At 69.3% G+C, this 56,768-nt stretch carries 49 protein-coding genes and 1 pseudogene (1 of these 50 running past the window's edge); 20 read left to right on the top strand and 30 right to left on the bottom strand.

Annotated elements, in window-relative coordinates:
- The 4 genes from RISW2_RS17880 to RISW2_RS17865 all read right to left on the bottom strand — a co-directional run.
- Positions 1-5, bottom strand: partial view of a cob(I)yrinic acid a,c-diamide adenosyltransferase gene (locus RISW2_RS17880; protein WP_043773683.1) — the 5' end (the start) only. It extends 568 nt beyond the left edge of the window; only the first 5 of its 573 coding nucleotides appear in the window; the start codon lies at positions 3-5; its stop codon lies beyond the left edge, outside the window.
- A gap of 4 nt (positions 6-9) precedes the next feature.
- Complete coding sequence (locus tag RISW2_RS17875) at positions 10-216, bottom strand: twin transmembrane helix small protein (protein ID WP_043773682.1); 207 nt, start codon at positions 214-216, stop codon at positions 10-12.
- 91 nt (positions 217-307) lie between these two features.
- Entirely contained in the window at positions 308-1,141 is an 834-nt protein-coding gene (locus RISW2_RS17870; protein ID WP_043773680.1) for an SDR family NAD(P)-dependent oxidoreductase, read from the bottom strand.
- 70 nt (positions 1,142-1,211) lie between these two features.
- Entirely contained in the window at positions 1,212-1,781 is a 570-nt protein-coding gene (locus RISW2_RS17865; protein WP_211238721.1) for an SH3 domain-containing protein, read from the bottom strand.
- Between the two features lie 171 nt (positions 1,782-1,952).
- Here RISW2_RS17865 and RISW2_RS17860 point away from each other — a divergent pair, with 171 nt between their 5' ends.
- The 6 genes from RISW2_RS17860 to RISW2_RS17835 all read left to right on the top strand — a co-directional run bounded on the left by RISW2_RS17860 (position 1,953) and on the right by RISW2_RS17835 (position 9,794).
- Complete coding sequence (locus RISW2_RS17860; RefSeq protein ID WP_043773674.1) at positions 1,953-4,274, top strand: DNA topoisomerase IV subunit A; 2,322 nt, start codon at positions 1,953-1,955, stop codon at positions 4,272-4,274.
- 46 nt (positions 4,275-4,320) lie between these two features.
- A complete protein-coding gene (locus RISW2_RS17855; RefSeq protein ID WP_244437636.1) occupies positions 4,321-5,562 on the top strand; it encodes a DUF898 family protein in 1,242 nt (413 codons plus the stop codon).
- A gap of 3 nt (positions 5,563-5,565) precedes the next feature.
- Positions 5,566-6,687, top strand: coding sequence for a M48 family metallopeptidase (locus RISW2_RS17850; protein ID WP_043773673.1), 1,122 nt, complete (start codon positions 5,566-5,568; stop codon positions 6,685-6,687).
- 197 nt (positions 6,688-6,884) lie between these two features.
- Entirely contained in the window at positions 6,885-7,643 is a 759-nt protein-coding gene (locus RISW2_RS17845; RefSeq protein ID WP_043773672.1) for an electron transfer flavoprotein subunit beta/FixA family protein, read from the top strand.
- Entirely contained in the window at positions 7,643-8,569 is a 927-nt protein-coding gene (locus RISW2_RS17840) for an electron transfer flavoprotein subunit alpha/FixB family protein (protein ID WP_043773671.1), read from the top strand. The genes RISW2_RS17845 and RISW2_RS17840 overlap by 1 nt, the downstream gene beginning before the upstream one ends.
- Before the next feature lie 196 nt (positions 8,570-8,765).
- On the top strand, positions 8,766-9,794 hold the full coding sequence (locus RISW2_RS17835) for a Fe(3+) ABC transporter substrate-binding protein (RefSeq protein WP_043773670.1): 1,029 nt from the start codon (positions 8,766-8,768) through the stop codon (positions 9,792-9,794).
- Positions 9,795-9,879: 85 nt separating this feature from the next.
- Here the strand turns inward: RISW2_RS17835 and RISW2_RS17830 are convergent, their stop codons facing one another.
- On the bottom strand, positions 9,880-11,526 hold the full coding sequence (locus tag RISW2_RS17830; RefSeq protein ID WP_043773668.1) for an ABC transporter permease: 1,647 nt from the start codon (positions 11,524-11,526) through the stop codon (positions 9,880-9,882).
- A 106-nt stretch (positions 11,527-11,632) separates the two neighbouring features.
- A pseudogene (locus tag RISW2_RS17825) lies at positions 11,633-12,973 on the bottom strand (NAD(P)/FAD-dependent oxidoreductase); the annotation flags it as partial.
- A 128-nt stretch (positions 12,974-13,101) separates the two neighbouring features.
- Here RISW2_RS17825 and RISW2_RS25685 point away from each other — a divergent pair.
- On the top strand, positions 13,102-13,821 hold the full coding sequence (locus tag RISW2_RS25685) for a hypothetical protein (protein WP_244437634.1): 720 nt from the start codon (positions 13,102-13,104) through the stop codon (positions 13,819-13,821).
- Positions 13,822-13,831: 10 nt separating this feature from the next.
- Here RISW2_RS25685 and RISW2_RS17810 read toward each other — a convergent pair whose 3' ends face one another.
- From RISW2_RS17810 to RISW2_RS17795, 4 genes are all read right to left on the bottom strand, one after another.
- Positions 13,832-14,476: a response regulator gene (locus tag RISW2_RS17810; protein WP_043773666.1), complete on the bottom strand. Its 645-nt coding sequence runs from the start codon at positions 14,474-14,476 to the stop codon at positions 13,832-13,834.
- A 4-nt stretch (positions 14,477-14,480) separates the two neighbouring features.
- Positions 14,481-15,830, bottom strand: coding sequence for a sensor histidine kinase (locus RISW2_RS17805; RefSeq protein WP_244437633.1), 1,350 nt, complete (start codon positions 15,828-15,830; stop codon positions 14,481-14,483).
- 114 nt (positions 15,831-15,944) lie between these two features.
- Positions 15,945-18,311: a DUF2309 domain-containing protein gene (locus tag RISW2_RS17800; protein WP_043773662.1), complete on the bottom strand. Its 2,367-nt coding sequence runs from the start codon at positions 18,309-18,311 to the stop codon at positions 15,945-15,947.
- A 5-nt stretch (positions 18,312-18,316) separates the two neighbouring features.
- Complete coding sequence (locus tag RISW2_RS17795; protein WP_043773660.1) at positions 18,317-19,867, bottom strand: proton-conducting transporter transmembrane domain-containing protein; 1,551 nt, start codon at positions 19,865-19,867, stop codon at positions 18,317-18,319.
- 94 nt (positions 19,868-19,961) lie between these two features.
- Between RISW2_RS17795 and RISW2_RS17790 the strand changes: the two genes are divergently transcribed.
- A complete protein-coding gene (locus RISW2_RS17790; RefSeq protein WP_043773658.1) occupies positions 19,962-20,843 on the top strand; it encodes a LysR family transcriptional regulator in 882 nt (293 codons plus the stop codon).
- Between the two features lie 6 nt (positions 20,844-20,849).
- Here RISW2_RS17790 and RISW2_RS17785 read toward each other — a convergent pair whose 3' ends face one another.
- Positions 20,850-21,773, bottom strand: a complete 924-nt coding sequence (locus RISW2_RS17785; RefSeq protein ID WP_043773656.1) for a LysR family transcriptional regulator — start codon at positions 21,771-21,773, stop codon at positions 20,850-20,852.
- Positions 21,774-21,952: 179 nt separating this feature from the next.
- Between RISW2_RS17785 and chvE the strand changes: the two genes are divergently transcribed.
- The 6 genes from chvE (at position 21,953) to RISW2_RS17755 (ending at position 29,117) form a co-directional block, all read left to right on the top strand.
- Positions 21,953-23,020 carry a multiple monosaccharide ABC transporter substrate-binding protein gene (gene chvE / locus RISW2_RS17780; RefSeq protein ID WP_043773654.1) on the top strand — a complete coding sequence of 356 codons (1,068 nt, stop codon included), beginning with the start codon at positions 21,953-21,955 and terminating at the stop codon, positions 23,018-23,020.
- Positions 23,021-23,091: 71 nt separating this feature from the next.
- The gene (mmsA, locus tag RISW2_RS17775; protein ID WP_043773652.1) at positions 23,092-24,612 is read left to right on the top strand and encodes a multiple monosaccharide ABC transporter ATP-binding protein; all 1,521 of its coding nucleotides are present in this window, start codon (positions 23,092-23,094) and stop codon (positions 24,610-24,612) included.
- A gap of 13 nt (positions 24,613-24,625) precedes the next feature.
- Positions 24,626-25,828, top strand: coding sequence for a multiple monosaccharide ABC transporter permease (gene mmsB, locus RISW2_RS17770; RefSeq protein WP_043773646.1), 1,203 nt, complete (start codon positions 24,626-24,628; stop codon positions 25,826-25,828).
- Between the two features lie 122 nt (positions 25,829-25,950).
- Complete coding sequence (gene araD / locus RISW2_RS17765) at positions 25,951-27,693, top strand: L-arabinonate dehydratase (RefSeq protein WP_043773644.1); 1,743 nt, start codon at positions 25,951-25,953, stop codon at positions 27,691-27,693.
- A 26-nt stretch (positions 27,694-27,719) separates the two neighbouring features.
- Complete coding sequence (locus tag RISW2_RS17760; RefSeq protein ID WP_043773642.1) at positions 27,720-28,643, top strand: Gfo/Idh/MocA family protein; 924 nt, start codon at positions 27,720-27,722, stop codon at positions 28,641-28,643.
- Positions 28,644-28,745: 102 nt separating this feature from the next.
- Positions 28,746-29,117 (top strand): hypothetical protein, encoded by a 372-nt coding sequence (locus RISW2_RS17755; RefSeq protein WP_043773640.1) that lies wholly within the window; start codon positions 28,746-28,748, stop codon positions 29,115-29,117.
- Positions 29,118-29,133: 16 nt separating this feature from the next.
- Here the strand turns inward: RISW2_RS17755 and RISW2_RS17750 are convergent, their stop codons facing one another.
- The 19 genes from RISW2_RS17750 to RISW2_RS17660 all read right to left on the bottom strand — a co-directional run bounded on the left by RISW2_RS17750 (position 29,134) and on the right by RISW2_RS17660 (position 48,644).
- Positions 29,134-30,039 (bottom strand): LysR substrate-binding domain-containing protein, encoded by a 906-nt coding sequence (locus RISW2_RS17750; RefSeq protein ID WP_043773639.1) that lies wholly within the window; start codon positions 30,037-30,039, stop codon positions 29,134-29,136.
- Between the two features lie 18 nt (positions 30,040-30,057).
- Positions 30,058-30,714 carry an aspartate/glutamate racemase family protein gene (locus tag RISW2_RS17745; RefSeq protein WP_043773638.1) on the bottom strand — a complete coding sequence of 219 codons (657 nt, stop codon included), beginning with the start codon at positions 30,712-30,714 and terminating at the stop codon, positions 30,058-30,060.
- On the bottom strand, positions 30,711-32,165 hold the full coding sequence (gene hydA, locus RISW2_RS17740) for a dihydropyrimidinase (RefSeq protein ID WP_043773637.1): 1,455 nt from the start codon (positions 32,163-32,165) through the stop codon (positions 30,711-30,713). Before hydA ends, RISW2_RS17745 begins: the two co-directional genes overlap by 4 nt.
- 17 nt (positions 32,166-32,182) lie before the next feature.
- Entirely contained in the window at positions 32,183-32,971 is a 789-nt protein-coding gene (locus RISW2_RS17735) for an SDR family oxidoreductase (protein WP_043773636.1), read from the bottom strand.
- Positions 32,971-33,903, bottom strand: a complete 933-nt coding sequence (locus RISW2_RS17730; RefSeq protein ID WP_043773635.1) for a dihydrodipicolinate synthase family protein — start codon at positions 33,901-33,903, stop codon at positions 32,971-32,973. The genes RISW2_RS17735 and RISW2_RS17730 overlap by 1 nt, the downstream gene beginning before the upstream one ends.
- Complete coding sequence (locus RISW2_RS17725; RefSeq protein ID WP_244437631.1) at positions 33,900-34,526, bottom strand: flavin reductase family protein; 627 nt, start codon at positions 34,524-34,526, stop codon at positions 33,900-33,902. Before RISW2_RS17725 ends, RISW2_RS17730 begins: the two co-directional genes overlap by 4 nt.
- On the bottom strand, positions 34,523-35,449 hold the full coding sequence (locus RISW2_RS17720) for an N-carbamoyl-D-amino-acid hydrolase (RefSeq protein WP_043773634.1): 927 nt from the start codon (positions 35,447-35,449) through the stop codon (positions 34,523-34,525). Before RISW2_RS17720 ends, RISW2_RS17725 begins: the two co-directional genes overlap by 4 nt.
- A gap of 14 nt (positions 35,450-35,463) precedes the next feature.
- Positions 35,464-36,129 carry an amino acid ABC transporter permease gene (locus tag RISW2_RS17715; protein ID WP_043773633.1) on the bottom strand — a complete coding sequence of 222 codons (666 nt, stop codon included), beginning with the start codon at positions 36,127-36,129 and terminating at the stop codon, positions 35,464-35,466.
- Positions 36,130-36,132: 3 nt separating this feature from the next.
- Positions 36,133-36,807: an amino acid ABC transporter permease gene (locus RISW2_RS17710; protein ID WP_043773631.1), complete on the bottom strand. Its 675-nt coding sequence runs from the start codon at positions 36,805-36,807 to the stop codon at positions 36,133-36,135.
- A 5-nt stretch (positions 36,808-36,812) separates the two neighbouring features.
- The gene (locus tag RISW2_RS17705; protein ID WP_162164342.1) at positions 36,813-37,565 is read right to left on the bottom strand and encodes an amino acid ABC transporter ATP-binding protein; all 753 of its coding nucleotides are present in this window, start codon (positions 37,563-37,565) and stop codon (positions 36,813-36,815) included.
- Complete coding sequence (locus tag RISW2_RS17700; RefSeq protein ID WP_043773628.1) at positions 37,562-38,392, bottom strand: transporter substrate-binding domain-containing protein; 831 nt, start codon at positions 38,390-38,392, stop codon at positions 37,562-37,564. Before RISW2_RS17700 ends, RISW2_RS17705 begins: the two co-directional genes overlap by 4 nt.
- Before the next feature lie 56 nt (positions 38,393-38,448).
- Positions 38,449-39,999 carry an acetolactate synthase large subunit gene (locus RISW2_RS17695; RefSeq protein WP_043773625.1) on the bottom strand — a complete coding sequence of 517 codons (1,551 nt, stop codon included), beginning with the start codon at positions 39,997-39,999 and terminating at the stop codon, positions 38,449-38,451.
- Positions 39,992-41,062 carry an ABC transporter ATP-binding protein gene (locus RISW2_RS17690; RefSeq protein ID WP_043773623.1) on the bottom strand — a complete coding sequence of 357 codons (1,071 nt, stop codon included), beginning with the start codon at positions 41,060-41,062 and terminating at the stop codon, positions 39,992-39,994. Before RISW2_RS17690 ends, RISW2_RS17695 begins: the two co-directional genes overlap by 8 nt.
- Entirely contained in the window at positions 41,059-42,045 is a 987-nt protein-coding gene (locus tag RISW2_RS17685; protein WP_211238720.1) for an ABC transporter ATP-binding protein, read from the bottom strand. Before RISW2_RS17685 ends, RISW2_RS17690 begins: the two co-directional genes overlap by 4 nt.
- Positions 42,046-42,050: 5 nt before the next feature.
- The gene (locus tag RISW2_RS17680) at positions 42,051-43,484 is read right to left on the bottom strand and encodes an amidohydrolase family protein (RefSeq protein WP_043773618.1); all 1,434 of its coding nucleotides are present in this window, start codon (positions 43,482-43,484) and stop codon (positions 42,051-42,053) included.
- Between the two features lie 95 nt (positions 43,485-43,579).
- Entirely contained in the window at positions 43,580-45,151 is a 1,572-nt protein-coding gene (locus RISW2_RS17675; protein ID WP_043773617.1) for an ABC transporter substrate-binding protein, read from the bottom strand.
- A gap of 33 nt (positions 45,152-45,184) precedes the next feature.
- The gene (locus RISW2_RS17670) at positions 45,185-46,069 is read right to left on the bottom strand and encodes an ABC transporter permease (protein ID WP_043773614.1); all 885 of its coding nucleotides are present in this window, start codon (positions 46,067-46,069) and stop codon (positions 45,185-45,187) included.
- Positions 46,066-47,004: an ABC transporter permease gene (locus RISW2_RS17665; protein ID WP_043773612.1), complete on the bottom strand. Its 939-nt coding sequence runs from the start codon at positions 47,002-47,004 to the stop codon at positions 46,066-46,068. Before RISW2_RS17665 ends, RISW2_RS17670 begins: the two co-directional genes overlap by 4 nt.
- On the bottom strand, positions 47,001-48,644 hold the full coding sequence (locus tag RISW2_RS17660; protein WP_043773609.1) for an amidohydrolase: 1,644 nt from the start codon (positions 48,642-48,644) through the stop codon (positions 47,001-47,003). The genes RISW2_RS17665 and RISW2_RS17660 overlap by 4 nt, the downstream gene beginning before the upstream one ends.
- A 1,305-nt stretch (positions 48,645-49,949) precedes the next feature.
- On the opposite strand from RISW2_RS17660, the gene RISW2_RS25495 reads away from it, so the two are divergent.
- From RISW2_RS25495 to RISW2_RS17640, 6 genes are all read left to right on the top strand, one after another.
- Positions 49,950-50,915, top strand: a complete 966-nt coding sequence (locus RISW2_RS25495) for a hypothetical protein (RefSeq protein ID WP_211238719.1) — start codon at positions 49,950-49,952, stop codon at positions 50,913-50,915.
- A 23-nt stretch (positions 50,916-50,938) separates the two neighbouring features.
- Positions 50,939-52,474 (top strand): exonuclease domain-containing protein, encoded by a 1,536-nt coding sequence (locus RISW2_RS23615; RefSeq protein WP_244437629.1) that lies wholly within the window; start codon positions 50,939-50,941, stop codon positions 52,472-52,474.
- A gap of 156 nt (positions 52,475-52,630) precedes the next feature.
- The gene (locus RISW2_RS24645; RefSeq protein WP_156943885.1) at positions 52,631-52,912 is read left to right on the top strand and encodes a hypothetical protein; all 282 of its coding nucleotides are present in this window, start codon (positions 52,631-52,633) and stop codon (positions 52,910-52,912) included.
- Between the two features lie 643 nt (positions 52,913-53,555).
- Positions 53,556-54,884, top strand: a complete 1,329-nt coding sequence (locus tag RISW2_RS24640) for a hypothetical protein (RefSeq protein ID WP_156943884.1) — start codon at positions 53,556-53,558, stop codon at positions 54,882-54,884.
- 131 nt (positions 54,885-55,015) lie between these two features.
- A complete protein-coding gene (locus tag RISW2_RS24635) occupies positions 55,016-55,825 on the top strand; it encodes a metallophosphoesterase family protein (protein ID WP_156943883.1) in 810 nt (269 codons plus the stop codon).
- A gap of 171 nt (positions 55,826-55,996) precedes the next feature.
- A partial coding sequence (locus RISW2_RS17640; protein ID WP_043773605.1) for a bifunctional DNA primase/polymerase occupies positions 55,997-56,768 on the top strand: 772 nt, incomplete at its 3' end.

Below are 56,768 nucleotides of genomic sequence, written 5' to 3'. Positions count from 1 at the left end.
ACCATGGTGTCAGCCTCCGCTGCGGCGCACGAGAACGAAGAGAAGGATCAGCAGCACGGCCGCGAACTGCGCGGCGATGCGCCAGCGCATGAGCTTGTTGGCGTATTTGCGGTTGAACTCGCCGCCCTTCGCGAAGCCGCCGATCCCGGTCATGAGGATGGCGACGACGGCGAGCATGACGATCGCCATGACGACGAATAACGGGTCGTGTAGCATCTTCGGTCCTTCGGTCCCTCTGTCCCTGTCCGGGTCGCGCCCGGATGTTCCCTGGACTGCAACCTAGCCGATCCCCGCCCGAAGGCGAGCCTCAGGACCGTGCCAGCAGGCGGTCAAGCGCCCGCGCAGGCAGGACACGCCGGGCGATCGCGGCGATGCGGGTCGGGACCGTGACGAAATAGCGCGGGCGCGGACGGCGCGCCTCGAGCGCGCGGATCAGCACGTCGGTCACCGCCGAGGCGGGTTTCTGCATCGGGTTGTCGCCGCTGCCGGCGTAGAGCTTGTCGAGCAGGTGCGCCCGGTACTCGTCGGCCCGCGCGCTCCGCTCCCAGTCGATCCAGCGTTCGAACTGCCGGATCGCGTTCTGGCGGAACGGCGTGTCGATCGGCCCCGGCTCGATCAGCACCACGTCGATGCCGGTGCCCGCCATCTCCATCCGCAGGCAGTCGGACCAGCCCTCGACCGCGAACTTCGACGCGACGTAGGCGCCGCGCCACTTCGCCCCGACAAGGCCCAGCACCGAGGAATTGTTGACGATCCGCCCCTGCCCCCGCGCCCGCATGAGCCGGATCGCCCGCGTCGTCAGGTCGTGCCAGCCGATGAAGTTCGCCTCGAAGATCGCGCGCATCGCCTCCGCCGGCACGTCCTCGAGCGGCCCCGGGATCGCGTAGGCCCCGTTGTTGAAGAGCGCGTCGAGCCGGCCGCCCGTGGCCTCCGCGACGCCGTCCATGGCGGCGGCGATGCTCGCGGGGTCGGCATAGTCGAGGATCAGCACCTCGAGCCCCTCGGCCGCGAGCCGGGCGCGGTCCTGCTGCGTCCGGACCGTGGCGAGGACACGCCATCCGCGGCGGGCCAGCGTGTGCGCGGCATCGTGACCGATGCCGCTCGACGCGCCGGTGATCAGGATCGTTCGGGGGTCTGGCATGGGCGCTCCGTCTCGGTCCGGTGAGCGCCCAGCCTTGCCGCGCCGCGTCGCGGATGGAAAGTGGCGATCGTCAGCGCGCGGCCGCGCTGACGAGGAAATCCGCCATCCACCCGACGCGGTTGGTCTCGACCGCGCGGATCTTGAGCCAGCCGTCGCCGGTATCGCGCAGGACCTCGATGGCGTCGTCGCGCACGAGCTGGGTCACGATGGCGTAATCCGTGCCGGGGCCCGCGCGCATGTTCACGACGTTGCCGCTGATCGCGCGCAGGTCGCGGGCAGGCTCTGCGGGCTCTGCCGGTGCCACCGCCGCGGCGGGCGTCGCGTCGGGGGCGGCGGCCGACCCGGAGGCGTCCTCGGCCGGGGGGGTGCGGCTCGTCAGGACGAGGCCCAGCGCCTCGGGCGCCACCTCGTCCTGCCCCTGCGCCGCCGTGGCCTCGCCGGCCGCGGCCGGCGCCGCAACCTGCGTCAGGATCGCGCCGGTGTCGGCGCGCGCGACGACCTCCTCGGTATCCTGCCCGGGCGCGTCCTCGACGGGCGCCTCGGAGGCCTCCGCGACGACCGCCGTCGGGTCCGCGCCCGGCACGAAATCGTTGCCGCCCGAAAGCTCGTAATATCCCCAGAAAAGAAATGCGAAAGTCAACAAAATGAACCGTTTCATGATCGCCACCTTCCGATAGCGCCGGGTGTCCGCCGCAAACGGCGCCGGCGACTTCCTGCCTATGCCAGTTCCAACGCCGCGCTAAGCAAAATTGTTTCGAAAGGCGGGTCCGCTCGCTTTACGCCCCGCGGCCCGGCAGCTATCACCGCATCTATGGACGAGATCGCCGACGACCCCAACATGAACCCCCGCAACCTCGCGGAGCCGCTGCGCCGCGCGATCGGGGAGCGCTACCTCACCTACGCGCTGTCGACGATCATGAACCGCGCCCTGCCCGATGCCCGCGACGGGCTGAAGCCGGTGCACCGGCGCATCCTCTTCGCCATGCGCGAGCTCAGGCTCAGCTCGACCGGCGGCTTCCGCAAGTCGGCCAAGATCTCGGGCGACGTGATGGGCAACTACCACCCGCACGGGGACGCGGCGATCTACGACGCGATGGCGCGGCTCGCCCAGGACTTCACCATCCGCTACCCGCTGGTGGACGGACAGGGCAACTTCGGCAACATCGACGGCGACAACCCGGCCGCCTCGCGCTACACCGAGGCGCGCCTGTCGCTCATGGCCGAGGCGCTGCTCGACGGGCTGAACGAGGACGCGGTCGACTTCCGCGCCAATTACGACGGCACGCTGACCGAACCGATTGTGCTGCCGGCGGCGTTCCCGAACCTGCTTGCCAACGGGTCGAGCGGGATCGCGGTCGGGATGGCCACGAACATCCCTCCCCACAACATCGCCGAGCTGGTCGACGCCTGCCTGCATCTCATCAAGACGCCGGACGCGCGCGACGACACGCTGCTGAACTACGTGCCGGGGCCGGACTTCCCCACCGGCGGCGTGCTGGTGGAGCCGCGCGAGCAGATCGCCGAGGCCTACCGCACGGGGCGCGGCGCGTTCCGCCTGCGCGCGCGCTGGCATCTCGAGGACCTCGGCCGCGGCACCTGGCAGGCGGTGGTTACCGAGATCCCCTACCAGGTTCAGAAGTCCAAGCTGGTCGAGCGGCTCGCCGAGCTCATCCAGACCAAGAAGGTGCCGATCCTCGCGGACGTCCGCGACGAGAGCGCCGAGGACGTCCGCATGGTGCTGGAGCCGCGGTCCAAGAACGTCGACCCGGACATGCTGATGGGGATGCTGTTCAAGAACTCGGACCTCGAGATCCGGTTCTCGCTGAACATGAACGTGCTGATCGACGGCGTGACGCCCAAGGTCTGCTCGCTCAAGGAGGTGCTGCGGGCCTTCCTCGACTTCCGCCGCGACGTGCTGATCCGCCGCTCGAAGCACCGGATGGAGAAGATCGACCACCGGCTCGAGGTGCTCGAGGGCCTGATCGTGGCCTTCCTGAACCTCGACCGCGTGATCGACATCATCCGCTACGACGACGATCCCAAGGCCGCGCTGATGCGCGAGGACTGGGGCCGCGACCACGTGCGCGCCATGTCCGAACGCGACTACGTGCCGCCCGCGCCGCTCGGGGAGGACGGCGTGCTGGGTCTGACCGAGGTGCAGGCCGAGGCGATCCTCAACATGCGCCTGCGCTCGCTGCGCCGGCTCGAGGAGATCGAGCTCGTGGCCGAGCGCGACCGCCTGATGGAGGAACGCGCGGGCCTCGAGGACCTGCTCGACAGCGAGGACCTGCAATGGGCGCGCATCGCCGAGCAGCTGCGCGAGACGCGCAAGGCGTTCGGCCGCGACCTGCCCGGCGGCGCGCGCCGCACCGAGATTGCCGAGGCGCTCGAGGCCGAGGAGGTGCCGATCGAGGCGATGATCGAGCGCGAGCCGATCACCGTCGTCTGCTCGGAGCGCGGATGGATCCGCGCGATGACCGGCCACATCGACCTGGCGCGCGAGCTGAAGTTCAAGGACGGCGACGGCCCGCGCTTCATCTTCCACGCCGAGACCACGGACAAGCTGCTGGTCTTCGGCACCAACGGCCGGTTCTACACGGTGTCCGCGGCGAACCTGCCCGGCGGGCGCGGCATGGGCGAACCGCTGCGCCTGATGGTGGACCTGCCGAACGAGGCCGACATCGTCGACATCCTGATCCACCAGCCGGGCCGCAAGCTCCTGATCGCGTCCTCGGCCGGCGACGGCTTCGTCGTGCCCGAGGACGAGGTGGTGGCGCAGACCCGCGCCGGCAAGCAGGCGCTGAACGTCAAGGACGACGTGCGCGCCCGCATCTGCCGGCCGGTGCGCGGCGACGCGGTCGCGGTCGTCGGCGACAACCGCAAGCTGCTGGTCTTCGACGTCGAGGAACTGCCCGAGATGGCCCGCGGCAAGGGCGTGCGGCTGCAGAAATACAAGGACGGCGGGCTGTCGGACGCCATCGTGTTCGACAAGTCCGCGGGGCTGACCTGGCTCGACCCGGCCGGGCGCACCCGCACCGTCGCCCTGCCCGAGCTCGAGGAATGGCGCGCCAAGCGCGCCGGGTCGGGCCGCATGGCGCCGCGGGGCTTCCCGCGCGACAACCGCTTCACCTGAGCCGGCACCCTGACCCGGCCGGGCGCCGAGAGGAATGACCGCCCCCGTGACCCCGACCGACCCCGCACCCGGCGCCGACACGGCCGCCCCCCGCTACACCGGCGAGGGCGGCGCGCTCTTCGGCCTCGCGCTGCGCACGGCGGTGCTGACGCTCCTGACGCTCGGGATCTACCGGTTCTGGGCCAAGACGCGGATCCGCCGCTACATCTGGTCTTCGGTCCAGCTCGACGGCACGCGGTTCGAATATACCGGCACCGGGCTCGAGAAGTTCCTGGGCTTCCTCGTCGCGGTGGTGATCCTCGCCATCTACCTGGGCCTCGTGCAGCTCCTGCTGGCCTTTCTCGGGCTCTCGCTCTTCGTCACGCCGGAAAGCCCCGGCGCGGCCCTCGCGCAGGGGGTGGCGTTCTCGCTCACCGGCCTCGCCGTCCTGCCGCTCGTGTTCTTCGCGCAGTACCGTGCGCGGCGCTACAAGTGCGGGCGGACGCGCTGGCGCGGCATCCGCTTCGGCATGGAGAAGGCCGCCTGGGGCTATGCCCTGCGCGCGCTCCTCTATTACGGGCTCGCCCTCCTGACGCTCGGGCTGCTCTGGCCTCTCGCGACATGGCGGCTGTCGCGGTACATGATCGACCGCACCTGGTTCGGCGATGCCCGCTTCACGCTCGGAGGCCGGTGGACCGGGCTCTACCCGGCGATGACGCACATCCTCGTGCCGGTCGCGCTGCTCGTCGGCGGCACGGCCTTCGCCATCCTCAGCGAACGTCCTGCACTCGCGGCGATCCTGCCCCCCGTCGCCGCGATCTGGCTGGTGATCGGCGTCGTGCACTACCGGGTGCAGAGCTTCGCCTACCTCACCCGCCACACCACGCTCGGCGGCACGGTCGGCTTCGACGCGCGGCCACGCACCGGCACGGTGATCCGCAAGTACGTGGGCGGCTCGATCCTGATCGCGCTTGCGATCGGCGTGGTCGGCGGCCTGCTCACCTCGTTCTTCGGCGTGCTCTTCGGCGGGCTGATGCAGATGGCCGAGGCCGGGCGGCCGGACGGCGCCGCGGGCGCGATGGCGTTCGTGCTCCCGATGCTGGCGGCGCTCTTCGGCTACCTCGCGATCCTGCTCTTCTCCGGGGCCGCCGCCTACGCGCTCATCGTGCAGCCGATCCTCGCGCACTACACCGAGACGCTCGCGGTCTCGGACGTCGCGGCCCTGCAGGACATCCGGCAGCGCGCGGCGGACCGTGGCGCGGATGCCGAGGGGTTCGCCGACGCGCTCGACCTCGGCGGGGCGATCTGAACCATGCAGGCCTTCGCGGATTTCTACGACGGCGAGACCGCGACCCGCCATCCGGTGCACGTGACGCTCGGACCGGACCGCATGGCGCTGCTGATCCGGGGCGACACGCTGCCGCAGCCGCTGCGCTGGCCGCTCGCCGACCTGCGCGCGCTGCACGACCAGTCCGACCGGCGGCAGCTCGTCCTCACCCGCCATGTGGAGTTCCGGGACGAAACCGCCCGCGACCCGGCCCGGCTCGTGGTCGACGATCCCGACTTCATGGCCTGGCTGCGCGCGACGCGGCCCGCGCTCGACGCCCGCGACGTGCCCCGCGGCACCGGGCGGCGCGTCGCGCTCTGGATCGCGGGCGCCCTCGCGGCGGTGGGGCTCATGCTGTTCGTGATCCTGCCGGCGCTCGCCGACACCCTCGCCCGCGCGATCCCCGAGGCGCGCGAGGCGGCGTTCGGCCGGTCCGTCGTGGCGCAGATGGAGCGCGTTCTCGGCGCCGAGCGCATGGGCGGGCTCGACTGCGAGGCGCCCGCGGGACGCGCGGCGCTCGACCGCATGGCGGCGCGGCTGACCGGCGCTGCGGACCTCGACACGCAGGTGACCCTGCGCGTGCTCGACCACGAGATGGTCAACGCCTTCGCCGCGCCCGGCGGCCAGGTCGTGATCCTGCGCGGGCTCCTCGACGAGGCCGGGTCGCCCGAGACGGTCGCGGCCGTGCTTGCGCACGAACTCGGCCATGTCGCCCGCCGCGATCCCACCCGCGCGGCGCTGCGCACCGCGGGGTCGGTCGGCCTACTGGGGCTCGTCTTCGGCGACTTCGCCGGCGGGGCGGCCATGCTGCTCGTGGCCGAGCGCCTGATCGACGCACGCTACAGCCAGGACGCCGAGGAGGCCGCGGACCTCTACGCGCACGAGCTGCTCGCGCGGGCCGACATCCCGCCCGCGGCGCTGGCGCAGATGTTCGAGCGGTTCCGGGAGCTTGACGGCGACACGCGCGGCGCGTTCGCGCATCTCATGAGCCATCCCCGTCTCGGGGACCGGATCGCGGCCGCCCGCGCGGCCACGCCCGAGGGATTCGCCGGCCGCCCGGTCCTGTCCCCGGCAGAGTGGCGCGCGCTGCAGGACATCTGCGGGTGACGGCGCGCCCGAACCCGCTATGTGGACCCAGGAACACGCGGATCGCGCGAGAACGCGACGTTGGACGGCGACAAGGTGACGATTTTGCGCTGTTTCGCTGGCGGCCGGGGCGTTATCACGCGAACGACCTGAAAGATGCAGGCGCCCGGCCGGTCGCGGCCGGTCCGGTGAAAGACCCGAAGAGGAGGCGATAGCGCATGAAGGTACTCGTGCCCGTGAAGCGGGTGATCGACTACAACGTGAAGGTCCGCGTGAAGGCGGACGGCACGGGGGTCGACCTTGCCAACGTGAAGATGTCCATGAACCCGTTCGACGAGATCGCGGTCGAGGAGGCCATCCGCCTCAAGGAGGCCGGCAAGGCCGAGGAGGTCGTCGCGGTGTCCATCGGCGTCAAGCAGGCGCAGGAAACCCTGCGCACCGCGCTCGCCATGGGGGCCGACCGGGCCATCCTGATCGTCGCCGCGGACGACGTGCACCAGGACATCGAACCGCTCGCGGTGGCGAAGCTGCTGAAGGCGGTGATCGACGCCGAGGCCCCCGGTCTCGTGATCGCCGGCAAGCAGGCGATCGACAACGACCTGAACGCCACCGGCCAGATGCTGGCGGCGCTGCTCGGCTGGAGCCAAGCCACCAACGCCAACACGCTCGACGTCGAGGGCGACCACGCGGTGGTCACCCGCGAGGTCGACGGCGGCCTGCAGACCATCAAGGTCAAGCTGCCCGCCATCGTGACCACCGACCTGCGCCTGAACGAGCCGCGCTACGCGTCGCTGCCGAACATCATGAAGGCCAAGAAGAAGCCGCTCGAGGAGAAGACCCCCGACGAGTACGGCGTCGACGTGAGCCCGCGGCTCGAGGTCGTGAAGACCGCCGAGCCGCCCGAGCGCGCGGCCGGCGAGATGGTGCCCGACGTCGACACGCTCGTGGCGAAACTCAAGGAAAAGGGGATCGTGTGATGGCCGTGCTGCTGATTGCCGAGATCTCGGACGGGCACCTGTCGATGGACGCCACCGCCAAGGCCGCGAGCGCGGCCAAGGCGCTCGGCGACGTGACTGTGCTTGCCGTGGGCGCCAAGGTGTCCGATGCCGCCAAGGAGGCCGCCACCATCGAGGGCGTCGCCAAGGTGCTCGTGGCCGAGGACGCGCGCTACGGCCACCGCCTGGCCGAGCCCACCGCGGCGCTGATCGCCAAGCTCGCCGAGGGCTATGACCACATCTGCGCGCCGGCCACCACCGACGCCAAGAACATCCTGCCGCGGGTCGCGGCGCTGCTCGACGTGATGGTCCTGACGGACGTCACCGGAATCGTCGACGCCGACACCTTCGAGCGGCCGATCTACGCCGGCAACGCCGTGCAGACGGTGAAGTCGAAGGATGGCAAGAAGGTCATGACCATCCGGACCTCGACCTTCGAGGCCGCCGGTACCGGCAATTCCGCGCCGGTCGAATCGGTCGACGCGGCGGACGACCCGCAGCTGTCGGAATGGATCGAGGACAAGCTGGCCGAAAGCGACCGTCCCGAGCTGACCTCGGCCGGGATCGTCGTGTCGGGCGGCCGCGGCATCGGCTCGGAGGAGAACTTCGCGCTGATCGAGAAGCTCGCCGACAAGCTCGGTGCGGCGGTGGGCGCCTCGCGCGCGGCGGTCGATTCGGGCTTTGCCCCGAACGACTGGCAGGTCGGCCAGACCGGCAAGGTCGTGGCCCCCGACCTCTACATCGCGGTCGGCATCTCGGGCGCGATCCAGCACCTCGCCGGCATGAAGGACAGCAAGGTCATCGTCGCAATCAACAAGGACGAGGAGGCGCCGATCTTCCAGGTCGCCGATTACGGCCTCGTGGGCGACCTCTTCGAGATCCTGCCGGAACTGACCGAAAAGCTCTGACGTCCCGGCGGCCGGACCAGCGGTCCGGTCCCGCACGCACAAGATCCGCCCGCGCCGGTCCACCCGGCGCGGGCGGTTTCGTTTCCCCCTGCCCCCGCCGGCGCAATTTTTCGTCGCACCCGCCAAAAACCCCCTTTTTTCGTCGGGAATTTCCCTGTAGCTGACAAAATCAGTCAACAAGGAAAGGACCCTTCCGATGACGCAATCCTGGTACAAGGCGACGCTCGTCTCGGCGATCGCGCTGACCGCGGCCCTTCCGGCCGCCGCGCAGGACGGCGGCGAGGTGAACCTCTACTCCTCGCGCCACTACGACACCGACGAGCGGCTCTATTCCGAGTTCGAGGAAGCGACCGGCATCACGATCAACCGCATCGAGGGCGAGGCGGACGAGCTGATCGCGCGCATGGAAGCCGAGGGCGAGAATTCGCCGGCCGACGTGCTGCTGACGGTCGACACCTCGCGGCTGAAGCGCGCGAAGGATGCGGGCGTGCTGCAGGCGGTGGAGAGCGCGACGCTCGAGGAGCGCGTGCCCGGCCAGTTCCAGGACGCGGACAACCAGTGGTTCGGCTTCTCGCTGCGCGGGCGGATCATCTTCTACGACAAGGAAGACGTGAGCGAGCCGCCGCAGACCTACGCCGCCCTCGCGGACGACGCCTGGGAGGGCGAGATCTGCATCCGCTCCTCGACCAACACCTACAACCAGACGCTGCTGGCCTCGATCATCGAGCATGACGGCGAAGAGGCCGCGCGCGAATGGGCTGCCGGCATCGTCGAGAACATGGCGCGCCCGCCGCAGGGCGGTGACACCGACCAGCTGCGCGCGCTCGTCTCGGGCGAGTGCAACATCGCGGTGTCGAACACCTACTACTTCGCCCGCGCACTCGCGAGCGAGGTCGACGGCCTGACCGGCTCGACCGACCAGATCGGCTGGGTGTTCCCGAACCAGGACACGACCGGCGCGCACATGAATCTGTCGGGCGGCGGCATGGCGGCCCATGCGCCGAACCGCGAGAACGCGCTCAAGTTCCTCGAATACCTCGCCTCGGACAGCGCGCAGGTCTACTTCGCGGCGGGCAACAACGAGTACCCGGTGGTCGAGGGCGTCGAGACGACCGAGGCCGTCGACGAGCTCGGCGACTTCACGGCCGACGACGTGGACCTCTCGGCCGTGGCCGAGAACCTGCCGGCCGCGCAGCGCATCTTCAACGAGGTCGGCTGGGAGTGATTTCCGGCCCCGCACCCGCCTGACGGGTGCGACCCTCGAGCGGCCCCGCGGCGGATGCGTCGCGGGGCCTTTCCGTTCCGGGAGGCTACTCGGCGCGGATGCGGCGGATCAGCAGGATCACGGGCAGGACGCCGATGGCCGCGATCACGAGGCTCGGGACCGCGGCACCGTCGAGCCGTTCGTCCGCCGCCAGCCTGTGCGCCTGCACCGCCAGCGTGTCGAAGTTGAAGGGGCGCAGGATCAGCGTCGCCGGCAGCTCCTTCATCACGTCGACGAAGACGATGAGCAGCGCGGTCAGCAGGCTCGGCGACATGATGGGCAGGTGCACCCGCATGAGAGTGGCATAGGGGCCCTTGCCCAGCGCCCGCGAGGCGGCGGCGTAGTTCGGGTTCATCGCCGCCTGCCCTCCCTCGTAGGCGCCGATCGCCGCGGCGAGGAAGCGGATCATGTAGGCCGCCACCATCAGCCAGATCGACCCGGTGACGAGCAGCCCCGTCGAGATCCCGAACCGCGCCTCCATGAACGCGTCGAGCGCGTTGTCGAAGGCCGCGAAGGGCACGAGCAGCCCGACGGCGATCACACCGCCCGGCACCGCGTAGCCGATCCGCCCGAGCTGCATCGCGCCCCGCGACGCCGTGCCGGGCCGGAGCTGCCGGTAATATCCCAGCACGATGGCCCCGAGGACGGTCAGCCCCGCCGCGACCGCCGCGAGGGTCACCGAGTTCATGAGAAAGTCGCGGTAACGCTCGCTGAGTAGCGACTGGCCCGATCCCGACGCCATGCCGGCCAGCGCCGCCGCCGGCACGACGGCGCCGAGGAGGACGGGCAGCGCGCAGGCGAGCGCCGCGCCGAGGCCCGCGGCACCGCCGAGCTCGATCCGCGGCAGCGCCGGCGCCACGCCGTGATAGCGGGCGCTGCCGCGCGTCCGCCGCTCGAGCGCGGCGAGGCATAGCGCGGTCGCAAGAAGCCCCAGCGCCAGCTGCGCCGCCGCGGCGCGGTCGGCCATGCTGAACCAGCTCTGGTAGATGCCGGTGGCAAAGGTCTGCACGCCGAAATAGGACACCGTGCCGTAATCGGCGAGCGTCTCCATGCAGGCCAGGAGCACGCCCGCGGCGATCGAGGGCCGCGCCATGGGCAGCACCGCCCGCAGGAACGCGCCCCACGGCCCCCGCCCGAGCGTGCGCGCGATGTTGAAGGGTCGCGCGCCCTGCGCGATGAACGCCGCCCGTGCCAGGAGGTAGACGTAAGGATAGAGCACCAGCGTCAGCATCGCCGCGGCACCGCCGGGCGAGCGGATCTCGGGGAACCAGTAGTCCCGCGGCCCCCACCCCGTCACCTCGCGCAGGAGCGTCTGCACCGGCCCCGGATGGTCGAGGAGGTCGGTATAGGCATAGGCCAGCACGTAGGCCGGGAAGGCCAGCGGCAGCACCAGCGCCACCTCCAGCAGACGCCGTCCCGGAAAGCTGCACGCGGTCACGAGCCATGCCGTGCCCGCGCCGATCAGTCCCGTGCCGCTGGCCACGCAGACGAGCAGCAGGAGCGTGGTCGCGGCGTAGCGCGGCAGCACCGTTTGCCAGAGGTGGCCCAGCGTCTCGAGGCTGCCGCCCAGCGCGGCGAGCAGCACCGCCACGAGCGGCAGCAGGATCAGGGCGCCCACGGCAAGACCCGCCACCGCGAAGGGGGCGGTCGACATGTCGCGCGCGCGGCGCAGGAAGGGCAGTGACGGGGTCATTCTGGCCTGTCTCCGGGAGTGCGCGCACCCTGTTCCAACGGTCCCGCGGACACAAGGGCCGCGCGATCACGACGGCCGGCGCGGCGGCGCGCGCGGGGCATGGCGCTCAGCCCCGCGCCGGGGCGAAGCGCCCCGGACGGTAGGGCGCGAGGTCGAGACCCGGCGCGCGGCCGGTCGCGAGGTCGGCCATGATCGCCGCAGTCCCGGCCGATTGCGTGAGCCCGAGATGCCCGTGCCCGAAGGCGTAGAGGATGCGCGGCGCGCGGGGCGACGGCCCGATGACCGGCAGCGTGTCGGGCGTCGAGGGACGGAAGCCCATCCATTCGGTCCCGCCCGACGCGTCGAGCCCCGGCAGGAAGCCTCGGGCCTTGTCGAGGAAGAGCCGCGCCCGGCGCATGTCGGGCGGACGCGCGAGCCCGGCCAGCTCGACCCCGCCGCCGATCCGCACCCCGTCGCCGATGCGCGAGGCGACGAAGCCGTGATCGGCGAAGGTCAGGTGCAGTCGCAGGTCGAACGCGCCCGCAGGCAGCGTCGTGTTGTAGCCGCGCTCGGTCTCGAGCGGGACGCGGTCGCCGACCGTCCGGGCCAGATGGTGGGACCACGCGCCTGCGGCGACCACCACGCGGTCCGCGTCGCGGACACCCGACGCGGTGCGCAGCCGCACGCCGCCCGCCTGCGGCTCGAGCGCCTCGACCGCCGCGCGCTCGATCCGCCCGCCGGCCGCGAGGAAAAGCTGCGCCAGGTGCTCCGTCCAGCGCGCGGGATCGGTGACGTTGATCCAGTCGGGGTAGTACGCGCCATGGGTGAACTGCGGCGCGAGGCCCGGCTGGATCTCGGCGATGGCGCCCGCCGAGGTCAGCGGAACGACCCGGACGCCGTGCGCCGCCGCCCGGTCGCGCGCCCCGGTGCCCTGCGCGAAGGAGCGCGCGCTGTCGTGCAGTTCGAGCTGCCCCGCCCGCCGCAGGAAGTGGTCGAGCGCGTGACGCGCCACGAGCTCCTCGAGCGCCGCCGACGACCGCGCCATGAGCGCCGCCTGCGCGGCGCTGGCGGCGTCCGCGCGCGACGCGGCGGTGGCCCGCCAGAACCGCCAGAGCCAGGGCACGAGACGCGGCGCGTAGGCGGGCGGGATCGCGAGCGGGCCGCGCGGGTCGATCAGCCAGCGCACCGCCGCCGCGACCGTGCCGGGCGACGCGAGCGGCACGACGTCGGTCAACGCGAAGGCGCCCGCATTGCCGCGTGAGGCCTCCGCGGCGACGCCCGTGCGGTCGATCACGGTGACCTCGGCGCCCCGCCGTCTCAGTTCGAGCGCAGCGGTCACGCCGACGATGCCGGCCCCCACGACAACGATCCGCTCTGCCATCGCCGTTCCCTTTCCAAGCGCACCCCGTCCGGTCGCCGGTGATACGCGCCGCCGCCGCGCCCGTCGAGGGCCGCCCGGGACCGAAGTCGGGCGCGGCCGCCCCTTCCGCCCGACCTAGGTCCGGTCCCGCACGGAGGGGAACGTGGTTCGATGGGTCCAGGGACGGCGCTGTGCCGCCCGCACATCACACCCACCCGATCCAAGGGAGACGGACCATGACCCCCACGCTGACCTCAGCCCTCCGCCGCGGCGCGGCGCTTCTGGCCCTCGGCGTCCTCGTCGGCGCGCAACCCTATTCCGTGAGCTTCGACCGCTCCGGCACGCTGTCCCTTGCCCCGGCCGCCGCCGAGGCCCGAAACGGCGATGACGACCGTGGCGGTGACGACCACGGCGGGCGCGGCGGTGACGATCGCGGCGACGACGACCGCGGCGGGCACGACGATGACGACCGTGGCAGTGACGACCGCGGCGGACGCGGGGGCGACGATCGCGGCGACGACGACCGGGGCGGACGCGGGAAGGACGACCGCGGCGACGATGACCGGCGCGGGCGCGGCCGCGACGACGCCCCCGGCGACGACCGGGGCGGACGCCGCGCCAGCCTGCAGGACGGCGGCCGCATCGAGATCGAGAACGGCCGCTTCGAGCGCAAGGACGCCTTCGGCACGACCATCGAGGAGCGGCCCGCGACACCGGCCGATCTCGCGCTCCTCAACCGCGCGGGCGGCGCCGGCGCCCCGGGGCGGCCCCTCGGCGGCGGCGTGGTCTCGGAACTCGAGGTCAGCGCCACCGGCATCGAGGTCACCTATACCGACGGCTGGAAGGAGGAGATCGAGGCGGGCCGCTACGAGCTCAAGGACGGCTTCAACCGCACCGTGATCGAACGGCCCGCGACGCAGGACGACCGGGCGCGCCTCTTCGGCGCCGTGCGGTGATCCGGCCGCGTCAGCACCCCGTCCAGCGGTCCCGCGCGAGCAGGGCCGCTTCGGTCCGGTTGCGCACCTGCAGCTTCTGCAGGATCGTCGTCATGTAATGCTTGACGGTCTTCTCCTGGAGGTCGAGCGCGCGCGCGACCTCCTTGTTGCTCTGGCCCTGGGACACGAGGCGCAGGATGTCCTCCTCGCGCCGCGTCAGCGTGTCGAGCGGCGAGGCCTCGGGCACCTGCCGCGGCGCCCGCAGCCGCGCCAGCACTCGCGCGGCCAGGGACGGCGCGACGTAGCTGCGCCCCTCGGCCAGTTCCGACAGGATGTGCACCAGCTCGCGCGATCCCACGCCCTTCAGGATGTAGCCCGCGGCGCCTGCCTCGAGCGCCTCGAAGATGCTGCGGTCGTCCTCGGCCACTGTCAGCATGGCGACCCGCCCGGCAAATCCCGACGCCACGATCTCGCGCAGCGCCCAGAGCCCGCCATCGGGCATCGACAGGTCGAGCAGCACGAGGTCGGGGCGGTGCGCGGCGGTCAGCGCCACCGCCCGGCGCCCGGTCTCGGCCGTTGCCACCACGTCGAAGCGCCCGCTTTCCTGCAGGGTCCGGCTGACGCCCTCGCGGAAGAGGGGATGATCGTCGGCGACGACCACGCGGTTCACTGGCATCGTCTCATCCTCCCACGGGGATCCGCATCACGATCTCTGTCCCGCCCGCGGGGCCGCTGCGGGCGTCGAACACGCCGCCCAGGCTCTCGACCCGCGCGCGCAGGCCCGGCAGGCCAAGCCCGCCCGAGCACTCGCCTCCGTCGGGCAGGCCGGGGCCGGCATCGGCGACGCTCAGCGTCAGCCCGGCCGCGTCGCAGCGCATCACCACGCGCAGCCCCTGCCCCGCCGCGTGGCGGCTCGCATTGTTCAACCCCTCCTGCACGAAGCGGAAGATGCACATCCGCTCGGCCGGTCCGAGGTCGGGCGCGTGCGTGCAGGTGATGTCGCAGTGCACGGCGTCCTGCGTGCGCTCGCGGTGCGCGGCGACCGCCGCCTCGGCCACCTCACCCGCGCCGAGCCGCGCCAGATCGGGCAAGCCCGCCCCGCGCGAGATCGCGCGGATCTCGGCCATGGCCTGCGCGACCGCGTCCGACACGCCGTCGAGCTCGCTGCGCGCCTCGGCGCTGGCCTGCCGCGCCTTCAGGTCGTCGAGGCGCAGCGCGGCAAAGGCGAGGTACTGCGCGGGGCCGTCATGCAGGTCTGCCCCGATCCGGCGCAGGAACGCCTCTGCCGAGGCCGAGGCACGCGCCGCCGCGCGCTGCACCGACAGCCTGAGGTCGGCGTTCCGCGCCGACAGCACGGCCATCTCGCGGTACTGCGCATCGAGGTCCCGGCGCTGCCGCTCGATGGTGCGGCTGCCGCCCAGTACGATGAGATAGAGAAGCGCGCCCACGGCGAAGAACACCGCGGCGGTGAGCGTCCACGCGGCGCGGCGCGCGTCGACGAGATCGTCGCGCAGCTGCGTGTTGATCTCGTAGAATTCGGCGACCGCGATCACCTCGCCCGACCAGACCTCGCGGATCGGGCTGTAGATCTCGAGAAGCGGCAGGCCGAGCGCGCTCTCGCCCGCGTCCTCCTCGTCGCCCAGCTCGTCGAAGGTGGCGCTGACCGTGCCGGCCCAGGCCGCGCGCAGGCCGGGCCCCGGCTCGAACACCTGCCCGACCAGCGCGTCGTCCGACGCCTCGACGACGCGGCCGCCGGGTTTCCATATCTTGTAGGACACCACCCGTTCGCCGAGCGGCGTGTTGGTGAAGATCTCGTCGAGCGCCCGGCGGCCGTTCGGCGACAGCGCGTCGCCCTCGGCCAGCTGCTGGCTGAGGGGCGAGACGAAGCTTTCCATGTAGAGCGCGGTCGCGATGGCGGTGTTGCGCACCACGCTGTCCTCGATCCGCGCATTCACGTAGCGTCCGACCGCGAGCGAGGCGATGACCAGGACGAGGCCGCTCGCCAGCGCGAAGCGGTTGGCGAGCGACATGGAACGAAGGCTGCGATCCGGCGGCGCACTGGGACTCATGGCGCCATATAAGCAGGGCCGCGGCCAACCCGGGAACGGACTTTCGTCCGGGGGATTGGCGCGGCCCCGAGGCGCTCAGGCGGCCGCGCGCGCGGCCCGGTCGGGCGACGCGCCGAAGGCGGTCCAGCCACCGCCCTCGTAGCGCTGCGCGACCCGGCCCCTGTCGTCCATCGCCAGAAGCGCGAGCCAGCCGTTGTCGAAGAGCGCGCGCACCCCCGGCTGACGGTCGAGCACGCGGGACAGCATCTCTGCCGGCGCCTCGACGGCGACGCTCAGGCGCACCGGGTCGTGCCGCGCGGTCTCGCCGTCATGCACGGACTGGACCGGCAGGCCCGCGCGCAGGAGCCCGCCGTTGCCCTCGAGCACGCCGACGCCGCCCACCACGTTGTGCAGGAGCTTGTTGCCCGCGCCGAACATGTGCGGCGCGACGGTCGAGCCGTGGTACTGCAGCGCGATCCAGCTTGCGACCACCACCGGTGCGCTCAGGATCAGCTCGAGCGTCGCGGCGTCCGGGTCCTGCCGCCAGTCGTAGTCGTGCAGGAAGACGCGGCCGCCGAGATCGCCGCCCGCGCTGCGGTGGCGCGGCGCCGCGACGAAGGCCGCGCAGCCCGCGAGGCCCCATTCGGGGCGCAGCTCCGACCAGTCCCTGCCGCGGGCGGCGAGCGATCCGGCCGCGCCGCGCGGCAGCTTGGCCGCACGCGCGGTGCGCGCGAGCGCCGCGGCCCGCGACAGCGTGCGCCGGAGCCGCGCGAGGTCCTCGCGGTGGCTGTGCGGCAGGTCGGCCGCATAGAGGTGCACCTCGTCCGAGACCGTGTCGTGCAGCCCGGCGACGAACTGCGTGTCCCGCGGCACCTCGATGCCCTCCGCGGCGAGACCCGCGCGCGCCTCGGGGTCGTTCAGGAGCGCCGCGAGGAGCCGCGCGTTGACGTCGCCCGCATGTCCGCCGCAGGCGCCGCATTGCAGGGCGCTCGCATGCGGCGCGTTGGTCACGCCCGCGCCATGCCCGGCGATCAGCACGAGCCGGGCGAAGCCGTCGGTCAGCGACATCGACCGCAGCACCTGCGCCGCGGCCGCGCTGCGCGCCTCGGGCGTCATGTCGATGCGCGGCGCGGGGGCGTCGGCGTGCCGGTGCCCGAGGCCCAGCGCCTCGCGCACGAGCTTGCCGATGTAGAGCGGCCCCGCCGCCTCGACGAAGGCGAAGGCCGACACCGCGGCGCGCTTGAAGCGGCCCCAGGCGCGGATCGCCCGGCGATGGATGCGCAGCGCCGCCTCGCCGCCGTCCGGCAGCGCGGCGACCGAGTTGAGCCCGGGGCGCAGCAGGATGGGCGCGCGGGCCTCCACCAGGTCCGATGCGGCCGGCCGGTGCGACACGGCCACGCCGAAGAAGCCCGCGAAGCCCAGCGTCCGCATTCCGGGATCGGCGGCCTCGAGGGCGCGGCGGAAAGGTTCGGACCGCACGTCGATGCAGAATGCGGCCTGCAGGTCCGGCCGGTCGGTGACGGTCTCGGCGGGCACGAGCCGCGCGGCGAGCGCGCGCTCCGCGGCCCGGTCGGCAGCGTCCTGAAGGGCGGCATCGGCGCGCTCCTCGGGGCCTGCGACGACCGGCGCGGCACAAGCGGCACGCGTCTCTTCCCACCCGGATGCGAGCGTCGCGCCACCGCGGGCGAGAAAGGCCGCCTCGTAGGCGAGCCGCGCGGTCAGGAGGTCGAAGAGCACTGTGCTGCGCTCGCCGTCGCGCGCGGCCGTCCAGTCGATGTGGCGGGCGTACTGCGCCCACCCGCCGAGCGTCATCAAGAGCCGGTGGAAGTAGACGGGCGCCCAGTCCGGCGCCACGTCGAGCTCGCCGCAGAGCAGCGCGAAGGCGTGGCGCGGATCGGCCGGCAGGGTGTCGGCGCGCTCGGCAAAACCTGCGAGCCCGGCCAGCCCCGGCGTCAGGTCGCGCGCGGCAAAGCTGCGCCAGGTGGCAAAGACCGGACCCTCGGGCGCAGGCCAGAACGCCTGGCCGCGATCGAACTGCGCGGCCGCCCAGAGGCCGAGCCGGTCCTCGACGAGGCCCGGCCAATCGATGCGGTCCTCGCGCGCGGCCAGGTCCGCAAGTGTCGGCACCGGTTCGCGGACCGCCTCGGGCGCGGCGGCCGCGGCGCGCAGGTCGGCGGGCGCGAGGCCGTGCGCAGCGGCGGCCGCGGCCAGGTCGGCCTCGACGATGGTGCCGTCCGCGATCTGGTGCGCGACGCTCGCGCGCGGCAGGAACAGCCGGCCGCCGCCCACGCGGGACAGCCGGGCCGCCGCGGTGGCGCGGTCCTCGGCCACCTGTCCCAGGTACGGGTTCACCGCGACCGTGGCCGAGAGGGGGAAGGCCGGCGGCACGTGCTGCGCGGCCGCGTCTGCGCAGGCGAAGAGCGCGAGGGTCTGGCCGGAATAGGCGACGTGGGCGATGCTCATCTCGCTCATCCTTTCGACGGCGTCCAGCGGCCGGTGATCCGGTCCGTGAGCGCATTGATGTAGAGGCCGTTCAGAAGGTGCACGCGCAGGCCCGCCGCGGCCGGGTGCCCGGCCCAGAGCGGAAAGGTCGTCTGCGCGACCGCGGCGATGCCGAAGCTCGCGACCGCCAGCACGATCGTCGCCCACATCAGCCCGTCTGGCGCGGGCGGGGCCGGCAGCGTCGCGGCCGAGAGGACCGTCGCGCCCTCCTGCAGGGCGAAATAGGCCACGGTCGCGGCGATGGACATGGCCACGGTCCGCAGCGTCAGCGCCCGCGGCGCGAGGTCGGCGAGGCCCTGCGCGATCAGGTAGACCACGCCGAAGATCAGGATGGCGCCCAGCGCCACCGCCTGCGGCGGCTTCGACGCGATGCCGAAGGCGAGACCCACCGCGAGATAGAGCGCGATGGCCAGGGCGAAGGCCCGCGCCACGGCGCCGAGATCGGGCACCGCGACGGGCCCCGGCCTGCGGATCGCCGCGACGTCCTCGACCGCGTTGCCCGAGGCGAGGAAGGCGTGCGCCTTGTAGAGCGAATGCGCCACGATGTGCAGGAGCGCCAGCGGGAAGAGCGCGAGCCCGCATTGCAGCACCATGAAGCCCATCTGCGCGCAGGTGGACCAGGCAAGCGCCGTCTTGACCGCGGGCTGGGTCAGCGCGACCGCGGCCGCCGCCAGCGCCGAGAACCCGCCGGCCAGCGCCAGCGCCGCCAGCACGCCTGGCGCCGTCAGCAGGAGGTCGGCGAAGCGGATCAGGAGGAAACCGCCCGCGTTCACCACGCCCGCGTGCAGCAGCGCCGAGACCGGCGTCGGCGCCTCCATCACCTCGGTCAGCCAGCCATGGGTGGGGATGAGCGCCGACTTGAAGATCGCGGCGACCGCGAGAAGGAGCGCCGCGAGCCAGAGCGGTCCCCGTCCCCCGCCCTCGGCGGCGGCGGCGTTGATCGCGGCGATGTCGGCGGTGCCGAATTCCACGACCAGCGTCAGGGCGGCGGCGACCAGCGCGACGCTGCCGACGATGCCGCTCACGGTCTTCTTGCGTGCGGCGCGGCGGGCCTTCTCTCGGTCGGGATAGGTCAGGAGCAGCCGGTGCAGCCCGATCCCTGTCGCCACCCAGGCCAGCACGAGCTGCACCAGGTTGCCGGCCGAGACGAGCAGCAGCACGCAGGCGAGCGTCGCCGACATGCGCGCCATGAAGGCGCCCTGCCCCGGCTCGCCGTCGAGCGCCACCCGGCTGAAGCGCAGCACGACCCAGCCCACGAAGGACACGGTCAGGATCATCGCCACGCTGACGATGTCGATGCGCGCCGAGAACCCGGCACCGGCGATGCCGAGAAGCGGGCTGGTGGCCGGACCGTGCGCCGCGAGCCAGGCCGCGGCGGCGACACCCGCGGCCAGACCGACGAGCGCGGCACATTCGGGCAGGCGCAGGCGCGCTGCGGCCCGCGCGGGGGGACGGCGCGCCAGGTCGGCGGCGATCGCCAGCAGAAGCACGGGGGCGAGGAACGGCAGGACGGTCATCAGGGCTCTCCCGGAAGATTTCGGGAGAGGTAGATCCTGTCGATCATGAGGAAAAATACATTGTATGCATCAAAACGTTCAATAAAATGGATGGATGGACCGGCTGAACTATCATCACCTGCGGTACTTCCGCGAGGTCGCCCGCGAGGGGAACCTGACCCGCGCGGCCGGCCGGCTGAACCTGTCGCAATCCGCGCTCTCGACGCAGATCCGCCAGCTGGAGGAAAGGCTCGGCCATCCCCTGTTCGACCGCGTGGGGCGGCGGCTGGAGCTGACCGAGGCAGGCCGGATCGCGCTCGACCATGCCGACCGCATCTTCGACCTGGGCGAGGATCTCGTGTCGGTGCTGGGCCAGCGGCGGGAGGTGCGCACGCCGCTCAAGGTCGGAGCGCTGTCGACGTTGTCGCGGAACTTCCAGTTGCGCTTCCTGCGGCCGGCGCTGGCCTCGCCGCACGTGGACCTGGTGCTGACCTCGGGCAGCAGCGCGGTGCTCCTGCAGGCACTCGACGCGCTCGCGCTCGACATCGTGCTCTTGACGGAGCCGCCGCCGCGCGCGGCCTTTCCCGAACTCGTGGCGCACCGGATCGCGGAACAGCCGGTGGGCCTGTTCGGCACGCCCGCGCGCGTCGCCGGCGGCGACCTCCTGTCGCTTCTCAGCACCGGACCGATGATCCTGCCGAGCGAGAGCTCGATCCGCACCGGCTTCGACAGCCTGACCGCGCGGCTGGGCGTGACGCCGCGGATCGCGGCGGTGGTGGACGACATGGCCATGGTGCGCCTCCTGACACGCGAGGACATGGGCCTCGCGCTCGCGCCCTCGGTCGTCTTCGCCGACGAGATCGCGTCGGGGATGGTCGGCCGGGCGCCGGTCGAGATCGACATCGTCGAGAGCTTCTACGCGGTGACGGCGCGGCGCAGCTTTCCGCATCCGCTGGTCGAGACGCTCATCGCGCAGGACGTGGTCGTCGGCGCCTGAGCGCCCTCACTGCCCGAGCCGGTCGAGGACCATGGTCATCAGCCGTTCGGCCACCGGGCTCGCGGGGCGCTGGCGGCGCCGGATCAGGTTGTAGGGCGAGAGCGTGATCGGCCGGGCGAGCGGCAGGCGCACGATGCCCGCCGCGCCCGCCCCGATCAGCAGGTCCGCGACCTCGCGCGCCGCGGGCGCCACGGCGTTCGTGTCGCGCAGGTAGGCGAGCGTGACGAGCAGCGAGGCGGTGTCGACCACCTCGGAAGGGGGCGCGAGCCCCTCGGCGAGATAGGCCGCGTCGACGGCGGCGCGAATCGGCATGCCCGGCGCCTGCATCACCCAGGTCAGGGACGAGAGGCCGGCGAGCCCGAGCGGCCCGTCGCCCGCCATGGGGTGGCCGGCGCGCCCGAGAAGCGCCAGGTCCTCGGTCCGGCCGCGCAGCACCTCGATCGCGGTCGTGTCGGTCTCGGACGGGACGCGGGCCAGCACGAAATCGTACTCGCCGGCCAGCAGCCCGCCCATCAGGTCGACGCTCGGGGCCACGTCGACCCGGATGTCGACGCCCGCGGCATCGCGCCGGAGCGTCTGGATCGCCGGCACCACGTAAGCCACCGCGGCGCCCGTCACCGCCCCCACCCGCACCGTGCCGGTGCGGCCCGCGCGGAACGCGGCCATCTCGCTTGCCGCCTGGTCGAGCCCGCCGAGAAGCGTCGCGGCATGGCGCGCGAGCACCTCGCCCACGGGCGTCGGCCGCATCCCCTTGGCGTGCCGGTCGAAGAGCGGCTGCCCCACGAGGCGCTCGATCTCGGCCAGCATCCGGCTTGCCCCCGGCTGGGTCAGCGCCAGCCGTTCGGCGGCGACCGACAGCTGCGCGTCCTCGGCGATGGCGAGGATCAGCCGGAACTGGCGCAGTGTGAGCGAGGCGAGCGCGTCTGACATGCGCCTATTATACCGTTCCGATCATATCGGACGCCAGATTAATCATTTGAGCGATATGTCGCGCGGCAGGTATCCTGCGGCCAGCGGAGGGAGCATCGGCGCATGCTCCAGGGAAGCCGCAGGACAACCGTGAAAAACAGGGACGCGGGCCGCCGGGACCCGTGCATCGGGAGGAACGCATGAAGATTTTGACCACGGGGCTCACCGCCCTCGCCATGACGCTTGCGCTCGGGGCCGGCCCGGCCCTTGCGCAGGACAAGGGCACCATCGGCATCGCCATGCCCACCAAGTCGTCGGCGCGCTGGATCTCGGACGGCGAGAGCATGGTCGAGCAGTTCACCGCGGCGGGCTACGAGACCGACCTGCAATATGCCGAGGACGACATCCCGAACCAGCTCGCCCAGATCGAGAACATGATCACCAAGGGCGTCGACGTGCTGGTGATCGCGGCCATCGACGGCACCACGCTGTCGAACGCGCTCGAGAACGCGCATTTCGCGGACATCAAGACCATCGCCTACGACCGGCTGATCCGCGACAGCGAACATGTCGACTATTACGCCACCTTCGACAACTTCAAGGTGGGCGTGCAGCAGGCGACGTCGCTGGTCGAGGGGCTCGAGAGCCGTTTCCCCGATGCCGGCACGTGGAATGTCGAGCTGTTCGGCGGCTCGCCCGACGACAACAACGCCTATTTCTTCTACGACGGCGCGATGAGCGTCCTGCAGCCGCTGATCGACGAGGGCCGCATCGCGATCCCGTCGGGCCAGACCGGCATGGACACCGTCGGCACCCTGCGCTGGGACGGCGCGGTGGCGCAGGCACGGATGGATAACCTGCTGTCGGCGCACTACACCGAGAACGTGGTACACGGGGTGCTCTCGCCCTATGACGGCCTCTCGATCGGCATCCTGTCCTCGCTCAAGGGCGTGGGCTACGGCTCGGGCGACCTCGCCATGCCCATCGTCACCGGGCAGGACGCCGAGGTGCCGTCAGTCAAGTCGATCCTCGCCGGCGAGCAGTATTCGACGATCTTCAAGGACACCCGCGAACTGGCCCGAGTGACCGTGGGCATGGTCGACGCGCTCCTGCAGGGGGGCGAGCCCGAGATCAACGACACGACCACCTACGACAACGGCGTGAAGGTCGTGCCGTCCTATCTCCTCGAGCCGGTCGCGGTGGACGCGGAGAACTGGGAGGAGATCCTCGTGGGCTCCGGCTACTACACCGAAGACCAGATCCGCTGAGCCTGCCCCGCGCCGCCGCTGTGCCCCCCCGGGGTGAGACGGCGGCGCGATTTCCCGGAAGGACCGATCCCATGGCGACGCTGCTCGAGATGCGCGGCATCACCAAGACGTTCCCGGGCGTGCGCGCGCTCGACGACGTCACCTTCTCGGTGCGCGAGGGCGAGATCCACGCGCTCGTGGGCGAGAACGGCGCGGGCAAGTCGACCCTGATGAAGGTGCTGTCGGGCGTCTACCCGCACGGCACCTACGAGGGCGACATCGTCTACGACGGCGAGGTGATGGCGTTCGGCGGCATCGCCGACAGCGAGCGCCGCGGCATCATCATCATCCATCAGGAACTCGCGCTCGTGCCGCTCCTGTCGATCGCCGAGAACATCTTCCTCGGGAACGAGCGCGCCACCGCCGGCGTCATCTCGTGGCAGGAGACGAATGCCCGCGCGCAGGAACTGCTGCGCAAGGTGGGCCTGCGCGAGGCGCCGCAGACCCAGGTGGACCGCATCGGCGTCGGCAAGCAGCAGCTCGTGGAGATCGCCAAGGCGCTCTCGAAGGACGTCCGCCTGTTGATCCTCGACGAGCCGACGGCGGCGCTGTCCGAAAGCGACAGCCAGGCGCTTCTCGACCTGATCCTCGAGCTCAAGGCGCAGGGTGTGACGTCGATCATCATCAGCCACAAGTTGAACGAGGTGCGGCGCGTGGCGGACTCGATCACCGTGCTGCGCGACGGCGCGACCGTCGCCACGCGCGACGCCCGCACCGAGCCCGTGACCGAGGACCGGATCGTGCGCGACATGGTCGGCCGGTCCATGGAGAACCGCTACCCGGCGCGCACGCGGCGCGCGGGCGACGTGCTGTTCGAGGTCCGCAACTGGAACGTGACCCATCCCGACCATGCCGAGCGGCAGGTGGTGCGCGACGTGTCGCTGCATGTCCGCCGGGGCGAGGTGGTGGGCATCGCGGGCCTCATGGGCGCCGGCCGCACCGAGCTCGCCATGTCGGTCTTCGGGCGCAGCTACGGGCGGAACATCACCGGCACGGTCGCGGTCGGCGGCCGGACGGTCGACACCTCGAGCGTGGCGCGCGCGATCGGCGCGGGCCTCGCCTACGTGACCGAGGACCGCAAGGAACTGGGCCTCGTGCTGGAGGAGAGCGTGCAGAAGAACGTCACGCTGGCGAACCTGCCGAAGGTCGCGACCGGCGGCGTCCTGCGCCAAGAGGACGAGACCCGCGTGGCCGAGGACTACCGGCGCGCGATGAACATCCGCACGCCGAGCGTCTTCCAGCAGGTGATGAACCTATCGGGCGGCAACCAGCAGAAGGTGGTGCTGTCGAAATGGCTGTTCGCCGGGCCCGAAGTGCTGATCCTCGACGAGCCGACGCGCGGCATCGACGTCGGCGCCAAGTTCGAAATCTACAACATCATCAACGACCTGTCGAAGGACGGAAAGGGCGTGCTGATGATCTCGTCGGAGATGCCCGAACTGCTGGGCATGTGCGACCGCATCTATGTCATGAACGAGGGCGCCTTCGTCGGCGAGTTGACCGCCGCCGAGGCCAGCCAGGAGCGCATCATGTCGCTCATCGTGACCGATTGAGGGAGTGAGGGGGATGACGCACACCGCAAGCGACGCGGCCCGCGGCGCCGCGACCAGGGGCTGGGCCGCCTATTTCGGCACGCACATGCGCGATTACGGCCTCCTGTTCGCGCTGATCGCCATCATGGCGTTCTTCCAGGCGGTGACGGACGGCACGCTCCTGCGGCCGGTGAACATCACCAACCTGTTCCTGCAGAACAGCTACATCATCATCATGGCGCTCGGGATGCTGATCGTCATCGTGGGCGGGAACATCGACCTGTCGGTGGGCTCGGTCATGGGCTTCGTCGGCGCGCTCGCCGCGGTGATGATCGTCGAATGGGGCCTGCCGGTGGGGGTGACGATCCTGCTCTGCCTCGGCGCGGGCATCCTGATCGGCGCCGCGCAGGGCTACTGGGTCGCCTACTGGAAGATCCCCTCGTTCATCGTGACGCTCGCGGGCATGCTCGTGTTCCGCGGCGCGTCGCTGTGGCTGCTCGAGGGGCAGTCGGTCGGCCCCTTCCCGCGGTCGTTCCAGGCGCTCTCGACGGGTTTCGTGCCGGACCTCTTCGGCGTCGACCGGCCGAACGTGACCGCGCTCGCCGTGGGCGTGGTCGCGGTCATGGCGATCCTCTGGATGGGCCTCAGGAAGCGCGCGCGCAACCGCGCCTACGGCATCGAGGACGAGCCGGCGGCGTTCTTCGCACTGCGCAACGCCATCATCGCGGGCGCCTGCCTGTTCCTGATCTGGAAGCTCTCGACCTTCCGCGGCCTGCCGAACGTGCTGATCACCATGGGCGTGCTGACGATCGTCTACGCGTTCCTGACCGAGAAGACCGTGCTCGGCCGGCGCATCTACGCGCTCGGCGGCAACGCGAAGGCGGCGAAGCTCTCGGGCATCGCGACCGAGCGGCTGGCCTTCCTGACCTTCGTGAACATGGGCTTCCTCGCCGCGCTCGCGGGTCTCGTCTTTGCCGCGCGGCTCAACACCGCGACGCCCAAGGCGGGCTTCGGCATGGAACTCGACGTGATCGCCGCGGTCTTCATCGGCGGCGCCTCCATGTCGGGGGGCGTCGGCAAGATCGTCGGCGCCGTGGTCGGCGCCTTCATCATGGGGGTGATGAACAACGGGATGTCGATCATGGGGATCGGCATCGACTACCAGCAGATGATCAAGGGGCTCGTGCTGCTCGCCGCGGTCATCTTCGACGTCTACAACAAGCAGAAACAGGGGTAGCCGCCGGGGGGGAGCGGCGGCCCGCGAGGGGCCAGCCCCTCGCGCTCCCCGGGATATTTCCGCCAAGAAGAAGAGGGGGCGCGGTGCCCGTCCACGGACCGCCCCGAGAGAAGGACGACAGAATGCGCTTCACGCCCGCGCCCTGGCCCCGCCGCCTGCGATCGCAGGAATGGTATGGCGGCACCTCGCGCGACCACATCTACCACCGCGGCTGGCTCAAGACGCAAGGTTACCCCCACGACCTCTTCGACGGGCGTCCGGTGATCGGCATCCTCAACACCTGGTCCGAGCTCACGCCCTGCAACGGGCACCTGCGCGAGCTTGCCGAGAAGGTGAAGGCGGGGGTGTGGGAGGCCGGCGGCTTCCCGCTCGAGGTGCCGGTGTTCTCGGCCTCGGAGAACACCTACCGGCCGACGGCGATGATGTACCGCAACCTCGCCGCGATGGCGGTGGAAGAGACCCTGCGCGCGCAGCCCATCGACGGCGCGGTGCTGCTCGTGGGCTGCGACAAGACGACGCCGTCGCTGATGATGGGCGCCGCGTCGACCGACATCCCGTCGATCGTGGTGACCGGCGGGCCCATGCTGAACGGCTGGTTCCGCGGCGAGCGCGTGGGCGCGGGCACGCATCTGTGGAAGTTCTCGGAAGCGGTGAAGGCCGGGGAGATGACGCAGGAGGATTTCGTCGAGGCGGAGGCCGCGGTCACGCGGTCCTCGGGCACCTGCAACACCATGGGCACCGCGTCGACCATGGCCTCCATGGCCGAGGCGCTGGGGATGGCGCTGTCGGGCAATGCCGCGATCCCGGCGGTCGACGCGCGGCGGCGGGTGATGGCGCAGCTGTCGGGGCGGCGGATCGTGCAGATGGTCAAGGACGACCTGAAGCCCTCGGACATCCTGACGCGCGCGGCCTTCGAGAACGCGATCCGCACGAACGGCGCCATCGGCGGCTCGACGAACGCGGTGGTGCACATCCTCGCGCTCGCCGGGCGCGCCGGCGTGGACCTCACGCTCGACGACTGGGACCGGCTCGGGCGCGACGTGCCGACCATCGTGAACCTGATGCCCTCGGGGCAGTACCTGATGGAGGAGTTCTTCTACGCCGGCGGCCTGCCGGTGGTGCTGAAGCGTCTGGGCGAGGCGGGCCTGCTGAACCGCGACGCGCTGACCGTGTCGGGCGGGCCGATCTGGGACGAGGTGCGCGAGGCGCGGAACTGGAACGAGGACGTGATCCTGCCGGTCGAGCGGGCGCTGACCGCCTCGGGCGGGATCGCGGTGTTGCGCGGGAACCTCGCGCCGGGCGGCGCCGTGCTGAAGCCCTCGGCGGCGAGCCCGGAGCTGATGGTGCATCGCGGCCGCGCGGTGGTCTTCGAGGACATCGACCACTACAAGGCGCGCATCGCCGACGAAACGCTCGACATCGACGAGACCTGCGTGATGGTGCTGAAGAATTGCGGGCCGCGCGGCTATCCGGGCATGGCCGAGGTGGGCAACATGGGCCTGCCGCAGAAGGTGCTGCGGAAGGGGATCACCGACATGGTGCGGATCTCCGACGCGCGCATGTCGGGCACCGCCTACGGCACGGTCGTGCTGCACACGAGCCCCGAGGCCGCGCGCGGCGGGCCGCTCGCGGTGGTGCGCGACGGCGACATGATCGAGCTCGACGTGCCGGCGCGGCGGCTGCACCTCGACATCCCGGACGCGGAGCTGCAGGCACGGCTCGAGGCGTGGACGCCGCCCGCGCCCGCGCCCGAGAGCGGCTACGCGCGGCTGTTCCACGCCCACGTGGAGGGTGCCGATACCGGCGCCGACTTCGACTTTCTGAAAGGGTGCCGCGGCGCGGCGGTGCCCAAGGATTCGCACTGACCAACGCATCGACCGGAAGGGATCCCATGGCTCACAGGATCGCCCTCGTGGGGATCGGCAAGATCGCCCGCGACCAGCACGTCCCGGCCCTGGCCGGGAGCGCCGATTTCACGCTTGCCGCGACGGCGAGCCGCAACGCGCGCGTCGAGGGCGTCGAGGGGTTCGCCGACCTCGCGACGCTGCTCGAGGCGCGGCCCGACATCCCCTGCGTGTCGCTCTGCACGCCGCCGGTGCCCCGGTTCGACGACGCACGCCGCGCGCTCCTCGCGGGCCGCCACGTGATGCTGGAAAAGCCGCCCGGCGCGACGCTCGCCGAGGTGCACGACCTCGAGGCGCTCGCGGCGGCACGCGGCCTCACGCTCTTTGCCACCTGGCATTCGCGGCACGCGGCCGCCGTCGGCGCGGCGCGGGACTGGCTCGCGGGACGCACGATCCGCCGGCTGTCGATCGCGTGGAAGGAGGACGTGCGCCGCTGGCATCCCGGGCAGGACTGGGTGTTCGAGCCGGGCGGGCTCGGCGTCTTCGATCCGGGCATCAACGCGCTGTCGGTGCTGACGGCGATCTTTCCCCGGCCCCTGCACCTGGCCGCCGCCGAGCTGACCTTTCCCGCGAACCGGCAGACGCCCATCGCGGCGACGCTCGCCTTCCGCGATCCGGGCGGCGCCGAGGTCGGTGCGGTCTTCGACTGGCGGCAGGAGGGCCCGCAGACCTGGGACATCCGGATCGAGACCGACGGGAGCACGGCGCTTCTGTCCGATGGCGGCGCGCGGCTGAGCGTCGACGGGACCGAGGTCGCGGCGGGCCCCGATCGGGAATATCCCGGGCTCTACGCGCGCTTCGCCGAGCTCCTGGCCGCGGGCGGTTCCGAGGTGGACCTCTCGCCCATGGTGCACGTGGCGGACGCCTTCACGCTGGGGCGCCGCCACGTCACCGACGCCTTCGACTGGTAGCGGGCCGCTCACGGTGGGCTGACGGGCCCGGGGCAGCCTCGGCGGCATGGACCACGACGATGATGCCCCGCCGCCCCGCGGCAATGCCTGCCGGTGCCGCACATGAGCGGCGCCGTGCGCCACGACCCCGACCTGGCCGACGCGCTGGCACGGCAATTCGTGCGCCGGCTCGTGGCGCGCATGGCGCGGATGCTCGACGCCTCGCCGCACGTGGCCTTCGACCTCGCCGCGCCGCGGGCGGAGGATGCCGACCTCCTCTTCGAGCTCTGCTTCCATGCCGCGGCGGCGTTCGAGGACCGCTCGGGCTATGCCGAGGACGGCGCGATCTACCTGCCGCAGCCGGTCTTCGTCGCCGATCCGCCGGAGACGGGCGACATCGTCGCGGGCGGCAGCCTCCGCATCCACGGGCTCGTCGAGGACGCGGTGGTGTCCGAGGTGCTCGCGGGCCTGCGCGGCGCGCCGCCTCGACGGTGACCGGGCGCGGGCGCGCTCAGCCGGTCAGCGCCTCGAGCACCGTCTCGCGGAAGCCCGCGGCGATGCCGGTCAGGGGACGGCCCCGCCGCGTGACGAGGCAGGCCGGCAGGGCGATGGGCGGGTCGAACGGGCGGCTCGCCAGCGCCATGTTGGGCAGGAAGGATGCGGTGTAGCGGTCGACCACGGCGACGCCGTGGATGGCCTGCGCCAGTACCGCGGCGGTGTGGCAGTAGCGGACCTCGACCCGCGGGGCGTAGGGCACCCGGGTCAGGTTGAAGGCGTTCTGCACCGCGTGACCGAGCCGCGATTCGCGGTCGAGGCCCACGAGCCTGTGGTTGGCCATGTCCTGCGGGCGCACCACGGCGAGTTCGGCCAGCGGATGGTCCTCGGGCATGAGGGCCACCATGCGGTCGGTGCGCATCACCTCGACGGCGACGCCCGGATCGGTGTCGAGCCCGAGGCAGAGCCCGAGTTCCACCGCGCCGGCCGCGACCGATCCGATCACGTGCTCCATCCGGCGCACGTCGTACTGGACGGTGACCGCCGGCCGCGCGCCGAGGAACTCCGACAGCGCGCGCGGCACGACCGAGTGGCCGAGCGGCGGCGTCGCCATCAGGCGGAGCTTGCCCACCGCCCCGCCCCGCAGGTCCCGCGCCCGCGTCTCGACGCAGCGCAGCTGCTCGAAGAGCGGCTCGACCTCCTGGAACAGGCTGAACGCGGCCCCGGTCGGCATCATGCGCTGCTTTTCCCGCTGGAACAGCGCGAAACCGAGCTGCCCCTCGAGCTGCTTGATCGCGGTCGACACCGAGGGCTGTGAGATGCCGAGTTCCTCGGCGGCCGCGACGGTGGTGCGGTGCAGCATGAGCGTGCCGAAGATTTCCAGCAGGCGGAGGGACAGGTCGTTGCGTCGGGCGATCTTCATGCCCGATCGGTAGCGCACTCACATGCGGCGCGCCAGCACCGCGCCCAGGGCCTGCGCGACCGCCGCCTGGGTCGGATCGATCACGGGGATGCCGAGCGCCTCCTCGAGCGGCGCGCGGTGGACGGCCATGCCGGCGCAGCCGAGCACCAGGGCTTCAGCTCCGTCGCCCATCAGCGCCCGGCCGACCTCGCCCAGCCGGGCGAAGGTGCCGGCGCCGCGGGCGGTCTCGTCCACGCTCATGTTCAGCGCGCGCTCGCCCGCCACGCGGCCGAGAACCCCCATCCGCCGCATGTAGAGCCGGTGCCGCCGCTCCGACAGAGAGGAGATGCCGACGATCCCGATCCGGTCCGCACGCGCGAGCGCCGCGAGCACGCCGCTTTCCTGGATCCCGAAGACCGGCACCGGCGCCACCGACCGGCAGGCGTCGATCCCGGGATCGGAATAACAGGCGATGACGAAGGCGCTCGCGTCGTCGCGGCGGCGCACAAGCGCGACGAGCGGCAGCACGACCTCGTCGGACTGGACCTGGCTCTCGATGCCGAACGGGCCCTCGGCCAGCGTGACGCAGTCGATGGCCGGCCCGCCCCCGAGCCGGAACGGCTCGAGCGCGCGGGACAACCCGTCGGTCACGGCCTGGTTCGAGTTCGGGTTGATGACGACGATCGGTCCGGTCATGGCGCGATCCGAGCGCCGAAATTGGTGGCCGGATCGAGCTCGGGCGCGAGGTGCCCGGGATGGCCGGTCAAGTCGGTGCGGTCACGCGCCACGTAGCGGCCATGGCCCGGCGCGGCGAGGAGCCGGCCGTCCTCTATCACGCGCGTGCCGCGCGAGAGGACGCAGACCGGCCTGCCCGTCACCTCCCAGCCCTCGAAGGGGGAATAGTCCATGTTGTCGTGCTGGGTCTCGACCGAGATGACGTGCCGCGCCTCGGGGTCCCAGATGGCGATGTCGGCATCCATCCCGATCGCGATGCTGCCCTTGTCGCGCAGCCCGTAGAGCCGCGCGGCATTGGTCGCCGACAGTGCCACGAACTGCTGCAGGGTGATGCGCCCCTTGGCGACCCCCTCGGAAAAGAGCATGGGAAGCCGCGCCCCGATCCCCGGCATGCCGTTCGCGATCTGCTTGAACGTCGCGTCCGGCCCCTTGGACAGCTTGCCGGTCTCGTCGAAGCGGTAGGGCGCGTGGTCCGAGGAAAAGATGCTGAACGTGCCGGCCTGAAGGTGCCGCCAGAGCGCCTCCTGCGTGCCGCGGTCGCGCAGCGGCGGCGAGCACATGAACTTGGCGCCTTCCATGCCCGGCCGGTCGAGATCGTCGCGGGTCAGGAACAGGTACTGGGTGCAGGTCTCGCCGAAGACCTTGGCGCCCGCCATGCGGGCATCGGACACGAGCCCCGCCCCCTCGGGCGTCGAGACGTGCACGATGAAGAGCGGGGCGTCGACGAGCCGCGCGAGCGAGATGGCGCGGTTGATCGCCTCGGCCTCGGCCAGCGCCGGGTGGCTCGGCGCGTGGTAGCGCGGCGCGGTATGACCGCCTGCCACGAGCCGGTCGGACATCCACGAGATCATGCCGGAATTCTCGGCATGCACCATGGTCAGCGCGCCATGGGTGCGGGCCACCGTCAGGATGTCGAGGAACTGCCGGTCGTCGATGCGCATGAGGTCGTAGGTCATGAAGACCTTGAACGAGGTGACGCCGCGGGCGAAGGCGGCGGGCAGCTCCTCGGTCAGCACCTTCTCTGTCGGGTCGGCGACGATCAGGTGGTAGCCGTAGTCGATCACCGAGGCGCCGGTCGCGCGGCTGTCGTAGAGGTCGAGCGTCTCGGTCACGCCCATGCCGCGGTGCTGCGCGGCGAAGGGCACGAAGCACGCGTTGCCGCCGAACGCCGCCGAGATCGACCCGGAGGTGTAGTCGTCCGAGGTCATGCCGCCGGTCGCGGATTCCTGCGCGATGTGGCAATGCGCCTCGATGCCGCCCGGCAGGACGAGCCGCCCGCTCGCGTCGATCCGGTCGCGGCCCTGCAGCTCGTGGCCGAGCGCGGCGATGCGGCCGTCGGTGATGCCGATGTCGGCGCGGAACGTGTCGCTCGCGGTGGCGACCGTGCCGCCGGTGATGACGAGATCGAACATGGACGCCCTCCCCTTTCTCAGACCGACTTGATGGCGCCGCCGTCGCAGCGCAGCAGGCTGCCGGTGACGTAGCTTGCCTGTTCGCTGGCAAGGAAGGCCGCGACGGCGCCGAATTCCTCGACCCGGCCGTAGCGTCCGGCGGGGATGGTGGCGCGCGAGGCGGCGCGCGCCTCGTCGACGCTCTGCCCCGTGCGGTTGGCCGCGGCGGCGTCGAGCTCGTCCACCCGTTCGGTGTGGATGCGCCCGGGCAGCAGCATGTTGACCGTGACGCCGTCCGCCGCGACGTCGTTCGACAGGGACTTTGACCAGCCGACGAGCGCCGAGCGCAGCGCGTTCGAGAGCCCGAGAGTCGGAATGGGCTGGATCACGCCGGACGAGCCGATGGTGATGATCCGCCCCCAGCCGCGCTCGCGCATGCCGGGCAGAAGGCGCGCGGTGACGTCCGCCACCGTCATGACCATGGTCTGGAACTGCGCCGCCATGACGGCGAGGTCGGCATCGGCCATCCGGCCCGGCGGCGGCCCGCCCGTGTTGTTCACGAGGATGTCGACGCCGCCCAGAACCGCCTCGCCCTGCCTTGCCAGCGTCTCGGCGGCGTCGGCCGCGGTCAGGTCGAGGGTGACGAAATCCGCGCGGCCCGCACCGCGGCCGTTGATGGCGTCGGCCGCCGCCTGCAGCCGGTCGGTCGAGCGGCCGCAGAGAAGGACATGCGCGCCCTCGGCCGCGAGCGCCTCGGCACAGGCAAGCCCGAGGCCCCGCGACGAGGCCATGACCAGCGCCCGTTTTCCAGTCAGTCCGAGATCCATTAGGCAAGCTCCTCCAATCGTTTCTCGAGCCGCGCGACAAGGCGCGTCAGCTCCTCGTGGTCGCGGGACGTCATCGCGGGCCCGGGCGCGCGCACCGTCGCCGAGGCGAGCACGCCGCGCCGGCGCAGCACCTCCTTGCGGATGGCGAGGCCCAGTCCCAGCTGCTGCTCGTAGCGCACGAGCGGCAGGTAGGCGTCGAAGAGATCCTCGGCGCCGTCCACGTCGCCCGCCTTGTGGCGGGCCACGACCTGCACCAGCATCTCGGGATAGGCGAAGCCGGTCATGGCGCCGTCCGCCCCGCGCTGCATCTCCTGCGGCAGGAAGAGCGCGGAATTTCCGGTCAGGATCGACAGCCGCGGCACGTCGGCGGTCCCGGTCTCGGCCCGCACGCGGCTGAGCTTCGTCAGGCCGGGCCAGTCCTCGTGCTTCAGCATCACGACCTGGTCGTGGTCGCGCGCAAGCCCGAGGATGGTCTCGACCGACACCTGCACGCCGGTGGTCTGAGGATAGTCCTGGAAGCAGATGGGCGTGTCGCCCAGCGCGTCACAGACCTGCGCCATGTAGGCTCGGAGCTTGGCCTCGGTCGCCATGCCGGGTTGCGGCGCGACCATGACACCGCCCGCGCCCGCGTCCATCACGGTCTTCGCGAGCCGCGCCATGTTGTCGAGCCCTGCGGCCGACACGCCGACCACCACGGGCACGCGGCCCGCGACGCGGTCGAGCACGTGGCGGGCAAACCGCTGCGCCTCGTCCGCGGCCATCTTGGGCGCCTCGCCCATGATCCCGAGGATGGTCATGCCCGAGACACCGGTCTCGAGGTAGAAGTCCACCATGCGGTCGGTGCTGGCGATGTCGAGGCTGCCGTCCTCGGCAAAGGGGGTGGCGGCGATGATGTAGACGCCGTCGGTGGTGCGGTCGATGGTTGCGGTCATTCCTGGGGTCCTGTCGGCACGGGCGGGATGCTGCGCGGCGCGATGTCCTCGAGGCGAGCGTAGCGGTCGGCAAAGAGACGTGCCACCGGGTAGCTGCCGCCCCAGTCAATGCGCCAGGTGTCGGGGTCGATCAGCCCGTCGCGCGCGGCAATGCCCACGGCGCGTCCGACGAGCAGTTCGCGCTCGGCCGAGAAGGTCAGCCCGGCGAGGCGCACGCATTCGATGGCGACGGGCACCGAGGCGAGCCGCCGCGGCGCCACCTGCGCCGAAGGTTCCGTCGCGAGGCCCAGCGCCTCGGTCTCGGACGTGTGCGGCGGATAGGCTGCGGCGGTCGCCACCATGGCGTCCACGTCCTCGGGCATGGCGATGTTCACGACGAACTCGCCCGTGCGCAGGATGTTGGCGCCGGTGTCCTTTGGCGACCCCGCGCGGTGTTCGAGGCCCAGCACGACGAGCGCCGGGTCCTGGCCGAAGACGTTGAAGAACGAATAGGGCGCGGCATTCGTGGCACCGTCCGCGTTGAGCGTCGTGACCCACGCCACCGGGCGCGGGACCACGAGCGCGGTCAGCAGCTTGTAGCGCGTGCGCGCATCGAGCGCGTCGAGGTCCACCGACAGCGTCATTCCGGCAGCACCACGCCCGTCTGCGAGGTGATGCGCCCGTAATGCTCGATCCGGCGATGCCGCGCGAAGTCGAAGATCGTGGTCTTGCCGAAGGTGCAGGCGTCCATGTCGCAGGCATGCACGATCAGCTCGTCGCCCTCGGTCTGCGCGCGCGCGACCACGTAGCCGTTCGGATCGACGATGATCGAGCCCGCCATCAGCGGATGCCCGTCCTCGTCGCCGGCCTTGGCCACGCCCACGACCCAGGTGGCGTTCTGGTAGGCACCCGCGGTCATCGACAGCTCCGAGTGGTAGAGCCGTTCCTTCAGCCCCTCGGCGCCGTTCTGGCTGTTCACAGAGGGCGTGTTGTAGCCCAGCATGACCAGCTCGACCCCCTGCAGCCCCATCTCGCGGTAGACCTCGGGCCACCGGCGGTCGTTGCAGATGCACATGCCCATCCACGCGTCGAGGTTGCGCCAGACCGGGAAACCGAGGTCGCCCGGTTCGAAATACCTCTTCTCGAGATGCTGGAAGGCGCGGTCGGGATCGTATTCGGAATGACCCGGCAGGTGCACCTTGCGGTACTTTCCGACGACCGCGCCCGCCCTGTCGGTCAGGATCGAGGTGTTGAAGTGCCGGCCCTCCGGCGTCTTTTCGGCATAGCCGAAGGTGATGGCGATGCCGTGCGCCCGCGCGCGGTCGAAGAGCGGCCGCGTCGCGTCGTTCGGCATCTCGGCCTCGAACCAGGCGTCGATCTCGGAGGCGTCGTCCATCCAGTAGCGCGGAAAGAAGGTGGTCAGCGCGAGCTCGGGATAGACCACGAGGTCGCAGCCCGCGCCCGCGGCCTGGTCGAGCAGCGCCAGCATCCGCGCCACGACCTCCGTCCGGCTCTCGGCTTTCTGGATGGGGCCCATCTGGGCCCCGCCGATGACGATTTCGCGCATGGTGCGGTCCTTTCTCAACTCGCGATGCGCCGCTCGAACCGGCCGATCACGCGGATCAGCGGCCAGAGCAGCACCAGGTAAAGGCCCGCCGCCAGCATCAGCGGCGAGGCGTTGTAGGTGATCGAGCGCACGAGGCCGGCGGCGTGCAGCATCTCGCCCAGGGACACGACGGAGGCGAGCGAGGTCAGCTTCACGATCTCGACCGCGTTCGACAGGAGGTCCGGCAGCACGTTGCGCACCGCCTGGGGCAGCGTCACCCACGCGAGCGTCTGCGTGGCGCTCATGCCGGTCGAACGCGCGGCCTCGCCCTGCCCCCTCGGCACCGACAGGAGGCCGGCGCGCAGGATCTCGGCGAAATAGGCCGAGTTGTTGAGGAAGAAGGCGATGGTGACGGCGGCGAAGGGCGACAGGCGCAGGCCCGCGAAGGGCAGCCCCGCGTAGATGAAGATCAGCAGCACGAGCGGCGGCAGCGCCCGGAAGAAGTCGACGAAGCCGATCGACGCCCAGCGCAGCGCGCGGTTCCGCGACACCGAGCCGAGCGCGGCGAGCAGGCCCCCGGCAAGCCCCAGCGGGATCACCACCGCGCAGATCAGGAGCGTGACGCCGAGACCCTTCAGCACCAGCGGCAGCGCCTTGGCCATGATCTCGAGGTTGAAGAACTGCGCGAGGATCGCGTCCATGGCTCAGCCCCCCGGGCCCGAGAACCGCGCCTCGAGCCAGCGCGAGGCGATGACGAAGGGCAGGAACAGCACCAGGTAGGCCGCGGCGGCGAGCGTGAGCGGCGAGGCGTTGGCGCTGAAGGACTGCGCCGTGGTCGCCTGCCCGAGGATGTCGGGCACCCCGATCACCATGCCGAGCGCCGTCATCTTGGTGATGGCGATGGCGCGGTTGGTGAGCGGCGGGATCACCATGCGCACCGCCTGCGGCAGCACCACGTGGCCGAGGGCCTGCGTGAACCCGAGCCCGGTGGAGCGCGCGGCCTCCCACTGCCCCTTGGGCGTGGCGGTGATGCCGGCCCAGACGATCTCCTCGGCGAAGGCGGCGAGGACCAGCGTCAGGACGACGTAGAGGACGAGCGAGGCCGACAGCGTCACGCCGACATTGGGCAGCCCGAAGAAGAACAGGAGGATCAGAACGAGCGGCGGCAGAGCCCGCAGGATGTCGGCATAGACCACGATCAGCGCCGAGACCGGGCGCACCCGGTAGGCTCTCAGGCAGGCGAGCGCCGTGCCGAGCGCGATGCCGCTCAGGACGATCAGCACGGACAGAATGACCGTGACGACCGCGCCCTCGAGGATCGCGGGCGCGTATTTCGCAAGCACCGCCGGATTGAGGAAGGTGTCGAGGAACACGTCCATGGCAGCTACCCGTGGAGGCGGCCGAGGAAGGCCCGCGTGCGCGCCTCGCGCGGGGCGCCGAAGACCTGTTCGGGCGTCCCCTGCTCTACGATGCGTCCGCCGTCCATGAAGATCACCCGGTCCGCGGCGTCGCGGGCGAACTTCATCTCGTGGCTCACCACGAGCATGGTCATGCCCTGCGCCTTGACGTCGCGCATCACCGCCAGCACGTCGCCCACGAGCTCGGGATCGAGCGCCGAGGTCGGCTCGTCGAAGAGCATCACCTCGGGGCGGAGCGCCAGCGCCCGCGCGATCGCCACGCGCTGCTGTTGCCCGCCCGAGAGCTGCGCGGGATGGTGACCCGCCCGGTCGGCGAGCCCGACGCGGTCGAGCGCCTCGCGCGCCGCAGCCTCGGCCGTCTCGCGCGGCAACTTCTGCACCCGGCGCAGCGCCAGCGTGACGTTCCCGAGCGCGGTCAGGTGCGGGTAGAGGTTGAAGGACTGGAAGACCATGCCGATGCGCTGGCGCATGGCGTTGAGGTTCACGCCCGACCCGGTCAACGGCGCGCCGCCCACGAGGATCTCGCCGCTGTCGGGCTCCTCGAGCCGGTTGCAGCAGCGCAGCATCGTGGACTTGCCCGACCCGGACGGCCCCAGCACGAAGACCATCTCGCTCTGATCGACCGACAGGTCGATGTCCGTCAGCACCTTGAAGGTGCCGAAGGACTTGTTGAGCGCGCGGACCTGCAGCGCGGGATGTCCGGGCCGGGCGTCGCTCATCCGGCGCAGCCCGGGGCGTGGTCGTCCTCCGCGTGGCCGGCAAAGCCCGGCTCGCCCCAGCCCGGCCGCGGCGTGACGGCCGCCGAGCCCTCGGCCGGAGTGACGCCGAACCATTTCTCGGAAAGCGCGACCATGGTCCCGTCGGTCTTGAGGCACTCGATCACTGCCTCGACCCTGGCGCGCAGCGCCTCGTCGCCCTTGCGGAACGGCATGCCCCAGACGAGGCCGGTGGAATGCAGGTAGCCGAGCTTGATCGCCGGGTTCTGCTTGGCCGCCCAGGCGGACACGGTGTTGCCCGCGACGTTGGCGAAGGCGCGGCCCGACACGACCGCCTGCACGGCATCCGAGTTGGTGCCGTAGCTTTCGACCGTCCAGCCGATCTCGGGGGCGAGCTCCCGCGCCCAGGAATCGTAGACCGAGCCCTTGTTGACCGCGATTGTCTTGCCGGCGAAGCCCTCGAGCGCGTCCACCTCCTCGGCGTCGGCGGCGAGCACGAACTGGAAGTCGGTGTTGAGGTAGCCCTCGGAGAAGAGCACGCTTTCCGCCCGCTCCTCGGTGATCGTGGTGGGGGCGACGACGAAATCGTAGGTGCCCGCGGCGAGGCCTGGAAGAATGCCCGAGAACTGGGTCGCGACGATCTCCATCTCGGCGCCGAGCCGTTCGCCGATGATCGCGGCAAGGTCGACGTTGAAGCCCTCGACCCCGCCCGAGAGCGAGGGCATGGCATGGGGCGCGAAGGTCCCGTCGAGGGCGACGGTATAGCTGTCCTGCGCCTCCGCGGCGCCCATGGTCAGGGCCGCGAGCGCGGCCAGGATCGGTGTCTTCATGGTCGTCTCTCCTGTCGGTTGGTCCGGCCCCGTTCGCGCGGGTCCGGTTCTTTGAATCACATCACGGCCTCGATCAGGTACGGGCCGGGTTCCGCCATGGCATCGGCGATGGCAGTGCAGAGCTCTGCCGCGTCCTCGATCCGCCGGCCCGGCACGCCCATGCCGCGCGCGATCGCCACGAAGTCGAGCCGCGGACGGTCGAGGTCCAGCATGTCGAGCGCCGAGCGGCCGGGATTGGCGCCCACGGCGAAGAGCTCGTTCTTGAGGATCTCGTAGGTGCCGTTCGACAGGATCACCGTGGTCACGTTCGTCCCCTCGCGCGCCTGGCTCCAGAGGCCCTGGATCGTGTACATGGCCGACCCGTCCGCCTGCAGGCAGAGGACGGGCCGGTCGGGACAGGCGACGGCGGCGCCGAGCGCGAGCGGAATGCCGTCGCCGATGGCGCCGCCGGTCAGCGAGATCCAGCTGTGCGGCGCGGCGCCCTGCGTGGCGCCCCAGACGTCGCGCCCGCCGCTGATGCTCTCGTCGACGACGATGGCGTTCGCGGGCAGCGCCTGGGCGACCGCGGCGGCGAGCGCCGCGGGGGTGATGCGGCCCGGTGGCGGCGCCTCGGGCCGCGCCGTCTCGGCCACGACGGCGCCCGCGCCCGCGCGGTCCGCCAGCGCGGCGACCGCCGCGGGCCCGTCGCCGTCGAGGCCCGACAGCGTCAGCACCTCGCAGCCCTCGGGCAGAAGCAGGCTCGGCCGGCCGGGATAGGCGAAGAAGGCGACGGGCGGCACGGTCTCGACCAGCACGGCCTTGCGGAAGGGCGAAAGCGCCTCGAGCGCGAGGCCGATCGGGTACGGCACGCGGGCGATCCCCGCCCTGCCCGCGCCGCGGTCGAACCGCCGGTTCGAGGTCGGCGCCATGATCCGCGCGCCGGTCTTGACCGCGATGCCCTGCAGCTGCGCCACCGCCTCGGGCGTCTCGAGCACGCGCCCGCTCGTCAGGATCACGGTGTCGGGACCAAGCATCTCGGCCGCCCGCGAGACCGCCTCGGCGTCGAGCGCGGCAAAGGCCGGCGGCGGCGGCGGCGGCGCCACCACGCCGCCCGCGTCCCAGCCGAGATCCGCGGGCGCGACGAGCGTCGCCACGCGGTTCGGCCGCGACATGGCCGCGCCAAGCGCGTCCATCGCGTCGGCGGCGAAGCCCGCGGCGCTGGTGGCGGTCCGCACCCAGTCCGAGAACGGCGCGGCCGCGCCCTCGACATCGGCTGTCAGCGGCGCGTCGTGGCCGCGGTGGCGCACCGCGTGATCGCCCACCAGGTTGACCATCGGCGCGCGGGCCTTGCGCGCGTTGTGCATGTTGGCCCCGGCATTGGCGAGCCCCGGCGCGAGGTGCAGGAGCGTGACCGCGGGCCCCTGCGCCATGCGCGCGTAGCCGTCGGCGGCGCCGGTCGCCACGCCCTCGAACAGCGCCAGCACGCAGCGCAGGAGCCCCGTGCGGTCGAGCGCGTCGACGAACTGCATCTCGGACGTGCCGGGATTGGCGAAGCAGACCCGCACCCCCGCCCCGTGCAGCGAGCGCACCACGCTTTCGGCGCCGTTCATCGGGGTCGTGTCATGCATGTGGGTCTTCCCTGGACTCTCTGGCGGCCTGGAGGATGTCGAGCCTGCGCCGCAACCTGTCGGAAGGCGGACGCTCGGCTGGTGTGGTGCTTTCCGCCACCGCCTCGGCGAAGTGGCAGGCGACGCTGGTGCCGCCGACCGCGCGCAGGGCGGGGCGTTCGGTGCGGCAGCGCGCCTCGGCCATCGGGCAGCGCGGGTGGAAGGCGCAGCCCGGCGGCGGCGCCAGCGCCGAGGGCAGGTCCCCGCGGACCGGCTGGCGGTCGCTGCGCAGCCCCGGGTCGGGACGTGGCGCCGCCGCGATCAGCGAGCGCGTGTAGGGATGGCGCGGCGTGGCGAAGAGCGTGGCGGTCGGCGCCTCCTCGACCACGCGGCCGAGATAGACCACCGCCACGCGGTCGGCCATGTGCCGCACCACCGCCAGGTCGTGGCTGATGAACACGTAGGCGATGCCGAAGCTCGCCTGCAGATCCTGCAGCAGGTTCACGATCTGCGCCTGCACCGACACGTCGAGCGCCGAGACCGGCTCGTCACAGACGATCAGCCGCGGCCGCGTGGCGAGCGCGCGCGCCACCCCCACCCGCTGGCGCTGGCCGCCGGAGAACTCGTGCGGGAACCGCGCCGCGTGCCAGGGCTGGAGGCCGCAGGTCTCGAGCAGCTCCGCCACCTTCTGCCGCACGTTCGCGGATGTCGCGAGCCCGTGCAGCAGGAGCGGTTCGGCCAGCGTCTCGGCCACCGACATGCGCGGATTGAGCGACCCGAACGGGTCCTGGAAGATGATCTGCATGTGGCGCCGCATCTCGCGCAGGGCTGGGTCGGGCAGCGCGGTGACCTCGGTGCCGTCGAGCGTCACGGTGCCCGCCGTGGGGGCGATGAGCCGCAGGAGCGCCCGGCCGATCGTGGACTTGCCGCAGCCCGATTCGCCCACCACCGCGAGGGTCTCGCCCGCGTGAACGTCGAAGCTGACGTCGGTGACCGCCTGCACGTGGCCGACGGTGCGGCGCAACACGCCCCGGCGCACGGGGAAATGCTTGGTCAGGTTGCGGACCTCGAGAAGCGCGCTCATGCCGCCTCCTCGATCGGGGCGTGCCAGCAGGCGACGGCGTGGCCGGGCGCCAGCGCGCGCAGCGGCGGATCCTCGGTGCGGCAGCGCTCGGAGGCGAGCGGGCAACGCGAGGCGAAGCGGCAGCCGGCGATGCGCGCCCAGGGCGGCGGCACGCTGCCCGGGATCGTGGCCAGCCGCGCGACGCCCGCGTCGATGCGCGGCACCGCCGCCATCAGCCCGATCGTGTAGGGATGCTGCGGATCGGCGAAGAGGGCGCCGGTCGGCGCCTTCTCGACGATGCGGCCGGCATACATGACCACCACGTCCTCGCAGGTCTGCGCCACGACGCCGAGGTCGTGGGTCACGAGCAGCACCGCCGCCCCGGTGCGGTCGCGCAGGTCGCCCATCAGGTCGAGGATCTGCGCCTGGATCGTCACGTCGAGTGCGGTCGTGGGCTCGTCCGCGATCAGGAGGTCGGGATCGTTGGCGAGCGCGAGGGCGATCATGACGCGCTGCCGCTGCCCGCCCGACAGCTGGTGGGGATAGTCGTCGACCCGCGATTTCGGCGAGGGCAGCCCGACGAGGTCGAGAAGCTCGACTGCGCGCTCGCGCGCGGCGCGCCTGTCGAGGCCCGAGTGCACGCGCAGGCTTTCCACGATCTGGTCGCCGCAGGTGTAGACCGGGTTGAGCGAGGTCATGGGCTCCTGGAAGATCATGCCGATCCGCCCGCCGCGCAGGCGGCGCATCTCGCGCTCGGGCAGGCTCAGGAGGTCGGTCCCGCCGAACCGGATCGCGCCGCCCGCGTAGTGCCCGGGCGGCTGCGGCACGAGGCGCATGATGGCAAGCGACGTCACCGACTTGCCGCAGCCGGATTCGCCGACGACGCCGAGCGTGCGCCCGCGTTCGAGCGTGAAGCTCACGCCCGACACCGCGCGCTGCGCCCGCCCGCCGATGCGGAACTCGACCGCCAGGTCGTCGACCTCGAGAAGGGGCGTGTCCGTCATGGTGCTCATGCCTGCGGGTAGGCCAAGGGCGAGGCGTCGTCGTGGCGCCGGTTGGCGAAGTCGAGGCCGGTGAACGCTTCCTCGGCGCGCCGCTGCGCCGCCTCGAGCCGCTCGAGCGCGGAGGCGAGATCGAAGGCCGGAACCTCGCCGTCCACCAGCACATGCCGCCCGTCCACGAACACGTCGCGCACCGCGCGCTCGGCCGCCACGTAGACGAGCGACCGCAAGGGGTCGCGCACGGGCATCATGGCGGGGTCGCGCAGGTCGGCGAGGAACAGGTCGGCCTTGGCCCCGGGCGCCAGCCGGCCGATGTCGTCGCGCCCGAGGATGCGGGCGCCGCCGATCGTCGCCGCGTCGAAGACGTGAGAGGTCCGCAGGTCGTAGGGGTTCTTCGAGACGATGCGGCTGAGGTAGAGCGCAGTGCGCAGCTCCTCGAGCATGTTGTGCGGATAGGTGTCGGTGCCGATGCCCACGGGGACGCCGCCGCGGATGTAGCGGCCGACGGTGTTCATCGCGATGCCGCGCCGCTGGAACACGGTCGGGCAATGGGCGACGGCCGCACCCGACTCCTGCAGCAGCGCGAAGTCGTTCGCCTCGGGCCAGAAGACGTGCCCGTAATCGTTGAGGAAGATGCCGTGGCCGATGATCGCGCCGGGCTTCAGCACGCCGAGATCGCGCAGCCATTCGAGCGGCGTGACCCCGTGGCGGCGGGTGATCTCGGTGAACTCCACCACCGATTGCGCGGCATGGATCTGGAACGGCAGGCCGCGCTCCTGTGCGAGCGCGAAGCTGTCGGCGATGAGCTCGGGCGTGCAGGTGTCGATCTGGCTCGGCGCGATCATGCCCGAGAGCCGTCCCGAGGGATGTGCGATGGCCGCCTCGACCGTTGCCACCGCCGCGTCCATGGCGGCGCGGCCGGCGGCCTCGTCCCATTCGTATTTCACCACGTGGCCGTTGTCGGTGTACCAGTGCGCCGAGCGGTACATGGGCGCCACGACCCCGCGCAGGCCCGAGGCCGCGAAGGTGTCGATCCACCCGTCCCAGGCGACCGAGAGGTCGACGAGCGTGGTCACGCCGGATTTGAGCAGTTCGGAATAGGTGACCTCGACGCAGGCCTGGCGGCCCTCGTCGTCGGGCCGGAAGAGCGGCATGAACTCGTAGAGCGACGACATGCCGAGCCGGGGCGATCCCAGCTCGTCGAGCATGCCCTTGTTCATCGCCTCGGAGGAGGGATGGGAGTGGATGTTGACGAGCCCCGGCGACACCAGCCGGTCGCGGCCGTCGATCTCGGTCTCCGCCGGTCCGTCCCAGGTGCCGCCCACCTGCACGATGCGGTCGCCGTCGAAGGCCACGTCGCCGTCCCGCAGGTAGGTGTGGCTGTCGGTGCCGGCATCGTAGGCGACGATCCAGGCGGCATTGCGGATGACGGTGACGGGCATGGGCGGTCTTTCGTTGAAGGGAGAGGACGCACGGGTCGGACGAGGGGTGCGGCCGCCGCCCCCGCCGGGGCGGGAACGGCGGTGCGCGATCGGGCCTAGTCCCGGAACTTCAGGTCGAGCCCCTTGTAGAGGCCGGCGCCGTAGATGTTGTGCGGCACCACAGTCTCGAGGTCGGTCGACTGCGCGATGACCATGGGCTCGTGGTAGAGCGGCAGCCACACGGCCGCCTCGTGCACGATCTCCAGCACCTGGCCGTAGCTGTCGGCCCGTTCCTCGTCGGTGATCGCGGTGGATCCCGCCAGCAGCAGCTCGTCGGTCCGGGCGTCGTTCCAGTTCATCCGGTTCGGCGTCGGCATGTTCTGGCTGCGGAAATAGAGGTTCAGCGCGTCGCCCGAGGACACGTAGGGATAGGACATGCCGAACATGTCGAATTCCTGCGTGGCGAGCTTGCCCCACGCCACCGTGGCGTCGAAGGCCTGGATCTGCAGGTCGACGCCGATCTCGCGCAGGTAGGCCTGCACCGCCTCCGAGATCTTGCCCCAGGTCGAGCCGGCAAAGACGTAGGCCGTGGGCGCGAGCCGCACGCCGTCCTTCTCGCGCACGCCGTCGTCACCGCGGGTCCAGCCCGCCTCGTCGAGGAGCGCGTTCGCCTGCTCGGGATCGTATCCCAGGAGCTGCGCGTCGAGATCGGAGTTCCAGTCGAGCGCCTCGGTCGAGACGTAGGAATAGGCCGGCTGCACGACACCGAAGAACAGGTCCTCGGCCATCGCCTCCTGGTCCACGGCGAGGTTGATGGCACGGCGCACGGCAGGGTCCGACACCGTGTCCTTGTCGATCTTGAAGCCCATGAAATAGGTCCAGAACGCGAGGTCCGACTGCACCACCTCGACGTTCGGCGCGCTCTTCAGCTGTTCGAGCGCGATGTAGGGCACGTACTGGCTGATCTGGCTCTGCCCGGTGAGCACGGCCACGGTGCGGGTGTTCTCCTCGGGCACGATCTGCCAGGTGACGCGCTGCATCGAGGCGGGCCCGGTGTTCTCGTGGAACGGCGCGCCCCAGGTGTAGGCCTCGTGCCGCTCGACGATCATCTTGTCGCGCGGGGTCCATTCGACCCAGCAGAAGGGCCCCGTGCCGTTGAACCCGCTGACGCCGAAATCGTCGCCCAGCGCCTCGACATTGGCCTGGTCCACGATGGTGCCGAAGCTCTGCGTCAGCTGGTAGAGCAGTTCCGAGAACGGCGCCTTGAGCTTGTACTCGACCGTGTGGGGGCCGGTCGCGGTGACGCTTTCGACCTCGCCCGCGCGCCAGGCGACGGGCGACTTGGTCTCGGGATCGGTCCAGCGGTTCATGGAATAGACCACGTCGTCGGCGGTCATGGGCTTGCCGTCGCAGAACGCGACGTCGTCGCGCAGCTGGAAGGTGTAGGTCGTGCCGTCCTCGCTGACTTCCCAGGATTCGGCGATCCCGGGCTCGATCGTCTGCATGTCGGGCGCGAGCGACACCAGCGTGTCGCCCAGCATGAACAGCACCTCGGAGGCCGCGCGCGACGTGGTCTTGTGCGGGTCGTAGTTGTTGCTGTCGACCTCGCGGACGATGGTGATCTCCTGCGCCTGGGCGAGGCTCGTGCCCAGGAGGAGGGCCGCGAGGGTCAGTGCCTTTGTCTTCATGTCGTCTCTCCTGTCGGGTTTCTTTGTCTTGGGTCAGGACCTGAGCCGCGGATCGAGCACGTCGCGGAGCGCGTCGCCCAGCACGTTCGCCGTGAGCACGATGAGGAAGATCATCACCGAGGGGATGACCGCGATGTGCGGTGCGAAGAGCAGGAAGTCCCGGCCCTGCGCGGCCATCATGCCGAGCTCGGCCGTGGGCGGGCGCGCGCCGAGGCCGAGGAAGGACAGCGCGGCGCCGATCAGGATCACCTGCCCGAACCGGAGCGAGATGAAGATCATGATCGAGGACACGCAGTTGCGCAGGAGGTAGCGCAGGAAGAGCTGCCGCGCGGGCAGGCCCAGCGCGCGCCCGGCCTCAATGTATTCCTGGTTCATCACCGACACCGCGATCGACCGCGCGATGCGCGCGCAGTCGGGCACCGTGGCGATGGCGAGCGCCACGATCACCGGGCCCGCACCGGGGCCCAGCACCGCCACGAGCGCGAGGCCGAGGAGGATGGCGGGAAAGGACAGCATCACGTCGACGAGCCGCATCACCCACGGGTCGAGCCCCGGCCGGAAGGCCGCCAGAAGCCCGAGCAACGATCCGAGGAAGCCGCCGATGCCCACCGACACGAGGCCGATCACCAGCGTGAGCCGCGTACCCCAGAAGATGCGCGACAGGATGTCCCTGCCCTGCCCGTCGGTGCCGAGCGGGTGCGTCCAGCTGCCGGTCTCCGCCCAGACGGGCGGGACCATCACGCTGCGCGAGCTCGCGAAGGGATCGTGCGGCGACAGGACCGGCGCCGCGACGGCCACCACGCAGACGGCCAGCAGGAACAGCGCCGCGACCAGCGCCGAGGGGTCGCGCATGAGCCGCAGGTACCACGCGCGCGTCGGCGCCGGGGTGTCGGCGGCGTCTGTCTCGGCGGCGCTCATGCCTGCACCCGGGGATCGAGAAGCGCGTAGAGGATGTCGACCACCATGTTGATGAGGATGAAGCCCAGCGCGAGGATCAGGATGGCCCCCTGCGCCAGCGGAAAGTCCGACGACAGGATCGCGCCCACGGCGAGCCGCCCGAGGCCCGGATAGGAGAAGATGCTTTCGGTCACGACGGCGCCGCCGACGAGGTAGCCCGCCTGCAGGCCGACGAGCGTCACCACCGGGATGAGCGCGTTCCGCAGGCCGTGGCGCAGGATCACCTGCGTCTCGCTCAGGCCCTTGGCACGCGCGGTGCGCACGTGGTCGAGCTTCAGCACCTCGAGCACCGAGGACCGCGTCATCCGCGCCACCGGGCCGATGAAGATCGCGCCCAGCGACAGGGCGGGCAGCGCGATGTGGCGCAGTCCCTCGACGGTCCAGAGCGGCCCGCCGCGGCCGATGAACGGCAGGAGCCGCCACTGCACGCCGACGAAATGGATCATCATCAGGCAGATGAAGAATATCGGCAGCGACACGCCCGCGACCGAGACCGCCATGATCGCGCGGTCGATGATGCGGCCGCGGAACACCGCCGCAAGGGTGCCGAGCGCGATCCCGAGCGGGATCGACCAGATGAGGCAGGCGACCATCAGCTCGAGCGTGGGCACCACCGCGGCACCAAGCTCCGACACCACCGTCTTGTTCGAGATCAGCGAGCGGCCGAGATCGCCCTGCAGAACGCGCCCGAGATAGGACAGGAACTGGACGAGCACCGGCTCGTCGAGGCCCATCTCCTGCCGGATCGCCTCGACCACCTCGGGCGTCGCGGTGGGCCCGGCCAGCACGATTGCCGGGTCGCCCGGCACGAGGATGAGCAGGCAGAAGCCCAGCAGCAGCACCCCGAAGAGGACGGGGATCGAGATGATCAGCCGGTTCAGGACCTGCGTCATCATCGGGCCGCGTCCTCCCGGGCGAAGGCGACCACGCCCCCGAGGATCGTCAGGTCGCAGCGCGCCGTCAGGATGTCCTCGGGCGCGCAGGACAGCAGGTCGGTGTCGAAGACCGCGATGTCGGCCAGCTGGCCCGGCACGAGGCGGCCCTTGATGTCCTCCTCGTGGGACGCGTAGGCCGAGGCGCGGGTATAGGCGTCGAGCGCCTCCTCCATCGACAGGCACTGGTCGGGGCCGAGCACGGTGCCGCTCTCGGTCCTGCGGGTGACCATGGTGTAGAGGTTCGCCATCGGGTCGATGTCCACCACCGGGCAGTCGGTCGACGCCGAGGGGTGCAGCCCCGCCTCGATCCACGTGCGCATGGGATGGCTCGCCTCGACCCGCTCGCGGTCGAGCAGCGTCAGGTAGAGATCCCCGAAATGGTAGAGGAAGGCGGGCTGCGGCGCGGGCAGGATGTGCCGGTCCGCCATCCGGGCCATCTGGTCGGGGCGCAGCCAGCCACAATGCTCGATCCGGTGGCGGCGCGTGGCGTCGGGAACCGCGTCGAGCGCCGCCTCGTAGGCGTCGAGCACCTGGTCGATGGCCGCGTCGCCGATGGCGTGGATCGCGAAGCGGTAGCCGTCGCGGTGCCCCTCGGCCACCATGTCGCGCAGTTCCTCCGCGTCGAGGCAGAGCAGCCCGCGATCCGCGTCGTCGCCCCCGAGATAGGGCTTGGTCATCGCGGCGGTGCGGCCACCGGCCGATCCGTCGGTGAAGATCTTGACCGGCCCGATGCGCAGCCGGTCGTCGCCGCCGCCCGACACCATGCCCGCGGCGCGCGCCTCGGCCATGATCGACCGGCCCTTGTCGCCCATGAGCACGGCATAGACGCGCAGGGGCAGACGCCCGGTGCGGTGCGCCTGCTGGTAGGCCAGCATCTCGGTCCAGCCGTCGCGGATGCCGACCGCGGCCTCCATCACCGACGTGATGCCGCGCGACAGGCAATCCCGACCCGCCCGCTCGATCGCGTCGACGAGGTCGCCCACCTGCGCATCGGGCAGCACCGCCATGACCGGCTCGCGCGCGGTCTCGGCCAGGAGGCCCGTCAGGCGGCCGTTCTGCTTTTCGATGCTGCCGCCCTTCGGGGGCACGGTGTCCTCGTCGATCCCGGCAAGCGCCAGCGCGCGGGAATTGGCGACGGCCAGGTGACCGTCGGTGCGCACGATGTAGACCGGGTGGTCGGGCGCCGCCTCGTCCAGCTCCTCGCGCAGCGGATGGCGGCCCACGTCGAGCCGGAAATGGTCGTAGCCTCGGCCGATCACCCATTCGCCGGGCGGAAGGGTTTCCGCCCGCGCGCGCACGGCCTCGAGGACATCCGACAGCCGGGGCGCCACGCGGGGCCGCAGGTCCACCTCGGCCATGGCGGTGCCGTAGGGCAGAAGGTGCATGTGCGCGTCGTTCAGCCCGGGCGTGGCGAGCCGCCCCTTCAGGTCGACCACCCGGGTCTCGGGGCCGACCAGCGCCGCGATCTCGTCGGCGGTGCCGGTGGCGAGCACGCGGCCCGCGAAGAGCGCGACCGCCTCGGCCGTGGGCAGGCCCAGCCCGCACCATACCGTGCCGCCGGTCAGGACGGTATCCGCCGCAACGACGGAACGCGCCGTCATGCCGGCCCCGGACGGGTGTTGCGCGATGCCTGCATGTGGGGATCCTCCGTGCCGTTCCGTGCACCCGTAAGCGGGCGCCTTTTTCACAGGCAATCGAGCCGACCCCCCTTCTGTCAATTCGCGCGCGCGGCGGGGCAACAACCGCAAGTGGTAAACGAAAGCGTTGATCCAAAAGGAAAAAGGGGTACGCCGCGGGGCGCGACGGGAGTTATAAATAAACCAATACGTTTATAGGGAGCGACCCGCCCAGGGGGCGCGGCGCGCGCCCTCCCGCCCGGCCCGTGGGCGACGCCCGGACGACACCACGACGGGCTGTCGCGGACCCGGCGCGGTCCGCGCGGCAGCGTTCAGGATGGGGAGGATGGTGGGTGATGAGGGATTTGAACCCCCGACATCTTCGATGTGAACGAAGCGCTCTATCGCCAACCTACTGATATATATAAACACGATCACTTCTTAGTCCCCACCTGAAAACCAGAAAACCAACCAGGTGGGGGCCTACAAGGTTCAATGAACCAAAGAGCACTTCGCAATGATTTCGGGGTATTGGGATGAAAGCTCTGACTACTTGGAGCCCCAAGCTTAACGATGTAGCTTGTACATATCAGGAGCCGCGAAATTCATACCGGCCCTCAGAAACTGCGGCACCGCCTCGAAGACGCCGGGTTCGAACCGCGCGTCGCCACGGCGCTGTCTGAGGTGATTACCGAACTGCGTGATCAAAAGCGCGCCAGCGAAGGGGACGGGGCACAAATCGCCACGTTCCATGAACTCAACTCTGAACTGAAGGCCTTCAAGAGGGAGTTCAAGCTAGCGCTTGTGATCCAAGCGCTGGCTATCACCTTGGTGGTGACAATCGTCCTTCGCCTGCTCCCGTAGACCGCTCTGGTCCCATGCGTCTGGCGCGTGGACCTGGCGGCGCGTCAGCAAGCGTCCCACTTGTATCCTCCCTCCCATACCGGTGTCCAAGGGCGAGGCCAAAAGTGACAAGCCGCCCCGATAGATCAAGCACGGAATTTCGGTACTCCCGATTTATCTCTGTTGACACGATTCGGCGATCATGTATAACGCGGTACAACAACACTACCGTATGATCGTAAATGCCATGACAAGGGTCGCTCGTGAGTACCGGAGGCTCTGCCTCTCTGAAGGCTTTAACCTCCTCGGGATTGATGTGGACCGTAAGCACTGCCGCCTGCGGTTCGAGCTCGGCGACGTCTTCGCGGCGGCTACGCCGTCCGATCACCGCAACCTCGTCAACGTCCGCGCCGCAATTCGCAGACTTCATCGCATCGGAGCAGTAGCTTGAATATCGACCACATCATGAATGCTGAGGAACGTCGCGAAGCCTTCCGCGAGGCTGGCTTTCGTCACGGAGACGACGAGCATTATTGGGACTACGCCGACGTTGTCGCCGAAATCCTCTCACAGGCGTTGGAGCACGTTGAAGGCCTGATCGGGCCCACTAGCGCAGCTCGGCCGCTGCGTGAACTTGTCGATCCTATCGCGGTGATCAATAACCCGAGGGCCGTCGACTGGCGCGAGGTCATGGAAGATACGCTCGCAGCTGGAACCACGCCACCGATCTCAGATAGGCTCGACGCGGCTCTGCTTTACGGACTTTACGGAGTTACCCCGGTCAAGATCCCCGTCGAGGACCGCGCCCGGTGGATCGCCACACTGGTCGACGACGTCTCGCGCTTTGCATCTCGAAGCGAGGTTCGGAGCCTTGGAGATGGCGACAACGCGGTTACTCGGATCGCCTATCTCGCAGCCTCGCGGCACGCATTGGATCGAGGCGAAGGCGAGGTGGACATCACCTCGATGGTCATCTTGGGTGCGATTTCCGAAAGCAGGGTCCGCAATCTCATGTCCGGTGCTTCGGCACAGCTGGAGCGCGGCCCTGGTGGCGGAGTGAAAGCCATGAGCGCTATGACTTGGCTGCAAAAGCGAAAGGGCTTTCTCCATTCCATCTGGTCGTCAGAAGACCGTGACGACCATGGGCCCGAAGCTCCCCTGCCCCCAGTTGCCCTTGAACGCTTGATCTTCGTTCCGGTCGCCCGTGATGGATCGCTCTTCCATCCGGACCTCGTCAGAGGCGGCAAGTACCAGATCGGCGCCAAGGGTGAAGAACAGCACTTCGACAATTTCGACGATGCACTTGCGGCGCTGAACGCGATGCCCATCCCCCGCTGGCGGCGGCCGAACGAGCAGGGCCATTGGGGGATCGTGAGCGGCGTTGCGTGGCAACGCGTCGAGCGCCAGAAGTGATCACCAGTAGAATGGATACGAGTATGCTTGCCAATCATCCGACCCCTGAAGACATCCTCCAGCAGCTCCTTGCGGCAACGCCTGCCTTCACGAGGGACGCTCCGCGAGACCAGCGCGGCATCTACGCCCTGATCGATCACCTTGGTCGTATCCGTTACATCGGATCGACATCCAGCCGATCCCAAACGTTGTACGAACGCATCCATCAGCGGCACCGCACCGGCTCCGAGGACTCCAGCCACTACTATTCTCGCATGTATAATACCGGGCGCATGTGGCGGCAGCGGAACCACCCGGCCACGAAGGCGGATGGCGACATCGCGAAGAAGCTCCGCAACGAGTTCATCGCCGAGCATTGTCGCGCGGTTTGGGTCGCACTTCCCGACGAGGTCAACATCGCGGCCTTGGAGCATGCCGCACTGCGTATTGCTCCAACCGAGATGATCGCCTGGAACTACCGCGGCACAGAGGCCTACGAAGAGCCTGTCGATCTCGTCGACCAGACGATCACGCGGCTCGGGCTGAACGCTTCGGAGAGAGCCGCACTCGACCGCCAGCGGCAGCGCTTTACCGGAAGAACGGGGATGCCAGCTTCTCACGCCTCCTCGACGGCATATGAGACCGGCTTGCCGCCCTTCCCCGATGGCGCGGTTCGGTTCTTCGCGCTCGATGTCGAAACCGCCAATCGTGATCGTGGCAGCATCTGCCAGGTGGGGGTCGCCGCCGTGAGTGAGGACTACAACATCGAGACTTGGATGACGTACGTGGACCCCAAGACCGACGACTGGTCCTGCAGCTTTGTCCACGGCATCACCGGGAAGGACGTCGCCGGATCGCCCACTTTTCCGCAGGTCATCGAGTTCCTTCGCGGCCACCTCGGACAGCACACCGTGTATCAGCACTCAGGGTTCGACCGGAGCGCCGTGAACGCAGCATGTGCGAGCTATGGCATGGTGCCGCCCAGCTGGGACTGGCAGGACAGCGTTCAAATCGCTCGGCGAGCCTGGCCGGAACTCAAGGGCAATGGTGGCCACGGGCTCGCATCTCTGAAGAAGCATTTGAAGCTCGACTTTCAGCACCACGATGCCGGAGAGGATGCCCGCGCCGCTGCGGAGGTGGTGCTCCGTGCGGAGACTACCCATGCAGCCGCAGCGGAATTGCCCAGTCGGGATGAGCATACAGACGGAGCGCCCCTTCGAGGCGAACGCTTCCACACGGAAGGCGACGGCCCACGCCTCATCGGAGAAACCTGCATTACTCAGGGCAACATCACTCACAAGCACATATATCTGAGAGCTTTCATCGACGCCTTTCCTCCTGACGCACTCGGCGGGTCAAATAAGGCTAGCGTTGCTCAACGTAAGGTGACTGTCGATTGGGGCGGACCGATGCCGGTGATTACGGATTTGGACGGCTCCAAGAAGTTCTTCCGAGACCGCGGTTGGGTCCGGCCCTTCTTCGAGATGAATAATGTTTCACCAGGGGTTGTGGTGGCAGTGGAAGAGGTTGCGCCTTATCACTATCAAGTGCGTTGCCGGGCCCGTAATGAAGTATTCTGAAGGCGTGACGCTAGACGGAATATTCGCGGCACAGCTATAAGATCAGAATGATTGAGTCTATGGGACTACAAGAGACGCGTGATATTCCACACGGTTGCCGCAGAGGTATAGACGTTGCGTGGCATGAGCCGCATGATCATCTAAGGTAAATGGGACATGATTGCTTATTATAACTGCGCAGTCGAACAACCTTGTAACATCCACCGCAATATCGTGTACGAGATTCACGAACTTGTTGCTCTCGCATCGTCTCCAAAGGTATCCTCTGTCCAGGTGATCAAGGCGCTTGCAACGGCAGCATGGGACATCGCGCACTCCGTCAATGGCCTGCCGTTGGATGTGGAACACAAACTTATGGAGGTCAGTGACGAAACTGGTTCCTGCGTTTGTTGGAAAGCTGGCAATACCAATACCTTCACCCTCTCATCTGCCGAATAACAACGGCTAAATGCTCACCTACCAAGATGAAATGGGCGCTGCCATTTACGCCGGCGGCACCATTACTAGCTCAGAACTTCAGTAATGCGGCTGCTCCGGTCAAGCGGTTTGGCTGCACAATATTGACCGCCGGGGGTACGGGACTAGTCGTTAGTGTATTTCGAGCCACTTTGCTGACGCCGCCTTTTCAAGCGAGACCATCCCCGGGAGAATGCTTCGGTACTGGGCAGCGCAAAGACCGCCAGCAAGATGCGGGTTCGGAGCAATTCCGATTTATCCAACTCATAGGCGTGCTCGGCGGAGCCGGCGTCAGGCCTGAGCGTGACATCATTGGAACCACATCCCTGAGGGGACCTCGAAGACCTGGGGTCAGGCAGGTAGCGGACGAGAGCTCACAAGATCATGCCGCGTGAGTAATCGGCGCCTCCGCCTAGAATATTGTGCCATCACGCCACATTCGGCGCTGCGACGGCGCCCCGTCGGGTCAGCGCCCACCGCGCACTTGCGGCCGCGGCGGCGGGCAACCTGCTAAGTCCTGAATCAAGGACTCCTTACGTCAAGTAATGCGATATAGCCGTGTTGCACAAGCTAGTTTTGCAAAGTAAAAGAACAATGGTAGAAAAAAATTTGTGGAGCCCTCAATATGCGCCACTCCTCAATAATTTTCACGATGCTATTTATAGCTGTTCTAGTATTGTCGGCATTCGCTACGCTTTCTGCCTTCCTGTGGATAACGGAGGCGGGTCCAAGTTATCCTGAAAACTCTATAGATGCAATTTTGGAAAAGCAGAATATTAACGACTGGTCGAGCATTGCGGACTTTCTCTCAGCGGTAGTTGGGATACCGGTCGCCCTCGCCGGCTCTTTAGTAGCAATATATATCGCTCACCGAGCGTATATAGTAACAAGAAACCAATCTGATTTTGAAAGCCTAGCATTCGTCGAGAGCATTACTGAAAGATGCTCGGAATCATACTGGAATTTGAGCCGCGCTCTGGATAAATTTGACGTGGCCGCTCGAAGCATACCCCCAGAGTCGCTTACACACCCTCAATTCTACAAGGGTAAGGACCCGTACGACCACGAGTACAGTGATGAGGAAAAGGGTGAGGCTGCACACGCGGGGAAATACGATAAGAAAAACGGCGCAGCGGAACTTGCGATTCAAAAAGTCACTGACGCCTCGGTTGAATTATCCAATGCAATCCTTGCAATATTGCGCGATCCGCTATCCTCACGCATGTGGGAAGCCGCAAAACCTAGCGTGCCCCTCCCAGAGGGCTTGGTATTTAGCGATGAGCGACAGCTAATAACAAGAAAAGGTGCGTTCCACGGCGTTGATCCCGCATCTCTCGCCCAAATAATCACCACACTCACAACCGATGGCTTTTATGACCATTATTTAAACAAGGCTGATTTTTCACGAGAGTTCCTCTTGAGGGAACACGCCAGAAAAAAAGCCAGCAAGAAGTCGTTAGAGAGTCCATTTGGAAAATCACTTAGTGACGCCCCGTACGCCAAACTAAGCGAGCCCGAGATTAACGAATTGCAGAAAATAGAACTCCTTCCTATAGCGGTTGTTGGGGCCTTGGAGAATCCAGTTACTAGATTTTTGATAGCGGGCGCGATATTAGGAACTGAGAGGTGCCAGCTTCATCGAACCCCCCACACCCTTAACGTTGGTGCTATTTTGCTGTCGATTGCGATACTATCGTTCCCGGATACCTCCAATCAAGAGCAAGCACTGATTGATTACCTAGATGACAATGTGGAAATGTCCCCTCAGGCCAAGCGGAGATCGCGAAGAATGCTCTTAGCAAAAAATATTTCTTCATATTTATCCCCAAACATAAAAGAGGTTGCTGAGGCGCTGAGACGGTATCCATCCTGCCTCTACGCTCGGCGAGCAGAAGATCGACAGGAATTCTATTTTTGGGGATTCCCAGTTCCGGTCGGCCAGTGGGGGGGGTGATTAAATCGACATTGTGCCGCCTCTGGAGTTGTCCCATTTTAGCCAGCAGCCGCAATCGATAACGATATATACGGAATGACCACACTCCGGCAGGAGCTGCCACCCTAGGGTGGTCCAAAATAGGTAATACAATGTCCGCAGACCCGCTCCCATCTAGGCTCGCAGTCCTTTTGGAAGGCGTCCTATTTTACGGCGACCCCCATGGCCTTTGGGGACCACTACTTGAGGCATTAGTTCCCAGCGTCCATACTGTATTCATCCTAGGGGATTTGGCCGAGGCAAAACGACATCCTGAACATATTGATGACGCTCGGGCAACATTAGGAACATTAAAAGATCGCGGCATCAATTGGTATACAATTTCTGGAGATCGCGAATCCGAAACCTCAGATATTTGCGACTTACTCTTCTATGAACTGAAAGACCAACTCGCTGATGGTCGCCTTATCAAGGTGAAGGAAAGCAATGTTACCGTAGCTGGGTTGGGCGGTGTCGTGCGGGGACGCATTTGGGATGGACTATCCAAACCTCGCATTCAATCTCCAGACGAGCTTCTTGCGAAAACACCTCCTCAGGAGATTTATCGCCAAGGCCTTCCATTCAAAAAGCGCAGCACTATTTTTCCGTCTACTGTCCACTGGCTTTCTGAGCAGAAAGCGGATGTTCTGATTTGCCATGAAGCTCCCAGCTGCCATCCGAACGGCTTCGCGTTCATCGATGAATTGGCGAGCGCATTGGACGCCAAGTTAATTGTTCATGGGCATCATCACCTTCCATACATTGATCGGCTAAACAACGGGGTATGGGTAAGGGGTCTCGGTTTAGCGGAAGTGTGGCGCCCTCAAGCTCCTCTTTCTGATGTCCAGCGCCAGTTGTTGCGCTCTGGCCTCAAGTCTTTAGAAGAGAATGAGAGAGCCTACCGGTATCTAAAAGATAGATAAACTCTAGAATCCGGCCCGAACCATTCTGGCAATACTACCTGACTAGCCCATGCGGCGCAGCAAAATGTGTGCTAGTCCCACGGACTCCGCATCAAAACGGATAGAGAACTATCCCTTGAGCCGCCATATGAGGCCCGCGCTCTACTCGGCGCGCTAACCTCTAGGAACAACATGAGCATTTTCGCAAACACGGCCCCCGCATACTGGGCGGCCGGCCTCGCTGTCATTCCCTTAATCAAGGGTGAGAAGCGGCCTGCCATCGCCCGCTGGCAGAACTACAGTGAACGCCTCCCTGACGAGGAGGAGAAGGCCGCATGGCTCAGGACTTACCCCAACGCCAACATCGGTCTCGTTCTCGGTGCAGCTTCCGGCGTCATCGCCGTTGACATCGACACCACCGACCCAGTCGCCGTGAAGATCATCGAGCGCGTTCTCCCACCGTCCCCATGGAGGCGGGTCGGCGCGAAGGGAAGCGTGCGGCTCTACCGGTACAACGGCGAGCGCACGCTGCGTCTCCAGGCCGCTGACGGGATGGTCGCCGAAATTCTCAGCACCGGCAGCCAGGTCGTTCTCCCTCCCTCAATCCATCCGGATACGCAGCGTCCCTACACCGCGAACATCGACTTGCTGTCCGTGCTGTCCGACATCCCTGACTTGCCACTCGGGGTCCCGGAGCTCCTCCGCAAGGAGTTGCTCGCAGCGGGTGTCGCCGTCGGCAAGACCGGTGGCGGTGGCAACATGGTAGACTTCGTCCCCGCAGGTCAGCGCGATACGCGGATGACCTCCAATGCCGGCATGCTGGCCCGCGCAGTTATTCGGGATGATCGCACGCTGATCGAAGCCCTCGATGAAATGCGGCTCTGGGTGGAAGAGAAGGTCGATCAGATTGTCGGCGATCCCCTGCCCCTGGAGAAGTCCCAGCTGACCTGCTCCCCTGAAAAGT

This window comes from Roseivivax isoporae LMG 25204, assembly GCF_000521865.1.
Lineage (GTDB): Bacteria > Pseudomonadota > Alphaproteobacteria > Rhodobacterales > Rhodobacteraceae > Roseivivax > Roseivivax isoporae.
This window is presented reverse-complemented; position numbering and strand designations above follow the sequence as displayed.

What these genes read in the sequence shown, in the direction of transcription:
- chvE (WP_043773654.1), top strand. Translation starts at nt 21,953, where the DNA reads ATGAAGATTTTGACCACGGGGCTCACCGCCCTCGCCATGACGCTTGCG.
- RISW2_RS17705 (WP_162164342.1), bottom strand. Translation starts at nt 37,565, where the DNA reads ATGAGCGACGCCCGGCCCGGACATCCCGCGCTGCAGGTCCGCGCGCTC.
- RISW2_RS17710 (WP_043773631.1), bottom strand. Translation starts at nt 36,807, where the DNA reads ATGGACGTGTTCCTCGACACCTTCCTCAATCCGGCGGTGCTTGCGAAA.
- araD (WP_043773644.1), top strand. Translation starts at nt 25,951, where the DNA reads ATGCGCTTCACGCCCGCGCCCTGGCCCCGCCGCCTGCGATCGCAGGAA.
- RISW2_RS24635 (WP_156943883.1), top strand. Translation starts at nt 55,016, where the DNA reads ATGTCCGCAGACCCGCTCCCATCTAGGCTCGCAGTCCTTTTGGAAGGC.
- RISW2_RS17830 (WP_043773668.1), bottom strand. Translation starts at nt 11,526, where the DNA reads ATGACCCCGTCACTGCCCTTCCTGCGCCGCGCGCGCGACATGTCGACC.
- RISW2_RS17670 (WP_043773614.1), bottom strand. Translation starts at nt 46,069, where the DNA reads ATGAGCGCCGCCGAGACAGACGCCGCCGACACCCCGGCGCCGACGCGC.
- RISW2_RS17875 (WP_043773682.1), bottom strand. Translation starts at nt 216, where the DNA reads ATGCTACACGACCCGTTATTCGTCGTCATGGCGATCGTCATGCTCGCC.
- RISW2_RS17850 (WP_043773673.1), top strand. Translation starts at nt 5,566, where the DNA reads ATGCAGGCCTTCGCGGATTTCTACGACGGCGAGACCGCGACCCGCCAT.
- RISW2_RS17785 (WP_043773656.1), bottom strand. Translation starts at nt 21,773, where the DNA reads ATGTCAGACGCGCTCGCCTCGCTCACACTGCGCCAGTTCCGGCTGATC.
- RISW2_RS17795 (WP_043773660.1), bottom strand. Translation starts at nt 19,867, where the DNA reads ATGACCGTCCTGCCGTTCCTCGCCCCCGTGCTTCTGCTGGCGATCGCC.
- RISW2_RS25685 (WP_244437634.1), top strand. Translation starts at nt 13,102, where the DNA reads ATGACCCCCACGCTGACCTCAGCCCTCCGCCGCGGCGCGGCGCTTCTG.
- RISW2_RS24645 (WP_156943885.1), top strand. Translation starts at nt 52,631, where the DNA reads ATGATTGCTTATTATAACTGCGCAGTCGAACAACCTTGTAACATCCAC.
- RISW2_RS17665 (WP_043773612.1), bottom strand. Translation starts at nt 47,004, where the DNA reads ATGATGACGCAGGTCCTGAACCGGCTGATCATCTCGATCCCCGTCCTC.
- RISW2_RS17735 (WP_043773636.1), bottom strand. Translation starts at nt 32,971, where the DNA reads ATGGATCTCGGACTGACTGGAAAACGGGCGCTGGTCATGGCCTCGTCG.
- mmsA (WP_043773652.1), top strand. Translation starts at nt 23,092, where the DNA reads ATGGCGACGCTGCTCGAGATGCGCGGCATCACCAAGACGTTCCCGGGC.
- RISW2_RS17675 (WP_043773617.1), bottom strand. Translation starts at nt 45,151, where the DNA reads ATGAAGACAAAGGCACTGACCCTCGCGGCCCTCCTCCTGGGCACGAGC.
- RISW2_RS17845 (WP_043773672.1), top strand. Translation starts at nt 6,885, where the DNA reads ATGAAGGTACTCGTGCCCGTGAAGCGGGTGATCGACTACAACGTGAAG.
- RISW2_RS17790 (WP_043773658.1), top strand. Translation starts at nt 19,962, where the DNA reads ATGGACCGGCTGAACTATCATCACCTGCGGTACTTCCGCGAGGTCGCC.
- RISW2_RS17700 (WP_043773628.1), bottom strand. Translation starts at nt 38,392, where the DNA reads ATGAAGACACCGATCCTGGCCGCGCTCGCGGCCCTGACCATGGGCGCC.
- RISW2_RS17805 (WP_244437633.1), bottom strand. Translation starts at nt 15,830, where the DNA reads ATGTCGCTCGCCAACCGCTTCGCGCTGGCGAGCGGCCTCGTCCTGGTC.
- RISW2_RS17680 (WP_043773618.1), bottom strand. Translation starts at nt 43,484, where the DNA reads ATGCCCGTCACCGTCATCCGCAATGCCGCCTGGATCGTCGCCTACGAT.
- RISW2_RS24640 (WP_156943884.1), top strand. Translation starts at nt 53,556, where the DNA reads ATGCGCCACTCCTCAATAATTTTCACGATGCTATTTATAGCTGTTCTA.
- RISW2_RS23615 (WP_244437629.1), top strand. Translation starts at nt 50,939, where the DNA reads ATGCTTGCCAATCATCCGACCCCTGAAGACATCCTCCAGCAGCTCCTT.
- RISW2_RS17720 (WP_043773634.1), bottom strand. Translation starts at nt 35,449, where the DNA reads ATGCGCGAAATCGTCATCGGCGGGGCCCAGATGGGCCCCATCCAGAAA.
- RISW2_RS17715 (WP_043773633.1), bottom strand. Translation starts at nt 36,129, where the DNA reads ATGGACGCGATCCTCGCGCAGTTCTTCAACCTCGAGATCATGGCCAAG.
- RISW2_RS17660 (WP_043773609.1), bottom strand. Translation starts at nt 48,644, where the DNA reads ATGACGGCGCGTTCCGTCGTTGCGGCGGATACCGTCCTGACCGGCGGC.
- RISW2_RS17860 (WP_043773674.1), top strand. Translation starts at nt 1,953, where the DNA reads ATGGACGAGATCGCCGACGACCCCAACATGAACCCCCGCAACCTCGCG.
- RISW2_RS17690 (WP_043773623.1), bottom strand. Translation starts at nt 41,062, where the DNA reads ATGAGCGCGCTTCTCGAGGTCCGCAACCTGACCAAGCATTTCCCCGTG.
- RISW2_RS17730 (WP_043773635.1), bottom strand. Translation starts at nt 33,903, where the DNA reads ATGACCGCAACCATCGACCGCACCACCGACGGCGTCTACATCATCGCC.
- RISW2_RS17745 (WP_043773638.1), bottom strand. Translation starts at nt 30,714, where the DNA reads ATGACCGGACCGATCGTCGTCATCAACCCGAACTCGAACCAGGCCGTG.
- RISW2_RS17755 (WP_043773640.1), top strand. Translation starts at nt 28,746, where the DNA reads ATGAGCGGCGCCGTGCGCCACGACCCCGACCTGGCCGACGCGCTGGCA.
- RISW2_RS17840 (WP_043773671.1), top strand. Translation starts at nt 7,643, where the DNA reads ATGGCCGTGCTGCTGATTGCCGAGATCTCGGACGGGCACCTGTCGATG.
- RISW2_RS17810 (WP_043773666.1), bottom strand. Translation starts at nt 14,476, where the DNA reads ATGCCAGTGAACCGCGTGGTCGTCGCCGACGATCATCCCCTCTTCCGC.
- mmsB (WP_043773646.1), top strand. Translation starts at nt 24,626, where the DNA reads ATGACGCACACCGCAAGCGACGCGGCCCGCGGCGCCGCGACCAGGGGC.
- RISW2_RS17725 (WP_244437631.1), bottom strand. Translation starts at nt 34,526, where the DNA reads ATGACGCTGTCGGTGGACCTCGACGCGCTCGATGCGCGCACGCGCTAC.
- RISW2_RS17750 (WP_043773639.1), bottom strand. Translation starts at nt 30,039, where the DNA reads ATGAAGATCGCCCGACGCAACGACCTGTCCCTCCGCCTGCTGGAAATC.
- RISW2_RS17685 (WP_211238720.1), bottom strand. Translation starts at nt 42,045, where the DNA reads ATGACGGACACGCCCCTTCTCGAGGTCGACGACCTGGCGGTCGAGTTC.
- RISW2_RS17695 (WP_043773625.1), bottom strand. Translation starts at nt 39,999, where the DNA reads ATGCATGACACGACCCCGATGAACGGCGCCGAAAGCGTGGTGCGCTCG.
- RISW2_RS17835 (WP_043773670.1), top strand. Translation starts at nt 8,766, where the DNA reads ATGACGCAATCCTGGTACAAGGCGACGCTCGTCTCGGCGATCGCGCTG.
- RISW2_RS17760 (WP_043773642.1), top strand. Translation starts at nt 27,720, where the DNA reads ATGGCTCACAGGATCGCCCTCGTGGGGATCGGCAAGATCGCCCGCGAC.
- RISW2_RS17870 (WP_043773680.1), bottom strand. Translation starts at nt 1,141, where the DNA reads ATGCCAGACCCCCGAACGATCCTGATCACCGGCGCGTCGAGCGGCATC.
- hydA (WP_043773637.1), bottom strand. Translation starts at nt 32,165, where the DNA reads ATGTTCGATCTCGTCATCACCGGCGGCACGGTCGCCACCGCGAGCGAC.
- RISW2_RS17800 (WP_043773662.1), bottom strand. Translation starts at nt 18,311, where the DNA reads ATGAGCATCGCCCACGTCGCCTATTCCGGCCAGACCCTCGCGCTCTTC.